General features: G+C 45.7%; 69 protein-coding genes (2 of these 69 only partly in view). 18 read left to right on the top strand and 51 right to left on the bottom strand.

The window, feature by feature from the left end; translation table 11 throughout:
- The 3 genes from BK120_RS08470 to lpdA form a co-directional block, all read right to left on the bottom strand.
- A protein-coding gene (locus tag BK120_RS08470; protein WP_076267031.1) for an alpha-ketoacid dehydrogenase subunit beta crosses the window boundary here: on the bottom strand, window positions 1–549 show its 5' portion. It extends 435 nt beyond the left edge of the window; the window shows 549 of its 984 coding nt (coding positions 1–549); it begins with the start codon at window positions 547–549; its stop codon lies off the left edge, out of view.
- The gene (locus BK120_RS08465; RefSeq protein ID WP_076267030.1) at window positions 549–1583 is read right to left on the bottom strand and encodes a thiamine pyrophosphate-dependent dehydrogenase E1 component subunit alpha; all 1035 of its coding nucleotides are present in this window, start codon (window positions 1581–1583) and stop codon (window positions 549–551) included. The genes BK120_RS08470 and BK120_RS08465 overlap by 1 nt, the downstream gene beginning before the upstream one ends.
- Before the next feature lie 96 nt (window positions 1584–1679).
- Window positions 1680–3107 (bottom strand): dihydrolipoyl dehydrogenase, encoded by a 1428-nt coding sequence (lpdA, locus tag BK120_RS08460; protein WP_076267029.1) that lies wholly within the window; start codon window positions 3105–3107, stop codon window positions 1680–1682.
- 216 nt (window positions 3108–3323) lie between these two features.
- On the opposite strand from lpdA, the gene BK120_RS08455 reads away from it, so the two are divergent.
- Complete coding sequence (locus tag BK120_RS08455; RefSeq protein WP_076267028.1) at window positions 3324–3617, top strand: DUF2627 domain-containing protein; 294 nt, start codon at window positions 3324–3326, stop codon at window positions 3615–3617.
- A gap of 91 nt (window positions 3618–3708) precedes the next feature.
- On the opposite strand, the gene coaD is transcribed toward BK120_RS08455, so the two are convergent.
- The gene (gene coaD / locus BK120_RS08450) at window positions 3709–4191 is read right to left on the bottom strand and encodes a pantetheine-phosphate adenylyltransferase (protein ID WP_076267027.1); all 483 of its coding nucleotides are present in this window, start codon (window positions 4189–4191) and stop codon (window positions 3709–3711) included.
- A gap of 136 nt (window positions 4192–4327) precedes the next feature.
- Here coaD and BK120_RS34835 point away from each other — a divergent pair, with 136 nt between their 5' ends.
- Together BK120_RS34835 and BK120_RS08445 are read left to right on the top strand one after the other, a co-directional pair.
- Window positions 4328–4495 carry a mechanosensitive ion channel protein MscL gene (locus BK120_RS34835; RefSeq protein ID WP_144376707.1) on the top strand — a complete coding sequence of 56 codons (168 nt, stop codon included), beginning with the start codon at window positions 4328–4330 and terminating at the stop codon, window positions 4493–4495.
- Window positions 4496–4783: 288 nt separating this feature from the next.
- Window positions 4784–6004 carry a GNAT family N-acetyltransferase gene (locus BK120_RS08445; RefSeq protein WP_076267026.1) on the top strand — a complete coding sequence of 407 codons (1221 nt, stop codon included), beginning with the start codon at window positions 4784–4786 and terminating at the stop codon, window positions 6002–6004.
- A 145-nt stretch (window positions 6005–6149) separates the two neighbouring features.
- On the opposite strand, the gene BK120_RS08440 is transcribed toward BK120_RS08445, so the two are convergent.
- The 3 genes from BK120_RS08440 to BK120_RS35195 all read right to left on the bottom strand — a co-directional run bounded on the left by BK120_RS08440 (window position 6150) and on the right by BK120_RS35195 (window position 8573).
- Entirely contained in the window at window positions 6150–6854 is a 705-nt protein-coding gene (locus tag BK120_RS08440) for a YHYH domain-containing protein (protein ID WP_076267025.1), read from the bottom strand.
- Window positions 6855–6925: 71 nt separating this feature from the next.
- The gene (locus tag BK120_RS08435; protein ID WP_076267024.1) at window positions 6926–7906 is read right to left on the bottom strand and encodes an NERD domain-containing protein; all 981 of its coding nucleotides are present in this window, start codon (window positions 7904–7906) and stop codon (window positions 6926–6928) included.
- A 511-nt stretch (window positions 7907–8417) separates the two neighbouring features.
- Window positions 8418–8573, bottom strand: a complete 156-nt coding sequence (locus BK120_RS35195; protein ID WP_179089764.1) for a hypothetical protein — start codon at window positions 8571–8573, stop codon at window positions 8418–8420.
- A 416-nt stretch (window positions 8574–8989) separates the two neighbouring features.
- Between BK120_RS35195 and BK120_RS08430 the strand changes: the two genes are divergently transcribed.
- The 3 genes from BK120_RS08430 (at window position 8990) to BK120_RS08420 (ending at window position 11853) form a co-directional block, all read left to right on the top strand.
- Window positions 8990–10021 (top strand): tyrosine-type recombinase/integrase, encoded by a 1032-nt coding sequence (locus tag BK120_RS08430; RefSeq protein WP_076267023.1) that lies wholly within the window; start codon window positions 8990–8992, stop codon window positions 10019–10021.
- A gap of 204 nt (window positions 10022–10225) precedes the next feature.
- The gene (locus tag BK120_RS08425) at window positions 10226–11047 is read left to right on the top strand and encodes a DUF4393 domain-containing protein (protein WP_076267022.1); all 822 of its coding nucleotides are present in this window, start codon (window positions 10226–10228) and stop codon (window positions 11045–11047) included.
- 119 nt (window positions 11048–11166) lie between these two features.
- The gene (locus BK120_RS08420) at window positions 11167–11853 is read left to right on the top strand and encodes a hypothetical protein (protein WP_076267021.1); all 687 of its coding nucleotides are present in this window, start codon (window positions 11167–11169) and stop codon (window positions 11851–11853) included.
- A 45-nt stretch (window positions 11854–11898) separates the two neighbouring features.
- Here the strand turns inward: BK120_RS08420 and BK120_RS35900 are convergent, their stop codons facing one another.
- The 31 genes from BK120_RS35900 to BK120_RS08265 form a co-directional block, all read right to left on the bottom strand.
- Window positions 11899–13308 carry an N-acetylmuramoyl-L-alanine amidase gene (locus tag BK120_RS35900; RefSeq protein WP_076267020.1) on the bottom strand — a complete coding sequence of 470 codons (1410 nt, stop codon included), beginning with the start codon at window positions 13306–13308 and terminating at the stop codon, window positions 11899–11901.
- Entirely contained in the window at window positions 13289–13528 is a 240-nt protein-coding gene (locus BK120_RS08410; protein WP_076267019.1) for a hypothetical protein, read from the bottom strand. The genes BK120_RS35900 and BK120_RS08410 overlap by 20 nt, the downstream gene beginning before the upstream one ends.
- Before the next feature lie 5 nt (window positions 13529–13533).
- On the bottom strand, window positions 13534–13761 hold the full coding sequence (locus tag BK120_RS08405; protein WP_076267018.1) for a BhlA/UviB family holin-like peptide: 228 nt from the start codon (window positions 13759–13761) through the stop codon (window positions 13534–13536).
- Window positions 13761–13943 (bottom strand): hypothetical protein, encoded by a 183-nt coding sequence (locus BK120_RS08400; RefSeq protein ID WP_076267017.1) that lies wholly within the window; start codon window positions 13941–13943, stop codon window positions 13761–13763. Before BK120_RS08400 ends, BK120_RS08405 begins: the two co-directional genes overlap by 1 nt.
- Window positions 13943–14275 (bottom strand): hypothetical protein, encoded by a 333-nt coding sequence (locus tag BK120_RS08395; RefSeq protein ID WP_076267016.1) that lies wholly within the window; start codon window positions 14273–14275, stop codon window positions 13943–13945. Before BK120_RS08395 ends, BK120_RS08400 begins: the two co-directional genes overlap by 1 nt.
- A gap of 11 nt (window positions 14276–14286) precedes the next feature.
- Window positions 14287–15111: a hypothetical protein gene (locus BK120_RS08390; protein ID WP_076267015.1), complete on the bottom strand. Its 825-nt coding sequence runs from the start codon at window positions 15109–15111 to the stop codon at window positions 14287–14289.
- A gap of 91 nt (window positions 15112–15202) precedes the next feature.
- On the bottom strand, window positions 15203–16966 hold the full coding sequence (locus BK120_RS08385) for an SGNH/GDSL hydrolase family protein (RefSeq protein WP_076267014.1): 1764 nt from the start codon (window positions 16964–16966) through the stop codon (window positions 15203–15205).
- Entirely contained in the window at window positions 16967–18001 is a 1035-nt protein-coding gene (locus BK120_RS35895; RefSeq protein ID WP_076267013.1) for a putative phage tail protein, read from the bottom strand.
- Window positions 18001–19053: a baseplate J/gp47 family protein gene (locus BK120_RS08375; RefSeq protein ID WP_076267012.1), complete on the bottom strand. Its 1053-nt coding sequence runs from the start codon at window positions 19051–19053 to the stop codon at window positions 18001–18003. The genes BK120_RS35895 and BK120_RS08375 overlap by 1 nt, the downstream gene beginning before the upstream one ends.
- A complete protein-coding gene (locus BK120_RS08370; protein ID WP_076267011.1) occupies window positions 19053–19457 on the bottom strand; it encodes a DUF2634 domain-containing protein in 405 nt (134 codons plus the stop codon). The genes BK120_RS08375 and BK120_RS08370 overlap by 1 nt, the downstream gene beginning before the upstream one ends.
- Complete coding sequence (locus BK120_RS08365) at window positions 19457–19804, bottom strand: DUF2577 family protein (RefSeq protein ID WP_076267010.1); 348 nt, start codon at window positions 19802–19804, stop codon at window positions 19457–19459. The genes BK120_RS08370 and BK120_RS08365 overlap by 1 nt, the downstream gene beginning before the upstream one ends.
- Window positions 19789–20838 (bottom strand): XkdQ/YqbQ family protein, encoded by a 1050-nt coding sequence (locus tag BK120_RS08360; RefSeq protein ID WP_076267009.1) that lies wholly within the window; start codon window positions 20836–20838, stop codon window positions 19789–19791. The genes BK120_RS08365 and BK120_RS08360 overlap by 16 nt, the downstream gene beginning before the upstream one ends.
- Window positions 20835–21500 (bottom strand): LysM peptidoglycan-binding domain-containing protein, encoded by a 666-nt coding sequence (locus tag BK120_RS08355; RefSeq protein WP_076267008.1) that lies wholly within the window; start codon window positions 21498–21500, stop codon window positions 20835–20837. The genes BK120_RS08360 and BK120_RS08355 overlap by 4 nt, the downstream gene beginning before the upstream one ends.
- The gene (locus BK120_RS08350; RefSeq protein ID WP_083681728.1) at window positions 21500–23311 is read right to left on the bottom strand and encodes a phage tail tape measure protein; all 1812 of its coding nucleotides are present in this window, start codon (window positions 23309–23311) and stop codon (window positions 21500–21502) included. The genes BK120_RS08355 and BK120_RS08350 overlap by 1 nt, the downstream gene beginning before the upstream one ends.
- 217 nt (window positions 23312–23528) lie before the next feature.
- Entirely contained in the window at window positions 23529–23912 is a 384-nt protein-coding gene (locus BK120_RS08345; RefSeq protein ID WP_076267006.1) for a phage tail assembly chaperone, read from the bottom strand.
- A gap of 101 nt (window positions 23913–24013) precedes the next feature.
- Window positions 24014–24454, bottom strand: coding sequence for a phage tail tube protein (locus BK120_RS08340; protein ID WP_076267005.1), 441 nt, complete (start codon window positions 24452–24454; stop codon window positions 24014–24016).
- Window positions 24455–24468: 14 nt separating this feature from the next.
- On the bottom strand, window positions 24469–25515 hold the full coding sequence (locus BK120_RS08335) for a phage tail sheath subtilisin-like domain-containing protein (protein ID WP_076267004.1): 1047 nt from the start codon (window positions 25513–25515) through the stop codon (window positions 24469–24471).
- A gap of 13 nt (window positions 25516–25528) precedes the next feature.
- Window positions 25529–25969 carry a hypothetical protein gene (locus BK120_RS08330; protein WP_076267003.1) on the bottom strand — a complete coding sequence of 147 codons (441 nt, stop codon included), beginning with the start codon at window positions 25967–25969 and terminating at the stop codon, window positions 25529–25531.
- Window positions 25959–26441 (bottom strand): hypothetical protein, encoded by a 483-nt coding sequence (locus BK120_RS08325; RefSeq protein ID WP_076267002.1) that lies wholly within the window; start codon window positions 26439–26441, stop codon window positions 25959–25961. Before BK120_RS08325 ends, BK120_RS08330 begins: the two co-directional genes overlap by 11 nt.
- Window positions 26441–26758: a hypothetical protein gene (locus tag BK120_RS08320; protein ID WP_076267001.1), complete on the bottom strand. Its 318-nt coding sequence runs from the start codon at window positions 26756–26758 to the stop codon at window positions 26441–26443. The genes BK120_RS08325 and BK120_RS08320 overlap by 1 nt, the downstream gene beginning before the upstream one ends.
- Complete coding sequence (locus tag BK120_RS08315; protein WP_076267000.1) at window positions 26758–27156, bottom strand: hypothetical protein; 399 nt, start codon at window positions 27154–27156, stop codon at window positions 26758–26760. The genes BK120_RS08320 and BK120_RS08315 overlap by 1 nt, the downstream gene beginning before the upstream one ends.
- 18 nt (window positions 27157–27174) lie before the next feature.
- Window positions 27175–27393 carry a hypothetical protein gene (locus BK120_RS08310; protein WP_076266999.1) on the bottom strand — a complete coding sequence of 73 codons (219 nt, stop codon included), beginning with the start codon at window positions 27391–27393 and terminating at the stop codon, window positions 27175–27177.
- A 65-nt stretch (window positions 27394–27458) separates the two neighbouring features.
- On the bottom strand, window positions 27459–28547 hold the full coding sequence (locus tag BK120_RS08305; protein ID WP_076266998.1) for an SU10 major capsid protein: 1089 nt from the start codon (window positions 28545–28547) through the stop codon (window positions 27459–27461).
- Window positions 28548–28614: 67 nt separating this feature from the next.
- Window positions 28615–29301: a phage scaffolding protein gene (locus BK120_RS08300; protein WP_076266997.1), complete on the bottom strand. Its 687-nt coding sequence runs from the start codon at window positions 29299–29301 to the stop codon at window positions 28615–28617.
- Between the two features lie 114 nt (window positions 29302–29415).
- On the bottom strand, window positions 29416–30495 hold the full coding sequence (locus BK120_RS08295; protein WP_076266996.1) for an acyltransferase family protein: 1080 nt from the start codon (window positions 30493–30495) through the stop codon (window positions 29416–29418).
- Window positions 30496–30620: 125 nt separating this feature from the next.
- Complete coding sequence (locus BK120_RS08290) at window positions 30621–30944, bottom strand: hypothetical protein (RefSeq protein ID WP_076266995.1); 324 nt, start codon at window positions 30942–30944, stop codon at window positions 30621–30623.
- Window positions 30945–32039 (bottom strand): hypothetical protein, encoded by a 1095-nt coding sequence (locus tag BK120_RS08285; protein WP_076266994.1) that lies wholly within the window; start codon window positions 32037–32039, stop codon window positions 30945–30947.
- A gap of 3 nt (window positions 32040–32042) precedes the next feature.
- The gene (locus tag BK120_RS08280; protein WP_076266993.1) at window positions 32043–32321 is read right to left on the bottom strand and encodes a hypothetical protein; all 279 of its coding nucleotides are present in this window, start codon (window positions 32319–32321) and stop codon (window positions 32043–32045) included.
- Between the two features lies 1 nt (window position 32322).
- Window positions 32323–32778 carry a hypothetical protein gene (locus tag BK120_RS08275; RefSeq protein ID WP_076266992.1) on the bottom strand — a complete coding sequence of 152 codons (456 nt, stop codon included), beginning with the start codon at window positions 32776–32778 and terminating at the stop codon, window positions 32323–32325.
- Between the two features lie 19 nt (window positions 32779–32797).
- The gene (locus tag BK120_RS08270) at window positions 32798–33604 is read right to left on the bottom strand and encodes a phage minor capsid protein (protein ID WP_076266991.1); all 807 of its coding nucleotides are present in this window, start codon (window positions 33602–33604) and stop codon (window positions 32798–32800) included.
- Window positions 33601–35166 (bottom strand): phage portal protein, encoded by a 1566-nt coding sequence (locus BK120_RS08265; RefSeq protein WP_076266990.1) that lies wholly within the window; start codon window positions 35164–35166, stop codon window positions 33601–33603. The genes BK120_RS08270 and BK120_RS08265 overlap by 4 nt, the downstream gene beginning before the upstream one ends.
- Window positions 35167–35247: 81 nt before the next feature.
- On the opposite strand from BK120_RS08265, the gene BK120_RS08260 reads away from it, so the two are divergent.
- Window positions 35248–35601: a hypothetical protein gene (locus BK120_RS08260; protein WP_076266989.1), complete on the top strand. Its 354-nt coding sequence runs from the start codon at window positions 35248–35250 to the stop codon at window positions 35599–35601.
- Here BK120_RS08260 and terL read toward each other — a convergent pair.
- Entirely contained in the window at window positions 35592–37247 is a 1656-nt protein-coding gene (gene terL, locus BK120_RS08255; RefSeq protein ID WP_372238964.1) for a phage terminase large subunit, read from the bottom strand. The two genes, BK120_RS08260 and terL, sit on opposite strands and share 10 nt — an antisense overlap.
- Before the next feature lie 190 nt (window positions 37248–37437).
- On the opposite strand from terL, the gene BK120_RS08250 reads away from it, so the two are divergent.
- Window positions 37438–37860 carry a hypothetical protein gene (locus BK120_RS08250; protein WP_076266987.1) on the top strand — a complete coding sequence of 141 codons (423 nt, stop codon included), beginning with the start codon at window positions 37438–37440 and terminating at the stop codon, window positions 37858–37860.
- Here the strand turns inward: BK120_RS08250 and BK120_RS08245 are convergent.
- From BK120_RS08245 to BK120_RS35185, 6 genes are all read right to left on the bottom strand, one after another.
- On the bottom strand, window positions 37857–38309 hold the full coding sequence (locus BK120_RS08245; protein ID WP_076266986.1) for a phBC6A51 family helix-turn-helix protein: 453 nt from the start codon (window positions 38307–38309) through the stop codon (window positions 37857–37859). The genes BK120_RS08250 and BK120_RS08245 overlap by 4 nt on opposite strands.
- A 1264-nt stretch (window positions 38310–39573) precedes the next feature.
- The gene (locus tag BK120_RS08240; RefSeq protein ID WP_076266985.1) at window positions 39574–40482 is read right to left on the bottom strand and encodes a hypothetical protein; all 909 of its coding nucleotides are present in this window, start codon (window positions 40480–40482) and stop codon (window positions 39574–39576) included.
- Window positions 40482–40856, bottom strand: coding sequence for a hypothetical protein (locus tag BK120_RS08235; protein ID WP_076266984.1), 375 nt, complete (start codon window positions 40854–40856; stop codon window positions 40482–40484). Before BK120_RS08235 ends, BK120_RS08240 begins: the two co-directional genes overlap by 1 nt.
- A gap of 416 nt (window positions 40857–41272) precedes the next feature.
- Window positions 41273–43825, bottom strand: coding sequence for an RNA dependent RNA polymerase (locus BK120_RS08225; protein WP_076266982.1), 2553 nt, complete (start codon window positions 43823–43825; stop codon window positions 41273–41275).
- Between the two features lie 66 nt (window positions 43826–43891).
- Window positions 43892–44734, bottom strand: coding sequence for a BRO family protein (locus tag BK120_RS08220; protein ID WP_076266981.1), 843 nt, complete (start codon window positions 44732–44734; stop codon window positions 43892–43894).
- A 59-nt stretch (window positions 44735–44793) separates the two neighbouring features.
- Window positions 44794–45723: a DnaJ domain-containing protein gene (locus BK120_RS35185; protein ID WP_076266980.1), complete on the bottom strand. Its 930-nt coding sequence runs from the start codon at window positions 45721–45723 to the stop codon at window positions 44794–44796.
- Window positions 45724–46308: 585 nt separating this feature from the next.
- Between BK120_RS35185 and BK120_RS08210 the strand changes: the two genes are divergently transcribed.
- Together BK120_RS08210 and BK120_RS08205 are read left to right on the top strand one after the other, a co-directional pair.
- The gene (locus tag BK120_RS08210; RefSeq protein ID WP_076266979.1) at window positions 46309–46506 is read left to right on the top strand and encodes a type II toxin-antitoxin system HicA family toxin; all 198 of its coding nucleotides are present in this window, start codon (window positions 46309–46311) and stop codon (window positions 46504–46506) included.
- A gap of 53 nt (window positions 46507–46559) precedes the next feature.
- Entirely contained in the window at window positions 46560–46970 is a 411-nt protein-coding gene (locus BK120_RS08205; RefSeq protein ID WP_076266978.1) for a type II toxin-antitoxin system HicB family antitoxin, read from the top strand.
- A gap of 940 nt (window positions 46971–47910) precedes the next feature.
- Here the strand turns inward: BK120_RS08205 and BK120_RS08195 are convergent.
- The 4 genes from BK120_RS08195 to BK120_RS08185 all read right to left on the bottom strand — a co-directional run bounded on the left by BK120_RS08195 (window position 47911) and on the right by BK120_RS08185 (window position 48880).
- Complete coding sequence (locus tag BK120_RS08195; RefSeq protein ID WP_076266976.1) at window positions 47911–48204, bottom strand: cupin domain-containing protein; 294 nt, start codon at window positions 48202–48204, stop codon at window positions 47911–47913.
- A 172-nt stretch (window positions 48205–48376) separates the two neighbouring features.
- Entirely contained in the window at window positions 48377–48517 is a 141-nt protein-coding gene (locus tag BK120_RS35180; RefSeq protein ID WP_179089763.1) for a hypothetical protein, read from the bottom strand.
- Window positions 48514–48651, bottom strand: a complete 138-nt coding sequence (locus BK120_RS35175) for a hypothetical protein (RefSeq protein ID WP_179089762.1) — start codon at window positions 48649–48651, stop codon at window positions 48514–48516. Before BK120_RS35175 ends, BK120_RS35180 begins: the two co-directional genes overlap by 4 nt.
- The gene (locus tag BK120_RS08185) at window positions 48623–48880 is read right to left on the bottom strand and encodes a hypothetical protein (protein ID WP_076266974.1); all 258 of its coding nucleotides are present in this window, start codon (window positions 48878–48880) and stop codon (window positions 48623–48625) included. The genes BK120_RS35175 and BK120_RS08185 overlap by 29 nt, the downstream gene beginning before the upstream one ends.
- 144 nt (window positions 48881–49024) lie before the next feature.
- Between BK120_RS08185 and BK120_RS08180 the strand changes: the two genes are divergently transcribed.
- The 8 genes from BK120_RS08180 (at window position 49025) to BK120_RS08140 (ending at window position 54087) form a co-directional block, all read left to right on the top strand.
- On the top strand, window positions 49025–49264 hold the full coding sequence (locus BK120_RS08180; RefSeq protein ID WP_256710825.1) for a helix-turn-helix domain-containing protein: 240 nt from the start codon (window positions 49025–49027) through the stop codon (window positions 49262–49264).
- Window positions 49265–49382: 118 nt separating this feature from the next.
- A complete protein-coding gene (locus BK120_RS08175; protein WP_144376706.1) occupies window positions 49383–49568 on the top strand; it encodes a hypothetical protein in 186 nt (61 codons plus the stop codon).
- 495 nt (window positions 49569–50063) lie between these two features.
- Window positions 50064–50996: an FtsK/SpoIIIE domain-containing protein gene (locus tag BK120_RS08170; RefSeq protein WP_179089761.1), complete on the top strand. Its 933-nt coding sequence runs from the start codon at window positions 50064–50066 to the stop codon at window positions 50994–50996.
- Window positions 50929–51540, top strand: coding sequence for a replication-relaxation family protein (locus BK120_RS08165; RefSeq protein ID WP_083681726.1), 612 nt, complete (start codon window positions 50929–50931; stop codon window positions 51538–51540). Before BK120_RS08170 ends, BK120_RS08165 begins: the two co-directional genes overlap by 68 nt.
- 413 nt (window positions 51541–51953) lie before the next feature.
- A complete protein-coding gene (locus tag BK120_RS08155) occupies window positions 51954–52151 on the top strand; it encodes a hypothetical protein (protein WP_076266969.1) in 198 nt (65 codons plus the stop codon).
- A gap of 16 nt (window positions 52152–52167) precedes the next feature.
- The gene (locus tag BK120_RS08150; protein ID WP_076266968.1) at window positions 52168–52557 is read left to right on the top strand and encodes a hypothetical protein; all 390 of its coding nucleotides are present in this window, start codon (window positions 52168–52170) and stop codon (window positions 52555–52557) included.
- A gap of 48 nt (window positions 52558–52605) precedes the next feature.
- Complete coding sequence (locus tag BK120_RS08145) at window positions 52606–52947, top strand: YolD-like family protein (protein ID WP_076266967.1); 342 nt, start codon at window positions 52606–52608, stop codon at window positions 52945–52947.
- Window positions 52948–53121: 174 nt separating this feature from the next.
- A complete protein-coding gene (locus BK120_RS08140; protein WP_076266966.1) occupies window positions 53122–54087 on the top strand; it encodes a tyrosine-type recombinase/integrase in 966 nt (321 codons plus the stop codon).
- A gap of 276 nt (window positions 54088–54363) precedes the next feature.
- On the opposite strand, the gene spo0A is transcribed toward BK120_RS08140, so the two are convergent.
- Entirely contained in the window at window positions 54364–55176 is an 813-nt protein-coding gene (gene spo0A, locus BK120_RS08135) for a sporulation transcription factor Spo0A (RefSeq protein WP_076266965.1), read from the bottom strand.
- Between the two features lie 297 nt (window positions 55177–55473).
- Window positions 55474–56041, bottom strand: partial view of a SpoIVB peptidase gene (gene spoIVB, locus BK120_RS08130; RefSeq protein WP_076266964.1) — the final stretch only. The gene runs 761 nt beyond the window's last position; 568 of the gene's 1329 nt are visible here — the last part of the coding sequence; its start codon lies beyond the right edge, outside the window; the stop codon is at window positions 55474–55476.

The raw sequence follows: 56041 nt of genomic DNA, 5'->3' as shown, positions 1-56041 counted from the left end.
TTCATCCATAATGAGCTTGTAGCATTTTTTATTCTCAAAAAATAATACAGGGTCCGGATCACGCACAGCTGCTTTTAGAAGCCCTTTCGCATCATAAGCACGGTATGGAGCAACAATTTTCAGACCAGGTGTACCGAAAAATACCGATTCCGTACATTGTGAATGGTACAGTCCTCCAAAAACACCGCCGCCAATAGGAGCGCGAATTACAAGCGGGCAAGTCCAATCATTGTTCGAGCGATAACGGATTTTGGCCGCTTCGCTAATAATTTGATTGGTAGCCGGAAACATAAAATCTGAATACTGCATTTCAGCAATAGGCTTCATGCCATACATTGCTGCGCCGATTGCAACACCTGCAATGGCTGATTCTGCAAGCGGAGTATCAAGAACACGATCCTCGCCAAATTGCTCCAACAATCCTTTGGTCGTTGTAAAGACGCCGCCTTTGAGACCAACATCCTCACCCAGAACGAAGACATCTTCGTCTCGTTCCATTTCTTCCTTCATCCCTTGGCGAATTGCATCAATATATTCAATAACTGCCATTATTCCGTACCTCCTTCATCAGCATCATCCGCATAAACGTGCAGCAATGTAGATTCCGGCGTCGGGAACGGCGCTTTATCGCCATATTCAGTAGCCTCGTCAAGCATCTTGCGAATTTTGGCTTGAAGCTCAGTTTCAAGCTCCTCCGACCAAATCTCGCAATCAATCAGATATTGCTTATATTTTGGGATGCCATCTTTCGCACGATTGGAATCAACTTCTTCCTTCGTACGATAAGCGAGATCGTTATCTGAAGTAGAGTGTGGTGAAATACGGTACATCATTGCTTCAATCAATGTTGGACCTTCGCCTGCAATTGCGCGCTCACGCGCCTCCTTCACAACACGGTACATCTCAAGCGCATCGTTACCGTCAACCTGATATCCAGGGAAGCCATAACCAAGTGCACGGTCGGCAACCGTACCTGCTAATTGCTTGTGAATAGGAACTGAGATTGCATATTGGTTATTTTCGCACATGAAAATAACAGGCAGCTTATGTACTCCAGCAAAGTTGCAGCCCTCATGGAAATCGCCTTGATTGCTCGAACCTTCACCAAATGTAACAAAGCTAACAAGAGGCTTGTTTTTCATTTTTGCCGCAAGCGCTATGCCTACTGCATGAGGAACCTGCGTTGTTACTGGACTTGAGCCCGTTACGATTCGCAGCTTCTTCGAGCCAAAGTGGCCAGGCATCTGGCGTCCGCCGCTATTCGGATCTTCCGCTTTGGCGAAAACCGACAGCAACAAATCACGCAGTGTCATACCAACAGAGAGCACGAAGCCATAGTCCCGATAATAAGGTAAAAAATAATCTGTTTCTCGATTAAGTGCATACGCCGCAGCAACCTGTGCTACCTCTTGTCCTACACCTGATACGTGAAAATTGATTTTCCCTGCACGCTGCAGCAGCAGCATACGCTCATCAAACTTGCGAGCAGTCACCATCGTTGCGTACATATCAATTGCTTGCTCATCGCTAAGCCCTAATTCCAAATGACGAACATTTTGCCCAGTAGAAGCAGATTGGGTCATAAGGTGTTCCTCCTTTTGCGCGCTATTATAACCTGGTACTAAGACTTGATCATATATATTATAACTCCAATTGAACCAAAAAGAAAACAGTCTTCATTAGAACGATATCGCTCTATCATCTACGGCGAGCATCGCTTCTCCCAGCGCCTCTGAAAGCGTCGGATGAGGATGGATCATTTGGCCAACTTCCCAAGGTGTTGCGTTCAGAATTCCAGCAAGTGCTGCTTCGGATATTAGATCCGTTGCATGAGCTCCAATCATATGAACACCAACAATATCGTTGGTCTTCCGATCAGCGATTACCTTAACGAATCCTTCTTTCTCTCCTAAAACAATAGCCTTGCCAATCGCTTGAAACGGAATTTTACCCGTCTTGATGTCATGCCCTTTCGCGCGTGCGCCATCCTCTGTCAAGCCGTAAGAAGCAATTTCCGGACGGGAATAGATGCACCTTGGTATCAAATGAGCCTCAATCGCTACGGGTTTCTCACCGCAAATATGCTCAGCAGCAATTAAGCCCTCATGCGCAGCAGCATGAGCGAGTTGAACACCGCCAATCACATCGCCAATGGCATAAATATGAGGTTCGCTCGTTTGACCGAACGCATTGACCTCGATCACACCGCCTGAAGTTCGAACATCGGTATTTTCAAGGCCCATGTTTTCCACATTCGCTTGGCGTCCTACGGATACCAATAGCTTTTCTGCAGTCAATATGACGTCACCGTCTTGCGTAGCTGCAACGATAGACACTTCACCGTTTTCGCCTTTGTATTGATCGGTCTGCAGTTGAACGCCAGTCAGCACACGTACACCGCGTCCACGCAGCACTCTTGTCAGCTCGGCTGAAACCTCTGTATCTTCACCAGGCAAAAGGCGGGAGCCCGCTTCTACCAAAATAACTTGAACGCCAAAATCATGCAAAAGCGAAGCCCATTCAACGCCGATTACCCCGCCGCCGACAATAATAACGGATTTAGGCAATTTGTCCATAATTAAAGCTTCATCACTGGTCATTATATATTCGCCGTCTGGTGTTAAACCAGGCAATGTACGAGGACGAGATCCTGTAGCAATAATAAGATTAGTGGATACAACTGATTCCATTTCCCCGTCCGGCAGCTCTACGGCTAATGAACCACTTTTTGGAGAGAAAATTGAAGGACCGATGACTCTGCCCTTGCCTTGAATAATTTGAATGCCATTCTTTTTCATAAGGCTTTGAAGTCCACGATAGAGCTGCTCTACGGTTTGATCCTTACGCTCTTGCACTTTGCCATAGTTGAGCGATATCGCCCCATCAGCTACTTGGATGCCAAATGAGCTTGCTTCAAGCAGCGTTGAGTATACCTCAGCGCTCCGGAGCAGCGATTTACTCGGAATACATCCTTTATGTAAGCACGTCCCGCCAAGCTTGTCCATTTCGATAATGGCAACCGATTTTCCTAGTTGTGCAGCACGAATGGCTGCTGTATAACCGCCAGGCCCGCCTCCGAGCACTGCTACATCTACCTGTATAGCCATAAAATCATTCCCTTCTAATAACCATAACTATATACTTTTTTTGCCTATTCATATAACTCTCAACGATGCCCATTCGCATTGTAACACGTCATCCATCCCTATTGTACCTGTTTTTAATGACGAAAACATCGTCGTTTTACGAAATAGACACTCTACACGTAAAAAGGTATGATAGAAGTAACTGTATATTTTGACCGATAAGGAGACACTGTATTTATGAAATTAGTTGCCGCTCGCTTTATTGCTATCCTCATGCTCGTTATTCCAGGCTTACTTGCTTGCTTCGGTTTTCTGAAAATGAAAGATTCGGTATTCGTGTATTTTTCTGAATTCGGAAATGAAACCATTACGCCAGATTTTGAATGGCTCAAATTTTTACTTGGATTTATCATGTTCGCTGCGGGCGCTGGTTTTATCGCGGGCTGGACTTTTTTTCGCGACCGCAAACGGAACTACGTTGCTACTAGGTTTAAGCAGAAACGTCCTCGCCCGCCAAAACCACAAAGCTAATTTTATACAACAATCATAATTAAAACCGCTCATGTTCGGATCGTTTTGATCCTAGCTTGGCGGTTTTTTTGTATGATGAATTTGTAAAAAACTAGGTATAATCAACGTAATCAAGCATTTGCGCATACGCTTTTGGAACCATATAAGAAGCTGCCAGTTCCGTCTTATCAGACATAAGAAACATTCTAACGAGTGAGCTGCTCGTTTGCATGTAATGCGTGTATGGAGATAAATAAATCGTATCCGCCAACGTAGTATTACGAATATATTGCTCAAGCTGCAGTTCATATTCTAAATCAGTTGCATTCCTAATTCCCCGTATGACCACGTTAATATCATGCTCATTGATATAGTCAGCCACAATGCCTTCATAAGGAATAATATGGATCTTATCATCCTTTGGCACAGATAAAGCGACAAGCTCCGTACGCTGCTCAATCGTAAAATGATGTTTTTTCGATCGATTATTGGCGACTATAATATGAACCTCACTAAATAATTGAAAGGCTCTCTCTATAACGGACACATGCCCAAGTGTAATCGGGTCGAAACTTCCAGCGTAGACGGCTCTCATCCTGTCACCTCTCCTTATATATTTTACATAGCGATGATGCTTTCCAAAAAAAATTACAATTGTCCGCATTTCAATTTATGATCTCATCATACAACAACACTATTATGAAATTAACCAAAAGAAATGAGGTGCAATCATGAAAATTGTATTCGATGTTACCGTAGATGGAAAAGTAAAAGAGACAATCCAGCCACAAACGCAGCGCCTAAAAGAAATTCATAGCTTTATAAAAGCAGAATCGCATGGTTTAATCAAGAAATATGGCAGCAACGTTTATTTAAACCGCAGAGTTGTTTACAACTGAGGCATCCTTGATGGCCTTTTTTTTTTGAAAAAACCCATTTTATCTTCAATTTTCAACTCCTCCAAGCCCGGTACCCACTTAACACACATCCATATCTGTTTTTGATTAATCAGATCAATTGTAGGACATCCTCAGCATATAGAAAACTTTTCACCATACGCCAATAAACATTTTGAATCAATGATATCGTATCCTATGCTGCATCCCTTCCGCTAGGGCTGATTTGTTTGCACTTCTAAGGGATGGTACACTACTTGGATATGTTTAAATAAATGGAGGTCATCACCTATGAGTCGACGGAAGCTACATGACAGACTCAAGTTAAAAAAAATCGAAACCCAGCATGGCGAGCAGTTCAACAATTTATTGCGCTATGTTTTTCAAGTCACTAATCGAGATTTACAAACCTTTGGCTGGGAAAACAGAGAGATCGCAAAGGCCAAACTTCCCGTCCTTCAGTATGCCGATGTTCAAGGATGGTTTGATGGCGATAAACTTATATCTCAGCTTGCTGTATATCCCTTTCAGGTCAACATCTATGGACATATTTATGAAATGGGTGGATTAACAGGAGTTGGTACATATCCCGAATATGCCAATTTGGGCTTGATGAATAAACTCATGCTGCTTGCCTTAAGCAAAATGCGTGAGCGTAAGCAATCGATCTCTTACTTATATCCCTACTCCATCCCTTACTACAGGCGTAAAGGCTGGGAGATCATTTCCGATAAAATTTCTTTTGAGGTTCCGGATACTCAGCTGCCTAAGCTAAAAAACGTGCCTGGTCATGTAGAGCGTGTAACCATTGAACATCCGGACATCAAAACAATATATGAGCAATTTGCCCGCTTGCACCATGGTGCAATGCTGCGAAACGAGCTCGCTTGGGAAGAGTACTTGCGCTGGGATTTAGATGATATGACCGTAGCGATCTATTACGACAATAACGACTCACCTATGGGGTATTTGCTGTATTGGATTGCCGAAGAGATCTTTCACATGAAAGAAATGATCTATATTAACGAAGAGGCACGCACTGGATTATGGAACTTTGTCAGTGCCCATTTCTCAATGATTACGCTTGTAAAAGGGGATATCTATCAGGATGAGCCTCTTGCATTCATATTGGACGACGGGGATATTAAAGAAACCATTGCTCCTTATTACATGGCACGAATTGTAGATATCGTATTGTTCATCGAGCAGTATCCATTTGAAAAGCAGGAAAAGGAAAGCCGACTCGTTATCAATCTCCATGATCCTATGCTTGAATGGAATCAAGGAACCTTCACCCTAACGGTAGACACAAACGGAAAAGGTCATATGACTCATGGCGGCATCGCACCTTCGGTAGTTATCGACATTCCCGCTTTAACGACGATGTTAATGGGTTACAAACGACCAACCTATCTTGCACGTATTGGCCGTATGCAGGCTGATGACGCGTCCATTCGAAAACTGGAACAACTGATTAATCAGGAGCGTCCGTATTTCTCTGATTATTTCTGATTAAGTGAATTTCGTTTTGTTCCCCCAAATATTGCAACTGAATTAATCAAAAAAACCACTGATCAAAAGATCAGTGGTTTTTTATTGCTATGATTCTTTCTAAAAACTTATATGATATTTCTTCTTAGCCAGCATATTTAAATGATTAATAAGATAAATATATTTTCGAATTCTCAATTGAATTAATTTTACCATCTATCAACGCCATTGCAGAACGTAATGGAATGTAATAATAGCCTTCAGCTTTAATAGCTTTTACACCAGTATATTTATCATTTAATAAAATCTTTTTGTCATCTGTCGATATTTTAATTATTATCTTATCTTTCTTTAAAATTACATTTCCTACTTTATCTAGCTCAATACTAAAGTTAAAAGAATTCGAAAAATCCCTAACAGAGATGTAACTTGAATTTTTGACGCTAATTAGTTGGCTATTAAGATTCATATATTGGTTGTTAACATATAAATTTAAATCTAGATAAGTGAATACTTCGCCATCAATTGTATAGCGGTTACAATCCCAGTTACGTTCGTAATAATTATAATATGTATCAGTTGATTTATAAGTATCTTTTAGCTTTATACAATGTGGAGCTGGAGGATATTCATTACTTATAACTTTCACCTTAGTAATTTTGGTAGAAGTGCTGGAAACGTTTGTACTTTTATTGCTTGATCCACCATTATGATAATGATAACCAGAGCATAAACCTTTGGACTTAGATTTTGCTGAACAATTATGTCCTCCATTACTATCCGTACGACCTGAGTGAGCTGAAGTAAGTGTAGGCATTACTACTAATAAAAAAAGAATGAATGATAATATAATTCCTAAGCTTTTTTTCATGAAATTTCCTCAATCCTCCCAGAATAATAAATCCTTCTTTTCAATTTCCATTTCAAAGATTTTAATCTTAGCTATTGTTTAAAAAAACTTAAAATAGCACCTCCATACTTTTCAACCTTAACCTTCCCAAATCCCTTTACCTCCAATAGTTCCTCTTCTGATCTTGGATATTTGGAAATAATATCTTCCAATTCATTGTTATTAAAAATATAATACGCTTTCACATTTTCTTCTCTAGATGTTTTCAATCTGTATGCCATCAATTCTTCTCTTAAAATCTGATCATTTTTTCTTGCATAGGTATCATCTGAAATTTGGTATTTTGTAATTAAATCCATTTCAATTGGAGAATTTACTTTGATAAGCAGATTCGCAATATCGAGCATTTCCTTCTCGCCCAAATCGTACTGGTTCGATTTATCATTTTGATACTTTTCTAAAGTGGTTTTAATCTGATCGTACTTTATAAGAGTTTTCTCTACTTCTGCTGGACATTTATATTTCTTTATTATTGTTTTTGGGTTTGCCATAACAACTAGTGATAAGATAGGCATATTATTGATTTTTAGCTCTTTTGAAAGTAGATGTTTAAGTATATCAACATGTCTTTTATTTTGAGTTACCGGGCTATAGATTCCTTCTTTATATTCCTTCCCATACCGATTCTTAATCGTTCTAATAAAATTTCCATCCTGATCTATGTTTATATTTCCACTCAACTTTTTTGTTTCTAAAATACATGTAAATTTATTTGATATGACTACAAAATCAAGCTGTGCAACATAATCTTCATAAACAACTCTTACATCATGCAAGCAAATGATGGGGAGGAACGAATGCTTCAGTTCGAAATATACATTGTTCTCACCATCTAGCCCATATTTTAGTAGCTTAATGTCTTTCTCAATGTTATCTTTTTTATCTCCATCTGAAACCTTATTTAGCAGATCATTAAGATTTGCAAGTTGCAAACTATCTTTTGAAAAATCCTTAATGAATGTTGGATTTTGAATTGTTCTTTTTTGACCAAATAATATGTTTAATATAGACATACGCAGTTCTCCTTGATTATCAGTTTTTATAGATCGTTAGTAGGAATAGACTCTTTAAACATAGTTATATTATACCATATTTTATCCATAAATGAGTTTTATTGAATAAATTACTTTTAAACATGAAATAGGCTAAGAATTTAATTATTCAAGCACTATTCTTGCCTTACACTCTATGGAGAGAATTTAACAGTGAGGAGACGATTAATAGAAAGAGTTAATTTTTCAACAAAAATAACACTACTATAAAGTCAAATAGGACAGATAACGCGTTCTTACGTTAGACTGTCCTTAAAAATCTTCAATTTGTTCAAGGTAATTGAATGGCTTTCTTACATCTTCCGCATCCTAAATAATGTTTTTTTTCTTCACACAATCCAAAACATTATAGATCACTTTCAACTACTTCTAAAAGAACGACACACGTGCTGCGATGTTCACTCATCTTTAACGCATTCGAAATAAGTCAATTTAAAAGAATCTTATAGATGAAATCATGGACATTTTTATCTTACTCATCTTCACTACCAACTTCCTTTGTTCCTCCACCGAAGTTCCAGCCTTTTGCCTCTATAAACTGAATGAAAGCATTTAAAAATTCATCATGATTAATGTCTTTTTCATCATTCGAGAAGACAACTCCATTAATCTCAATTCCTTTGTACATAGTTACCACCTCACCATTCAGAAATTATTATTAATCCTACGATCCTATTAGTTTCCTCAAAAAAATCCACTCCTCTTTTGGGGTTTAAAGCCCAACAAAGCAGTGGATTCAAATCATATCGATTTAAGATGACCTAGTTGAAAGGTATGAAATCACACAATAACTAGATTACGGATAGTTATGAACTACGAGTTTTCCTTTAACGATTCTCCCTTCTACGTTCAGCTAACTTTATGCTCAATCCTCAGCTTATCAGCCACCATTGCGATAAACTCGCTATTAGCTCGGAGGGTACGGAGCCTAATCCGTTATGTGGCGCACATTCAGACGTTCAGCTACTCGCCATTGCAATAAATTTTCGCGTATGTTTATCGGAATGGTTAGCGAAAATTCAACGCTATGGAGGCGTCCGATAAATGATCCGTAATAACCCGAAGTATACGTTTGCCTCAAAACGAGGTCGCAACGTTAAATTTGATTTTAAAACACAGATTGAACGTTATCTCCAAGTCAAACGAGTAGAGAAGCGCTCGCCGAAAACGATCGCCACATATGCGCAATCACTTAAGCAATTTCGCGAATGGTTTGAATCACGGAACGACTCCGAATTAAACTCGGATACCATGCGCGAATTTATTCATTATCTTACGTACGAGAAGGTTAGCTGGGACGATCATCCTACGAGTCCTAACGGTAAGGTAGGACTGTCTCCTCGATCCGTAAATAATACTATCCGAAACATTAAAGTATTCTTCAACTATTTAATGAAGGAACGCGTTTTAACACACTCTCCTTTAGACGCGATTAACTACCAAAAAGAAGAAAAAGAGACGTTCGAATTGTTTACGGATGAGGATGTATTAAAGCTATTATCAGCGCCCAATAAACGCGTCTATACTGGTCATCGCGACTATTGCATGATGCTTATACTTATTGACGGCGGTTTACGTGTAAAAGAGTTAACAAGTTTAAAAATATCGGATATCGATTTTAAGCTGCGCCAAGTTACGGTTCGAGCCGAAGTATCAAAAACGAAGACAACGCGCGTTATTCCATTATCTCAACGTACGGTTAAAGAAATCGAAAAACTCATCGAATATATGAACGTTGAGGAAAACGATTATTTATGGCTTACTCAGTTTGGCGAACGTTATTTCGGCGATACATTTGCGAAAATGCTGAAGCTCTACGCTAAGAGAGTCGGAGTTACTGGCGCGCGTGTTTCGCCTCATACTTTCCGCCATTATATGGCCGTAAAATTCCTACGCGGTGGCGGCGATCCGATCGCATTGGCTCGCATACTCGGCCACACTTCGTTAAATATGACGCAAGTATACGTCCGCTATACCGGAACAGACTTACGCGAGCAACACGATAAGGCATCACCGGTTACGAGCTTACTCGATCAAGGTAACGAAAAGAAACGCGGCAGATTACGGTTTAATTAACGCTATCGGCGCCATATCTAACACGGGTATGGCGCTTTTCACTTTTTTGATTTTCACTAACCTATGTTACTGGCTTAACGCAGGAAACTTTTACTTAATGTCGAATAACATTTCGATAGATCTTATACAAAAATATTAAAATTACAGAATATATGTGGATAGTGATTCTACGCTCGACGGTGAAATTTCAAGGGGGAATTAGTTATGTTAAATATTGATATCTCAAAATTTGCGGATAAACTTCCGGATATTAATGTCCTTTATGAGGATATAGCCCAACCATCCGCTAGAAAAATCGGTTTAGCTTTGGAAACACTAACTGAATTTGGGTATTCATTGACTTTGCCAATTAAACTTAGAAGCGAGAAAGCAAGACTTAATTTTGAAAAATCAATAAAATTAATGGCAGAAGAACTCTCAACAACAAGCGAAAATGATATCATACCTTCTCCTTCTGAAATATCCGTACCGATTATGGAGCAATTGCCTTACACAAACAACGATGAATTACGTAGTTTATTTGTTAGGCTTCTAGTTAAATCCGCAACTTTACGAACAGTACATATGGCACACCCTAGCTTCATAAATGTAATAAAAAATCTCTCAGAAGACGAAGCAAAAATCTTAGATAATTTATCCTGCTATAAGAATGGAACATTATTTCCTTTAATTCAGTATAAATATATAAACACCGACAGCTATAAAATTGCATATCGGCACGTAGCAGCTATCGATGCTTTTTGTTTGAATTTCCCTAAAAATTTTCCATTGTATTTTGACAACCTATCTAGTCTTGGTATTATTCAAGGAGGCTATGATAAGATAATAACAGACTTGGACAGGTATGTTAAAATAGACGAAGCACATGGACCTAGATACACTTTCACACCGGACGAAGGTTGGGAGGTATCTTATGATAAAGGTTTCTATCAAATTACAGATTACGGTACACAGTTTATAAGCGCTTGTGTTATAGATTTGCCACGTACTATCGAAGGACGAATATTGGCTTCGTCGAGTTTATAACGTAAGGAGGGCGGCTGAATTGACCGCCCTTTTCGTGATTACTCCGTTATAATAATTTTTGTTCAATTATTGAAATAATAATAGTACTATATATTTATACCAAAATTAGGGGGTTTTATATGTACAGCGAAGAAGAGAAAGCAAAAATGATCGCGAATAGAATGCAAAATATTAATGATGGACGCGAACGTTGGTCAAGTATCATTAGTTCAATATTTTCTGGCGTGCCTGTTAGTAAAAAAACATGGAATAACAGCAATGATATTGTTGAAACTTTAAACATCCTCGCCAAAGTAAAAAACACTAACCATGTGTTTTGCCCTCGTGGTGGCGGTTTTGATCTCACCGGATCGAGGTTGTCGGTTGAAGCAAATTGTATCGAACTTTTAAGTGATGGGTCCACTACTATAGTAAAACCAGAGAGCCTTACTTTCTATCCATTTGGTTCCGACTCGCAATTCTACTATTTTAGATTGGAGACGAGGGAACTTGATCCTTCAGGAGTATACGATCACATATCTGGCGGCTATGAGGAAGTATGCGAGTTGAGCCCTGGAGAATATGTAGATAGGTCGATATGGGATTATGGATATTATGGTAGCGACGAAGATGGCAATGAACAACCTTTAGATGAAAGCGCCCGTCCTGTAATTCGAGAGTTTAATGGTTCATTCGTAATTTTCGGAAAATACTCCGACTATAATCTCGACTCTGGAACTTATGACGGAAGACATAACAAAAAAACAGCAATTGAGTTTGCAAATTATATTCGTAATCATACCGACCATGACGCACTTCAGCCATAAAAACATAATAAAACGAACCCCGCTGTAATTAGCGGGGTTTTGTATTTATTTCAATATAGTTACCGTCTTACTCGCGCCATCCCACGCAACACTTGCGCCGAATGCTTCCGTGACCGCACGTACTGGAACGTATGTGACGCCGGCTTCGATTTTACCATCCGCGATCTTTTTACCGTTGACGATTACGGTTACTTTATCCGTACTCACTGGCGCCACCTCCGCTTTCTTTTTCAACGCAAACACTTCCGCAATTCCGCTCACGATAGCCGCTGCGACTTTCTTACGGTAAGCGTCCGTTTTGAGTAGCGCCGCCTCTTCCGCGTTCGACATGAATCCGCATTCCGCTAGTATCGCGGGCATTTTCGTCTTCGCGACTACGTAGAAGTCTTCCGCCTTAACTCCGCGATCCTTCCGACCCGTAGCGCTGATCAACGCTTTCTGAACGGCTGCCGCCAATTTACCAGATGTCGCGGAAGCTACCTTCGACGTAAACGTTTCGATACCAGCCGCGGTACTCCACGTATCGCCGGCCGCATTGGCGTGAATAGATACGAAGACGTCCGCGCCCCAATCGTTCGCAACCTTAACGCGTTCTTCCAGCGGTACGTCGCGACTTCCGGTATCATCATGCGTAAACTTCGTAACTACGTTTTCATACGCAGCCAGACCGTCGCGAACATATCGCGCCACTACGCTGTTAAACGCAAATTCACGCATCGAATCGTCGGGACACCGTTTGCCTGCCGTATTCGGACCGTGGCCTGCGTCGATTACGATTTTCTTCGTCACGTTACTTACCACTTTCTTCTTCGCAATTAGTGCGCATCCCGTAGCGCGTTCGTCTACGTTATTGACTATCGCACCGTTCGCGTACAGCATCGAACTGCCGCCACCATCTCCGTTGATTGCATCTACACACGCTAGTTTATCGCGCATAACCGTCGCTAATTCGGTCAGCGTTAACCCGTCGTTATTAAGTTCGCGGCCGTCCGCAACAACGAATACGACGTCGCCATTTGCGCGGATGCCGACCGCAGTCCGTTGTGCACGCCCATTAACGATGTCGGCGCCCGTTTGATCGTTGGCGACCGATTCCGCTATTACGATCGCTTTGTTGCGGAGAAGCACCGGCGACCCTTGAACCGCGAAGTCTACCGCGCGACCTTCCGCGTCACCGATCGTATACTTGCCGCCGACTCCGTAAAACTCCGTGCGCTTCTCCGTCTTCGGGATTTCCGTATTTGATACGCTACCTTTTACGATGTTATAGCCGTAGAGCGCTGAACCACCGAAATAGGGAAAGTTAATTGCGACATCGGCGTTAGCTTCGCGCGCTAATACGGAAGGCTTTGCGCCGCCACGCCCAACTGCGCTTATAGCGTACTCAGCCGCGGGCAAAATGAAGTAACGAATATCCGTATTGTAGGCGCGTAGTTTATTTACCGGAAGTGTCATCGTCAACACTCCGTTTCTTCGTATAGTGATACGCGCCGCTTGCCGTTAAACCTACGACCGAAATCGTAGTAACCGCGTCCTGCATGTTCTGCGGAATAAGCACGAAAACAGCCGCGACTATCAACGCAGCTATATGCGTCCACTTATCACCAAGTCCGAAGCCGCGCGCTACACCTACGTAAGCTGCGACTAATGCCGCGAGTTGTAATACGTCTTCCATATCGTTCACTCCTTAATGCGTGATTTAATATCGCGAATCTCCGTAATGATTAAGTCGTATTTATCACTAAATTTATCGAGTATATCGTGCAGTTTACTTTCGCGTTCGCGGCTTTCGTTCATTAACGATTGCTCACGGTCACGTGAATCCTTGCGCGATGAAAATAGTAGCCAAACAAAAAGGACCGCGAACGGCCCTTGCGTAAGAAAGTATTTGATGATGTCCGATTCCATTACGCCCCCACCTCCGCCAAGTCCGGCCGCTTTGCGTAAACTTCCGCAAGTATTAACGCCGAATCCTCCGCGCTCAATCCGTACGACGCGACGATTTCGACTACCGTGCCTTCACCGTAACTATGCTTCGTAATTGTACCGTTAGCGTAAATTCGCGCTTTGTATGCGGGAAAATTACTCATTACGCAACACCTCCGAATATTTCGATTAGCGCGAGTTCTACGTCAGCTAGGCGTGATTGAAGGGCGGTATTTTCGGCTTCTAACGTTTCGATGCTGATTTGTTCCGGCGACTTCGGTGCTGGTGCGCTCTCGGCCGCCTCTTCCTCCGGAGTCTTATCGCGCGGTGTAACGTCAATGAGGGCGCCGTCAACGATGTCGAGCGTATAGTACGGATAGCGCGCGAGTATCTTCGCTGCTAAATCCGTTTCATCTTCGATAAAATACGAATCCGGATACGTATCGGCCGTTAACCACGAGCCAATTTCGTATCCTCCGTCTGCATGTACGATCATTCTATCCCTCCTCATTTGTACGCGATATAGCGATATACTGAACCTGAACAATTGAATTGTTTAATTTGATAGTCAGCCGCGGAGTTAGAAACGTTAAACCCATTGGAGACAATCGAAAGGGTCGTGGATGAATCAATAATATTCGCATATATCCCATTCCACGCAACAATTCCTGCTCCACCGTTAACTGTTTCTGCTCTGCCTATTGTCGCTGCCGGGGTGGTGCCTCCGACTGTGGTCGTAATATTTTCTAACAGTATTATTAAATACTTTGGAGTGAACCCTAAAGCAATAGACCGTACACCAACGCCGTTACCCGTATACGTGCCTATTACGCAATCGAGCCCGTCGAGCCTCGCTTTATCTGCCGCGCTCATGAGTCCGTTAGCGCCCGTAGTCGCCACGGCCGTTGATGCCTTCGCGTTCCACGTTGACTTTTCCGTATCAGTTACGAAGCGATTACTCGCATCTTGCGTAATGATCGACGGCGGATGGTTCGCAGGATGAACGTAGTTATTCGCGCCAGCCGCAATTCCGTCCAGCTTCGATTTGTCAGCCGCAGAATGAAGACCGGCTACCGAAGTAGTAGCGACTGCCGTACTCGCTTTAGCGTTCCATGTCGCCTTCTCGGCATCCGTCACAAAACGGTTACTAGCGTCCTGCGCGATAATAGACGGCGGGTGATTCGCCGGGTGCGTATAGTTATTGGCGCCCGTTGCGATTCCGTCAAGCTTCGTTATTTTCGCGTCTAGTAAATCCGCGTTAACGTTAAAATTGTCGACCGTTGCGTTATCGGTCGCTTCGTATTTTTTGATGCCGCTGGGTAACGTTACCATTGTGTAAGCTCCTTTACGTTAAAATGCGAAAAAAGCCAACGGAGAGAGTCCGAAGGCTTAGTGTTTTGCTACGTAGTATGACCATAGTGTACTAATCTAGTTGTGTCGCTACTACTTTCGAAGCATATCCAGCAGTTGATAATTTGTAATTTTTCCCTTGAATCGTAATCTTCACGCTTTTATATGACGAAATATCTTTATGCGCTAACATCTGAACAACCGCTTGACGAGCAAATGCATCACTTGTTGGATATACCACATTAAACCTTGCTGCATCTAATGTTTCTTGTACTGCTGTACCTGTTTGGTTTTCTCCAGTGTAATAATTTGCAATCATTAAAAATCGAGTATCCGTCATATTAGTAGGGTTATCAAGAGTCAATTTCGCGGTAACAACAAGGTTTGATTTTAAGACATTGAAATTAAGTGTTAATAAATTTATATCAACATTTGTAAAATCGCCTTCTCCACCAGCAGCAGAAATCGAAGCAACCGTTCCTGTTGATTGTGCCGAAATGTTAATAAGAAAGTTGGAATTTTCTTTTGCATCCACTTCAGAGCTAGCTGATATGCCAAATAGGTAAGACATTCCTTCGCCAGTCACTTTATATCCGTACTCATTTGGATGAACGTAGTCATTAATAACCTCTGCAACAGCAAATTTCTTTAAAATGTTTGAATTATCAAAGAAAGAACATTTCTTCTCTAACGCTACCTTTTTAGCTTCAATAAAATGCTCAACATTGGTATAAGTGCCTTGGGTGCCGGGGTATGCTGAATCCAAAATGATAATAGCACCCGGAGAAGCTTGCCTTATTTCATCAATTCTTGTTCTCAAATCTACCCCAAATTCTGCAGCAGATGTTCCAGCCAAATTAGCATCATTTGTTCCCCAACCTATATAAAAAACATTCGCACCAAAGGCATAAGATTTTTGTAGGCGCTCTGATGTTGTTACTCCTTTAGATTGGTTTTGAGTGGTGTTATTTTTTAAAGTAGTAGCTCGGATGGATAAATTTTTAAATTGCGGAGGTTCTCCGTAGAAAAATCCAACAATATTAATGGTCCCTTGCGATCCAGCCGTAGGACTACCACCTGCCCTTACATTATTGACAATTAAGTCAAATGTGTCTGAGTCGGATGGGATTGTAACCTCTGCCACAAACAAAGTAAATCCTTGCTGCGATATCCCTGTGACTGCACCAAAGTTTTGAGGTGCTTTATAGCTATCTATTGATGTAGTCACTCCATTACAAATTATATCCACCTTTGCTGCACCGTCCGACGTTCGTGCTAAATAATAAACACCTATTTTAGTTCGTTTGATCGGAGCATGTTTGAATTTTAAAGGTATACTAGTCGGTTGACCATCTACCCCATACGTCAATACGTATCTGTCCCAATTTATTGAAGTTGCGGTTGAACTAACATATGTTGTTACAGAACCTTTTTTACTTAATACACCAGTCCCGCCTAATGCTGCAGACGGTTTAATAAAATATCTACTACCTCTAAGTAAATTGAGAAAAAATATTTCAGGAGCAGTTGGTCGGTCGATATCCCCACATTCTCCGTATCCAGAATCAACAGACCCGAACCGCCAACCAACACCTGCTTTAGTGGAATCTCCAAGAATAGCGAATTTAAAGGACTTGTTATTTTCAATCAATGCCTTTGCTTTCGATACGTCATCCTCTTGAATAAAACTTCCGTACGTAGTATCCGCCAACTGCGTAGTATGTCCGCCCACCACTTCATCAATCTTACGGAAGTTAACGTTCATTTCCTCGCGTATAACACGGTCGGGGCCCGCCCAGTCGTTAAGTAGTAAATTCGGTGTTTTATTCGTCGACAATTACGTAACCTCCCACGTTTCTAGTTCGTCAAATCTCAATGCCGCTGTTTCTATTCCGCCAAACGTAGCGCCCGTTAATCCGCCGAGCTGCGTATATACAAACGTATAATCAATCGCAATGTGTGCTGGAATTATTTCGCGTATAGCCGTTTGGACATCGCTAATGTTCGCAGGTACGCCGCGTGAACTCACGAAGAGAATGCCGACCCAATTCGGCTTATACGGTTCAAATTTACGCGGTAGTGCCGTTGCTGTGCCGCGCATTAACATCGCGTTCTTAAACGTGTATACACCGGTCGTAGCGTTATCCAGGCTTACGAAGGATACTCGCACACGAACGCTATCTGACGGAACAACGAACGTTTTGACGCCGCCAACTCCGCTCAAACTTCCGGACAACTCGTTAAACGTTAGCGGTTCAACTTCGTTCCATGTATACGTCTCTACGGAATCCCACGTTAAGCCGTCTAGTGACGTTTTAGCTCCGCCGCTATTATACGAATCAATCCAAACGGTGCCCTCGTTGCGTTCGATAAAAAACGTATATTGCTCGCCTGGAATAAGCGCTCTGTCGAACGTACTCGCTTGGTTCGCAGCCGTCGCGGTCAGACGCAATTCGTAGTCGCCGATTATAGCTGCGTTCGCATGCTTCGTCCACGCCTCGAAATTTCGGCGGAAGTAGTTACGGTTATACTCCGTTACTTCGACTTCACCGTTTTGGAACGATTCCGCGACTTCTTTTATCAGCGCCTTCGTGACCGTACCTGCTCCGCGCGCTCTCGATTTAATAACGGACCGCCGCTGATCGATCGGCTTTGAAACGTCCGTAGCGAGATTAAATATACGCTCCCAACGCGCCAATCCCCACGTTGCTGTGTCGACATACATCTGCGCAAGCACATCGTACATAGCTGCGTTTAGCTGCGCAGTCTCCGACGCCCCGCGGTCGACTACGTTAGATGCTACCGGAATATCCCCGTAATAGCGCGGCAAGTAATCGTGCATATCGCGCTGAATCGTTACCGCGTCTCTCATTACGTAGCCACCACCGTTCCGAGTACCGCTACGCTTCCGTCCGCGATTACGACGTTAGTGCTACCTCCGTTAACGGTTAGCGCCGTATAATCGAGTACACCTTCAGCGTTTAATATTACGCCGGCAATTTGTGTATAGCGGACCGTCGCGTCCGTAAAAGCGAGCGTCTTCAAATACGCGCGCATACCGTTCTCGATATCCGCTTTAACTGCCGGCAATGTCGTACTCGCGCTGATTGTAACGTCTACGCTGACGTTGATCGCGACTTCAGTTGCGCCGACGACTGTAACCGTTGCGCCGATCGGACGAACACTTTCTATATACGTTGTGGTCGCCGTTACAATTGGCGCGTCGGGTGCCGTTTTATCTTCGTCGAGTAATACGACTTTAACCGTGCCTGCTCCGTCCCATATCGGATACACTTTCGCATCAGATACGCCAGCCACTTCGAGCGCCCATTGACGGTATTGTGCCGCGTTGCCTGACGTTGCTGGCCGTTGTGCGCGTTCCAAAATCCGCGCTCTTAACGCGTCATCCGATTCGGCATCCGTTCCGCCGACGAAGTTAAACGCGTTATTAACCGTTACGACTCCGACAAGGTTTCCGATTACCGTATTAACTGCGCCTATCCCTACGTTACCTATCGCGCCAGCATCGCTCGCTTCGGACGCCACCGTAACAGAGCCCGCGCTAATCGTGCCCACCGTAGTCGTAACGAAATAGACTGGTTCGCTGCCACTAGTTACCGCGCGTGTTCCGGTTGGGATAACCGTTCCGTTAGCGCCGCTGAACGTTAGAGCTCCGATTGATTTCGTAGCGGCTTTCCGTGTGACACCGTACTCTGACGCGGCCAAATCGAGGTAAGCACCGTAAGTCGTATCGACAAATCCGAAGTTGAGTACGTTATCTAATTCGATATATAATAGCGCCGCTTCAATCGCAGCCGGCGATAATAGATCGTGCGTAGGCGCCCCTTGCCGCTTATCAATGTCCGCAGGAGAAGCGTCGAGCATCCGCTGCAGGATCGCCGCTTTCGTCTGTGCTTCGTACATTAAATCGTCACCTCCTCCGTAATAATTCCGCCGCCGATCGACGCCACATCGAACGAAACAAAACAAGCGTCAGCGCTCCGTGTGATACGGAAATTGCTGACGCTTGCAATGCGATCATCATATATAAGTGCTTCAGTAATCATACGTACGATCTCCGCATCAAATAGCGCGTTGTTTACGTTCTGTCCGATTAGCGTATCGATTTCGTTTCCGTATTGATTATCGTAAATAAGATACGTTGTTCGCGCGGTCAGTAGCGCTTTACGAATGTACTGGCGGAGTGCTTCGTCGCCGTCGACCGTTGACCGCATGCCGGTCGTAAATAAATCGTATGTGCGACTCGGCTCCGTAATTGACTCTGATATATCAACGCGCGGCACTTGCGACGTTGGACTTAACGCCATTAATACGCCTCCTTTGCGCCGATCCGATCAAGTATGACGTAGGTTTGGCCGTCGTTAATCTGCGCAACAATAACGCGGGCTCCTACGGTTAACACGGAGTTGACGTCCATTATGGACGCGGCTCCTCCGTTAATCGAGACGGTACGAATATGCTTCGTTAAGTGTTCGGCGACTACGCAATCGTCCGCGTCGAGTTCGATTTTCATGCCGTCGACTAATACGCTGAAGGACGGGAAGGCGGACGTTATGGTTCCGAACTCGATACGCGTATCCGTGTTAGCGCCGACTCGTTTAATGAGACTGCGGAGTTTTGATCCCGCGCCGCCTTCGTCTAATAGTTCAGCCAATACTTCCAATCCTCCCCTGCTGCTTTCTTCTTTTTCTTCTCCGTTTCAATTGGCGGTGTATATTCTAACGTAGGTAAATCGTCCGTCGCGCTCAACGTTAATAACATCGTGTGTATCCCGTTCGAATACGTATGCGAATCGTTGCTGACGTAATAGTTGCCGATAATATCCGTCATAGCATCGTAAACGTAAACAGAGACGCCGGCGTACGTGTCGTCATAGCCTAGCGCAGAAATCGTAGCCTCATCGTCGATGACGTTTAACTCTTTTAAAAGCTGATCCGCGAGCTGCCGTATCTCCGACTGTGTTGCATCACTATCCGCGTTTTCTAAATGCTGCATTATTCCGAAGCGTGCCGCCGAAGCACTATCGGATGCGACCGCCGTAATAGGTGCGGTTTCCTTGCCGCCAATGACGCGTACTTGGTTACGTAAGTCTTCGATTGATTGCGTATAAGAAGCCGTCAGTAAATTCGATGTGCTTTCGATAAAGTACGTTGCTTTACGGTCTTTGCGCTCCGCCAAGTTTAAGCGCCCATTTTCCGCATATACAAAATAACGCCGTCCCGTCTGCTTTCGCGTAACAGTTAGCGCCGTCGTAATCATGTTCCATAACGTCATGTCGCGTAGAATGAGCTTAGGGATAACGTATTTTGTATCGGTAATATTGCCGAAGTCTACGCCAAACTCCGTGCAAAGCTGACGCACAATTTGCGACGCTGTCAAACTTACGAATTTACGCGTATCCATATTCTTCGTTAGATACACGTTCTCATCGTACGCAATTAAACGCATAACACCGGACTGATCGATGTCGCGACGGAAAATGATTCCGCGAAACAACTCGGCACCTTCGGAGTAGAAGCGTAGTTCGCGTCCGATTTCGAAGTTTGCAATACGTGTGCTTCCGTCTAGTGTACTTAATAGCGAAACGGTCAACGTACGATACGCTTGTTGAACGTCACCCGACCATTCTACGTCTTGTACGATCTCTTCGATATATAATTCGTTATTGTAGAGAACACGTATATTCATCGTGGTATCACCAACCGTTGACCCGCGCGTATAAGATTCGGATTAGCGCCGATTACCGTTTTATTCGCGTTGTAAATCGTACGCCACTTATCGCCGTCCGTGTACATTACGTGCGCAATCTTAAACAACGAATCGCCCGATTTAACTACGTAGTTTGACGGTTTGGCTTCCGTACTAGGGCGCGAGGTTGTCATAGATGCGATCATCGTTTTATTCGCGTCATAAGTTAACGTTCTTGGACTAACGAATACATACTCTTTCAGCGTAATATCGAAGTAAATATCGCCAGGGCTTCCGCCGCGCTCCGGTTCATACTCGAATGACCGTATCGTTACCGCGTAGTTAATCGGCGTTCCCGTCACCGTAAGGCGAATCGGTGAACCACTACGCATCCAGCGTTCAACCATCTTGACGCAGTCCCACGGCGCGAGCAGCGGAGTGTACGCGCAGTATGACGAATTGTAATCGCGCGGAAAGAACGAAGAGAACGTAAACTCCGAAGATTTACGTTTACCTATAACGGTATACTCGCCAAGTTGCGCCGCTTCAACGTCTTGATAACCGTGCGTGTCCGAGATCTTAATCGACGGCGGATTAACGGGGAGCCATAGGCGTTCGCGTCCGTTATCGAAACTGAGATGAAACTGTATACGACTCGCCATTACGCGCCTCCCATCGCTTGATCCGCGCCATTAATCATGCGGTATATTTCGAGTGCGACCTCGTTGATATCGGAATCCTTACGGACGATGAATGTATTGCCGGTTACACTGACGCCACCATTCGAACCGCCGTCGCGGTAATTACGAGCCTCGCCGCGTGCGAGCACGGTTTCATTGCGGTGTAAAATGGCAGGCATCGTTTTTGGTACGCGTGAAATACCGCCGGAATACTTGTCCAAATTGAGTGGATTAGCAGCTGTGTTCCAAGCCATGTCCTTTGTTGATTGTTCAAGCGGTTGCGGCGCTCTGCCGGGCAGTGAATCACTCTTTCCAACGTCTATACCAGCTTTTTTCCACAACCATTTAATAGGCTCGGGGGTAACCGCATCCTGCACATTAAAAGCCCAACTGAATGTTTTTGACTGCCTCATTCCATCAAAGACGCCAGTCATTAACGAACTTCCTAGCTTTAGCCCAATCTCGGTAATCTTGCCAGTCGAGTTTTCCAACGAACCGAGCAGCGTTTTCGTAATGTTTTCCGATATCGCAGTAAATTGGGTTTGGCCCGATGAGTTCCACCAAGAATCAAATACTTCCTTAATGTCAGACGTTACCACATCTACTTTATCCGCGAAGTTTAGCGCCATGAACTCGTCATTCTGCAGATAGTTCGTATTAATAAACGCGCGTAGCTTCTCCATCGCGCTCGACATGGCAGCGGTAATCTGCGGTGTATACTTTTCGACCGCATCAGCCGCCATTGTCGCGAAGTCTTTAATAATCGGCATCGTCGGAAGTAGCGCCGCAATCTGCAACGTTTCGATAGCGCCTTTAAACTGTTCGACCGCACCGGCTGCGTTATCCATTTTCTTCTTCGCAACGTCGAGCGCGGTTACTTGCGACATTTCCTTGCGGAATTTCTTAACGCCATCAGCGCCTTCGTTGTAAAGGATATTACCGGCCCGCACCGCATCCGATCCGAAGATCATTTCCAACGTTAGCGACCGTTGCTGATTCGTAAGCTTCTTCAACGACTTCTGCAGCGTTCCGGATATGTCGTCGAGCGATTTAATATTGCCGTCCGCATCGTAAAACGCGTTAGCGCCCTTTGCCGTCATGAGTCCGAGTTTCTTAAATAGCGCGATTTGATCCTTTGTCGTCGGCTGCAAATTCGATAGCATCGTTTTCAGCGACGTACCAGCATCGGAGCCCTTGATTCCGTTGTTCGCAAATAAGCCGAGCGCCACGTTCGTATCTTCAAACGTAAATCCCACGCCTGCTGCAACCGCTGATACTGCCGCCAATGAGTACCGTAACTCGTCGACGCCCGTAGCGGATGCGTTCGCTGTACCCGCGAGTATGTCCGCAGCCTTAGCGGCGCTTAGTCCGTCTTTCTTATACGAGTTAAGCGCGGTCGACATGATTTCGGCAGCATCCGCTAATCCGAGTCCGCCAGCCGTCGCCAAGTTGAGCGCCGCTTCTAGTCCGCCTGCTTGTACGGTTGCTGGTAATAAGCCCGCCTTTAACAACTCTTCGATACCTTGCGCAGCTTCTAACGCGTTATATTTCGTAGCCGCGCCCATCTTTAGCGCAAGCGCCTGCATCTTCGCCATCTCTTCGTTACTTGCGCCGGTCAGCGCTTGGATTGACGATATTTGAGCTTCGAAGTCCATCGCCTTTTTAACGGAGCTTGCCGCAACAGCTACCGCAGATACGCCGGCCGTTAAGCCCGCAAGCGCTGCGCCAACTCCGGTAACTCTCGCGCCGAAACCGATCATACTCGAAGTCGCACTCCGCAATGGCCGCGACATGTTATCGATCAACCGTAGCTTCGCTATTAAATCGAATGCTATTTCGTCCGCCTCCTTTCCGCTGCTTTACGTTCCTTTTCTTCCTGCGCGAGTTGATGCGCCATAGATTCGTAAGCAAAGCGTTTATGCTTCGTTTCCCACGCGTAGACGACGTGCGGCGGTATATGATGACGCTGGAAAATAACGTGGAGCAGATACGCCTCTTCGTCCGTTTTTATTAGTTTGGGAAGTCGATCTCGTCATCGCCGAAGCCACTAACGTCCATGATTCCGACAATTAGCTTCGCAATCTCGCCCGCCAATAGCGCCTTCCGAACGCAATCAGCCGCATCTTCAGCGTTGTAATGGTCGATTAGCGAACGGTCGCCGAAGTTCGGCTCTACGCACGCTTTAGCGATCATGGCCGCGTTGAATAGCGAATCATCGAGACGCTTACCGCCTTTGCCATCGCCGTAAGTACATTCCGTTTTGACGCGTTCGATTTCCGCTTCTGACATCGCCTTTAGCGTAAAGTCAACGCCTAGCCTGCGGATTGGAACGTTCTTCTTAATGTCCGTGCTTGCGCCTAATAGCGCTTGCAATGCGTTTGGTTTCGTAGTCATATTGTTATCGCCCCTAATCGGTGCGGTATAATTGCGCCGCCTCCGGATTTGTTTTCGTAATTAAAAACGGAGACATCCCGTAGGAGCCTCCGTTATTTCGTTTAGCTATTTCGTAATGGCGTCATGATTTGAAAGCCGGTAAAAGTAAACGGGAATTCGTTCTCTACCATCGCGCCCACGTCCGACGTGATAAGCGGAATGCTATCGAATGTTACGCCTTTGAGACGTACGCGGTATGTACCGCCGTTGTCCGGATCGGTTACGGAATAAATAAGCTCCGTTACCAGTGCGGATTTTGTGTCGTCCGTTCCTTGCGCGATTTTCTCGATAAGTTCGGACGTTACGAGATAGCCGCTAAAGTCGCCGCTGCCGCTGACGCCGGTCACTTTCTTACCGATCCAGCGCGTGCCGGAAATCTTGATGTCTTCTTTTTCGAAGTCAGCCGTCGCATTAACGGTTGTAACGTTAGTCAGCCAATTACCGTCGGCATCGAATAGCTTACCGAATCGACCGCTAATAACTTTCGTCGGGTCCATCGTCATTTAATTGCGCCTCCTTATACGTTGATAGTGAAGAAAATGCGTTCCATGCTGTCGATCTCGACGTACGAAATCGCGAGGAACACTTTATCGCCAACTGGCGGATTATTCGGATCGAGCGTTACGATCGGCGCTTCCAGTACGCCATTGTCCGCGAGCGTTTCGAGATACTTCGTTACCGACGCGATAAGAGCTGCGCGACCGTCCGCGTTATTCTGCAGGCGGCCGATAAATGATTCGTCAGCCGTCGTTGAAATGTCGTCAATGACCGCCTGTCTTGCGCGAGTGGCGCGTATTTTCTTACCGGATGTGACTACGCCTTGCTCGATTTTCACGCGCTTACCGTCGTTGGTGAGAACGAGCGAGCCCGCCGTTAGCGCCGCATTTGTCTGCGCGTTAGAGAGGCGCTTCGTTACGTCGGATGCCGTTGTTGGCGCGTACGTAATCGATTCGTTGATATTCGAGCCTGCGATAAGGCCGGCAACAAACGGTGCATATGCGCTGGACGTATAGCTCACACCGTCAACAATCGCGCCGTTAATGACGTTAACAATCGCGCTATCAGCGTTTAGTGTTGAGCGCGTATTGCCCACCGTCGGATCAGCGTCCGTAGTCGCATCGCCTCCGATAACGAGCATGAATTGCTTGCCGTCGGTGCGATTCGTAGTTAGCCACGTTTTCAGCGCTGCTTGTTCGGTCACGTTATACACCTGCGCGACGAATACGTTGAAGAATTGCGTATCAAAGCCGGCACGCATGGCGGTGTAATCCGCTGTTACTGGCGACGTTGGTAGCGTATAAACGATAACGCGTGATGCTCCGCCTTGGAACGCGAGCTTGATTGGCATTGTGTTCGCGCTACCGAATAATGCGTCCGCTGCAGCTAACGTGTTCACTTCGTAATATTTGCCGACCGTCGCTGTACCGCCTGTGTACGTACTAAGCCCGAGCGCAACTACGCCACGTTCACCGCCCGTAATAGCAGCTGCGGCCGCCTCTACGAAATTGATATAAACGCCTGGCCGTATTGGCAAGGTCGTTGGATTCCAGGTTCCGCCTGACATCGATTGGCCTCCTTTAAATTTCCGTTATTATCGTGCTGACCTCGCCAATTAAAGGCGCAGCCACCTGCGTCCGTTCCTCGCGAACTTGCGTCTCCATCACGCCAATACACGCGTAGAGATCACCGTCCGTTTGAAATGGCGCGGAAAAAGAAAACGCCCCAACACGGATGAACCGTGAAGAGGCGTTAATTGGTATTCGTTCGGTTTGGTATATCGCGCGACTAAGCGTATCCATTTTCGTCAGTACGTCAGCCGGCGTTGCTCCGTAATAGACGATTTGATACGTTCGATCAACGCGGATAGAAGTGTGCGTTTCATTTGCGCGCCCATCCGTAAGCAGCCGTATAACGAACGTATCAGCAACGGGATTTTTCGGCACCGTTTGCTTGTACGTTGTTGACGGAAAGAGTCCGCGGACGAACGCTTCAACCGATTGTAGCTCGTTAACGACCACGGAATCCCCTCCGTCTCAGCGTACTTTGAATCTCGCGCTCAATGTCGTCCGCCCATTTTTCCGCGTTATCTTCGAGCGGCTTGTCTATGAATCGCGGTATAGTGCCGGACGTTGTCGGATTAGCAAATGACTCACCGTGTTGCTTCGGATAATCATCGTGAAGATAAGCCGCATAGTCGAAGCGTCGACCGTTACGCGTTTCGATGACACTAGCGGAAATATTTCCGTCGATCGTTTTGCTGCGGTCAGTTATTTCCGTTTTAATGTTGCGCCGAAGCGTACCGTATTCCATCGGTGCTAAGTCTGTAGCCTCACGTTTCCATTCGTCCAATACGTCGCCGGTTCCGATACGCGAGCCCTCGTCGATCGCGTCCTCTAGGCGCCGCTGATAGCCGCGGAAGAACGTCCCGATTAGGCGCTGGCCTACCGATGTGCGTCCGCCGAGATCGACCGTTATTCTGTTTGACGCCATTACACGAACACCTCCGTTACGATAGCGCGGCCATTTAACATCCGTTTTGGTACGATACTTAGCGGCTTTTTCGTGACTGTCACGTCTAATTCGTTCGTATACGTTATTACGTCGTCATACGATATGTCCGCTAATTTATCGAGCGTAATCCGGAGTTTGGCAACCGCTTCTTCGCCGAGTTTGTTCGTTACGACGTTCGTTTCTTCCGTGACGCGCGCCTTATACGTAATCTCTTCACCTGGCGTTGGCGCTGCCCAGCCGTCAAGTTTGCCGGCCTTCGTAACCGTAATCGTCTGCTTCATCGGAATGATCGGCATTATAACACCGTCCATTTCGCGGCGCGTTTCGATAGTTTGACGCCGTTTTCCGCGCCTATAAGATCGAGCGCAGCTTGCGGAATGAATTGCGCCGGATCAACGTCGGGACCCGAAACTACTCCGTCCTTGAATCCGAATGAAGCCGTACCGGTCAGCGCGAATTGGTTAACGCCTTGGCGCGCCAGTTTATTCGTATCGTTAAATGCCGTTGCCAGCACGTTTGCAAACTCGTATACCGCTGCGTCTGGTATCGTATACTTCGGATATTTACGGGACAGCGTCCGTCCTGCGACGTTTAGCAAGCGCATTTTATTCGCGTCGTCAGCGTCCGTCCAATCTTCAATCACGATACAGTACTGCGCGATATACGCCTCTGCGTCTCCCATATTAACCGCCATGTTCCGTGCCTCCTCCGATTATTTTGCGGAGGAATTAGCGGCAGCTTTACGGGCAACTGGCGCTTTCGGTGCGGGCTTTTCCTCCGGCGTGTCTATTCGTACAGCGTCGGTTATTACGTCCAGGACCGCGATTTCAGCCGCGTCATCCGTAGAGTAGAAACCGCCGCTAAATTTGCGATAATTTCCGTCAACGTAAAATCCGAGCTCTTTATAGCGCGGTGCTTCGTAAGTAGTCATCGTAATACCTCCGTAAGATTAGACGCGCAGTTTTTACGCTGCGCGCCCGTTAATTTGCGTTAATATTACGATAGACCTTTTAGGCGACCGTGTGCTTTTTCTTGTTCGAATTGCAGCGTGTACTCACCGACAATCATACCGGTAGTGTAATCGCCTTTTACGCCGAGGTACGTATGACCGAATTCGCGAGTATTCAACGGTTTGATTGCCATACGGTTAGCGTCCGCGAGAATTAGCTCGTCCGTTGCAAGGTTCGGGCTTAGCACGATTTCAAACTCTCCGAAATCAGTAACGATTTTGTCGACGACTTGACCGCGCTTATTCTCTCCGCGTGTAAGCGTGATTTTATTCGCGTCAGTAGCAGACAAAGCCATTTTTTGCTTCGCAGCAACGAGAATTTTGTAATCCCCGCCCGTTGCAAAACCTCCTGCGTTATAAATGTTTTGCGCAAGTGTGTTGATAGGAGCAACTGTAAGTGCAGCACCTACGGTCGTCACGTTAGTCGTAATGAATTGGCGGATGCCTTTCATTTGGCGGATTTGACCAGACTCATACATTACTCCATTGATTAACGCTTTTTCGAGTTGCAGCGCGAGCTCTAGTTGTTTCTTTTGCTTCTCATACTCGTATAGATTGTCAACTCCGTATTGTGCAATAGCCTGTGCTGTACCGGAAATCTCAATCGAGTCATCGAAGATTTGCGTTAGGTTTGATTTTCGTACGCGCGCTTTGTAACGAGCAGAACGAGCGTCAGCACCCTCTGCGCCTTCAACGAATAAGAACTCGACTTTAGCACCGGAAGCAACGGCTGCAGCGGTAGTAGAAGCGTATCCGCGTGTAACTGTCAGCGTTTTAGTTCCCGTATTAATCGCCGAAACGTAAAGCAACTCGTCGACGATTTTAATCACGCTGCCTACGCGGAAAGGCGTTACGTCAGCAACTACGATATCAGTCGCGCCAATAAGTGCGGATGCTGTAGTTACCGTTTCCTGAGCGAACATTTCATCCTCGTACCAAATATGCTCGACCGAATTAACAGGATCACTGAATCCTAGTGCGTTAAGAAGCGGTGTTTGGTATGGATTGAGTAGCAAAATTTCATCGACAACGGATTCACGTTTTCCGACAATTGAAGCATTATAAACTTTTGGCATTGTGAAATATCCCCTTTATAATTGGTTTTTGGGCAAAACAAAAAGGCCCAACTGCTCGGCCTCTGGATTATTTATTCAGTTCTTCCTTTAGCGACGCGTAAGCCATGCGGTCTTCGATGCGCCCTGTTTTGCGCGCCTTCTCCGCTGCCTCCGCGATAAGCTGTTCCTTCGTCTTATCCGCTTTTTGCTCGTTACCACCGCTCGGACCGCCAACTTGACGCGGTTCCTTTTTCGCTGCTTCCGCTAAATACGGTTTCGCCACCACTAGCGCTTTGACAACGTCATCGACGCCGGTAACGTTGCCTTCTTCGTCAACAACTACGCCCGCTAAATCCGCTAGTTTATACGCGTCATCTAACGCATCTGCACGTATGCCGGATTCTTTCGCAAGCAAACGAAACTCCGTCCGGATAATACGTTGATTCGCCGCGGTAGTAGCTTTCGTTGCAGTCTCGGTAGCTTCCGTCGCTATACGTGTTGCTTCGTCGCGTTCCGCTTGTAGACGTTCTTGTTCCGTCATTGCTGCCGCTTTTCGCGCGTCCTCTTCCGACTTCAAACGGTCGCGTTCCGTTTTGAGTTCGTCATAGTCCGCGTACTTTTTACGCTCGCGTGCTAAGCGCTCTTCGATCTTCGCGTCAAATTCGTCCTGCGTGAGTTCGAGTTTCTTCGGCGGCTCCGGCGTCGGGTCCGGATCGCCATCCGCGAACATCTGAAGATTGAGCGTATGTTTATACGTGCGTTTAATTGCGTTCATATTGCGTACCTCCACCGTTTAAAGGCCGTCGCCTATCGTTTGGTGCGACCGTAGCAGTTTAACGTCGTGTACGTTCGGACAACAAAAAAGACACCCGCGAAGGTGTCTTAGATGCTAAGCTGGGGTTTTCATTAATATTCCCTTATCTTGTTTCTTCTTCGCTCCATAGCGCAGTATCTTGCGCATTGGTTCCTCGTAATATTTAAACATCGCGGCACTTAATAGTAATGATAAAACCAAGCAAATCAAAAACTTATATGTTGTTTCTAAGTTGAAGTATTCATAATATCGAATGACCAATTGATGTATCATGTAAAATGAAAAACTAATCTCGCCCAAATAGACCAATAATCTATTAGACAATGCCTTTGATAAAAGACCGCCATTATGTGCAAATGTGTAAATCAATAGACACCATATTGGTACGAAGTATACTCCTCGAACAATCCCTACATCCAGCCCTATAGAAAACAATAAAGCAGCAATGAATAACACCACACTAAGTATTTCTAAGAATGAAAGTAACTTTTTGTTAGAAACTTCTCTTTTAGGATTTGCTGCGAAAATAATTCCCATAATCACTCCCGTTGAGAACTCAAACATTCTAGCAACCGGAAATATGTGCAATACCCACTTTTGGAAATCGCTACTTTCATTCAAATTTACATTAAGGATAAACAATACAACCCACACGACTACGATTGCCACAACTGCAATGATTACATTCTTCACAACCTTGAGCTTTGTAAAAGTCCATATCAGAAATGGGAACGTTAGATAAAAGAGTGCTTCTACTGATAATGTCCATGATACACCGTTGAAATTAAAATAAGTTCCCTCGTTTGGGATGAAACTTTGGACCAATAACAAATTAATTGCTGACATGAAAGCAAACTTAATGAAATACAAACCATCTGGTTTGAAATATAAAATCACTAATGGTGCAGCGATAATAAAAGTTAACAGATGAACTGGATATACTTTAGCAAACCTAGCCCTATAGAAATTTTTAAGGTTCTTTCTGCTAACCTCAGAAAACTTTGAATGGTAATTGTAAGCTAAAATAAACCCAGATAGTACAAAAAAGAATTGAACGCCTGCTGATCCCAATTGGAATTGACTAAAAACCTCCAAATGAAATACAAAAACCATTAATGCAGCGATAAATCTAAATGACGTTAAAGAGTTTAACAAACTACTTCCTCCCTCAAATAGTTCTTTAAAAAGAACATAGAATAATTTTATAATGAACGACATTATTCTTCAAGTTCTTTTTAATTATAATTATCAGGAAGACTAGCTTGTTCTTATAAAAACGATTAAACTCCGCTGCGATTTACCGTAATTGTTCCGGACAGCAGCGTTGATACATTGCCGGATGCGTCCGTTACTTCTGCTTCGTGATAAAAACCTCCGGAGAGTGCCGCCGTATCTGCAGGCTTAAACGCGATTACGAATTTATCCGGTGCGGTAATCGTGACGCCGGTTAACGTATCTTTATAAACGTCTGGTTCCGCGTTGTATATCGACTTCTTCATCGCCCATTTAACGGATGCTCCTGTTAAGTCAACGCCAGTCACCGTAACCGTGACGTTCTTCGTATCACCCGCGAACATTTCGAAGTTTTGATTCTTCATCGCCATCTATAACTCACCTCGCAGTGTCACGTCCATGACGCGTGATCCGAGTAGGTATACGTTTAAATCACGGCTACCTTTGAGCGCGATTGTACCGATAATCGTAGGCGCATTCGGAAGCTGCTTCGAAAATGTCTCATTCGTTACGATTACATCATAAATTCGTGCACTTACGTTGCGGCGGGTGCTGTCCGCGATTCCTAACGATTCGGCTACGTGCTTACTCAGCGTTTTCTTTACCGTGTCGGACATCGTAAAGCTGTCCGCGAGTAATACGCCTTTGCCGCCCGTAAGAATAATAGCGTCGCTTGGCGTAAGGATATCAGTAAGCTTACGCGTTGTTGACTCCCGCTCGGTTTCGGCGGTATTAATCGCATCTGTTTTAACAACCGTCAGCGCCTTACGGATTGTGTCCGTAATAGCTATCGAATCATTAACGCTAATTGCCTTACCGCGTGTAGATGCGAATGAGTCCGAGGTAGTTAGAATGTCCGTTAATATTTTCGTTGTACGTTCTGATTCCGTTTCTGACGTATTAACAACGTCGATAATCGCGACTGATAGGCGTTTGCTTAGCGAGTCGGACGTTGCGATTGCATCTGATAATGACGCTTTGTACGCGGTACCTGTCGGTATTCCGTCGTCAACCCACGTCCCACCCGTTAGCGTCAAATGGCGACTATTGCCCGATTGATCCTGTACATTGCCTAGCGTCATGTCGTAATGGGCTTGCGTTACTCCGGCTAATAAAAACCTGACGCTATAGAGCTTGCCGCGCATATAACCGCCTGCGCCTGTCTGTTTAAATATCTGCGCGGAGTGGTTCGAAGCTGTGCGTAATCCTCGCATCATTATACGGACGTCATTCGGTACAAAATCGGTACTATTCGTCACTAAAGCGCCGTTCACGTATACGGAATTGAATCCCGCATAACTATCGATTACGCCGGAATTAAACTGAATATAGTTGAAGTTTACGGACAAGTACTTCGAAAAGTTCGCAATAGGCGATGCAGAAAAATCCATAACTACTTCGTCCCAATTAAATACCGGCGTTAATCCGTCGTCATCTACGCCATCCATTTGTAAGTAGTACGCCATATGCTACTCACCCCGATATTCTTCGGCGATGATACACGGTGCTGACGTTATTTCATCGTGACTGCATACGTGCCAATCGATAACGCCGCCGTGAGTATCAACATACGGTTTCAACTCGTTAAACAATGTCGCTTTATCCGTTTCCGCGTTAACCCACGCTTCAAATACAAACTCGGTCGCGCTATGTTCCGTAACCAACCGCCACAGCACGTATTTGTTAATCGCAGCAACGATCGGCGTTCCGTCCGCTGTGTTTAGCGTACCTCGCACGCTATACTTCACGTTAGCTCACCGTTACTTGCCACGTAATTTGCAACGAGTCCGAAGACGTCAATAATGTGACCGCGCCCGTTAATTGATGCGCGAATAACGTGCCTGCAGTAGCAGCGTTAAATAGCCCCGCCTCTTGCACCGTAACGCCGGTCAAGCCCGTTAGTGTCGCAACGTATTGAATAACGTTACCACTCGGATTAGACCGCGCTACGGAAACGCGCGCATAGCCGCCGCCTGACAACTCCGTTCCGAGCGCGGTATCGCCTGCCGCTACTACCGTCGTAGATGAGCCGAACCCAATATGCGTAACAAGCGTTGTTCCTGCGCTGGCTGAGTTTAATAACGAAGCTAAAGCGTTCTTACCAACCGTCGTAATGACGTTATCGCGTTCGCCTTGCTCGACGACTACACCATCGCGTACGAGTTCCCACGAAATATGTCCGGTCACTTTTAACCCTTCGTTCATTCTGCGTCACTCCTTCGTTTTATTTCGGATTACGATTAGGTGAAATCGTATGGCGGCAATTAGGGTGGAATATCTCGCGTCGCGGCAAATCGCCAATAAATGGGTAATCGCCCGGCGCGTCACGCGTAAGCTTCACCGTTCGCCCTTCCCACTTCGCGCAAGCATCCGTTGCTCCGTGTCGCGATATCACTCCGTACATAACGCCGCGATCGAGCGCTTCGTTTATCGTCGCGTCATTCGTTGCCTGCATGAGTTTCGTCCGCGTTACCATATCGACGTACGTTTCAACTTTCCAGCGCCGTCCTGCCGAGTCAATAATCGCGTTATCTACCGCGTCGCCGAGATCCTTCCGTATTTGTGCCGCTGTGTCCGCGTTAATTGTGCGCCGACCGTTTACGCCAGCCGCCATGTTAGCGCGCATCGCTTCCGCAACGGCTTTACGTATAGCGGCTTTCGTGCGGCGGTCGATGTTCTGCGTTACCGCGAGTAAATCTCCGTATACATCTTGCGTCGCTGCCGTCAGCATCTCGCGATTAGCACGATTAATCGGCGGCTCCTCATCGCGTTTACGTCCGATACCGAGGACGTTCATCGCTCTCGTAACGCCATCGCGCGCAGCTTTCGGAAACACGCGCTCGACCCATCCGGACGCTTTCTCGCGTAAGTCACCGAAGATGCTGCCGATCTTTTTTATTGTTGATTTAGCGCCGGCATTCGTAAGCTCCATGCGTTCTACTTCGCGTTTGATGTCGTCGATAGCGCCGCCAAATGACCGCGTAATGTCCGTTATATCGCCTTCGTAATCCGGTCGCTTGTCGTCCGTCATACGCTTAGCACCGAGCTATCTACCGTGCCGTTAACGCGCGTTGTATCGTCTTCCATTCGCGTTATGATTTCGTCAGCTTGCGTATCGTCGAGTCCGTCCAGACGTTTAATCGCGGACTTAACGTCGATTGTAGCGAGGCCGCCTGTACGGATGTTATAAACTTCGGCTTCCGCTTTGTCATCGCGCGGTACTCCGTCATGCCACGTAATCTTCGGATAAACAGCGTTATATGGCTTAAAGCCCTCTACGTCTTCATTCGCAACGTTTTCGAGTTGCATCGCTGTCCACAACGCGTCTCTAACTGCGCGGTCAACGTGGTTGCGAATACGTGTTACCTTCGTCAAAATCGGCATGAAACGTGCCTTAATAGCGCCGCCGTCCGTATGTGACGTGCCGCTGCCGCCTTTGTCCGCTGATAGCGTTGTGCCGAATAACCACTGCGGCGTTTCGCTCATTTGGTAGAGGATACCGAGTAAAACGTCGAGCTCCTTAAATGCGGCTTCTAACTGGCCTTCCCACGTCATGTAGCCTGGCGCTACGTCATCCTTTGTGACCGGTATATAATTGCCGCCCCAACGTACGCCGCCGTTATCTTCCGCATCAATGTCGGGCCCGTAGGCAATCGGGTCCGCGTGCTTCCACAGAATATAATCGATCTGTACGAGGCGGTCGTTTATCGCGGCCAGTACGGATTCGACTTTCTCAACTCCGCTGATTCCGCGCCAATCATCGTCCGTCGTTTTGTACGGTATGTGATGTATGAGTAGCTGCGGTAAGCCCGTCGATTCAATGTCGGATTCGCGGCCGGTTGATACGCGGTCACCGATAAGAAACGTCATCACCGGATATCCAAAATCGTTAACAACGCCGTGTTCCGTCGCTGCATAACGTTCGTATACGATGTAGCCAGGTACGTGACGCTCAACGTTCAGGTACGGTACTTCACGCGTTTTGCTCCGTGTTATCGCCGATTCAACGAGTCCCGTCCGCTCCTCAACCCATTCGATCCACGCGATATTAACCGCGCTGAACTTTTTACGTGAACCTCGCGATAACTCCGGAAACACAATCGCGGCGTCAACCGCTTCGATAATCGGTTCGGGTAACGTAGGCGGCAGCGTGATTCCGTCATAATCAGCGGAAAGAGCTTCCGTTTCGCTAACGTCAGCGCGCGGAGCATAGTACGTCTTCAAGAACGAGTCACCGCGGTAGCCTGCGCCAATAACCGCTTCGTGTATCGTCTGCGTGAGGTCGTTTTCTTCGACAATTGCGTTTAAGCGCGCTTGTTCGTCGCTATCGCCGGCGCTTCCGCTTTCAAACGTAGGCGGCTCCGATACCATAAGATCGGCCGGCTTCGTTAAAAGTACGTCGATTAAGTTAACCGCGATAAATAGCGTTTTAAGCTGCGGTTCGTGTGGCGTTCCTTTGAGTAGATCCGCGGCGCGATCGTATATCTCCGCTTGTCTTCCGTTAAAAATCGTCTTACCGCGATAATACTTTGCGATACGTTCGATGTCTGCGACCGGTGGATACTGCGCACCTTTGTAAAATTTGCGTGTCATACGTTAATGCTCACCTCTTTTCGAAATAAGGTTCTATATAGTAAAATAAAATAATCAAAATGCAGTAAGGAGGAATTTGTAATGTTATACGATGATTTTCGCGAGAAATTAATAGACACTTTGCATAAAAAAAGACTAAAAGACAGAAAAGAAAGACGAGAAACTCAGGATATAGAAGAAATTTACAAAACGATTAAATTAGAACTAATTTTACATATCAAAAATCTTAAGAAAGATTTCGAAATCGGTAATATTATCACAAATTCAAGCGAGGTTCTGTTTAAATTAGAGGAATTTACACTAATTATTAGATTTGAGGATGTTTTAAAGCACCATACCAAGGTGTCTCCTTCTAACAAAGATTATTACGCGGATTCTATTCAAGAGTTAATCGTTTTAAATTTACAAAAAAAGTGCAGCGATGCTCAAAGGTAGAATATCGCTGGCTTGTTTCGTACGGCTTTCTTAGCCCTCGCTACGTTTTCAACTGCGAGTTGTAAGGCGTCCGCCGAGTCGATGTAATCGCCATGCGGATATTGTGCCAGCTGATCGTGAAGCATCGTGTGAGAACGGTTGAAAATTAGCGTCTTGTTATGACAAAGAGGCTCTAACGATTCAATACGCTCCTCCTTACCGGATTTGTGCGATTTGATATCGTTGAGCCTCGTTCTTGTAACGCCCGCTTTGCGCAATGCTTCTTGTAATTGGCGGTAAAATTCGTGCTGCGCGTTAATTGTCTCGACGCTGAATACGTTATGCCGCCATTCCTTTATGCGGCTTACGATGAGATCAATATAAACGTGCGGCTGTTCTTTCGACGCGTATTCATCAAGTACGAAGATATGACCGGTCTTTTCGTAACGGCCGACCGTTAATACCGCGTTGTAACAAGACCTCGCGTTCTTGCCTTGTGCGATATCCCACGCACCACTAATTGTAAGCTCCTCGACCGGAATACGTAAATCTTCATAACAGATGAATCTGCGTCCACCCACGTATTCAAAGCGATAATAACCGTACTGCTCCGGAAAGAAGAACTGTTCGTCTTCGCTGAACGCTAAGTTACGGAACTCCGAATTATATGCGCGCGTTCCCATGTTGAATTTTTCGTGCATGAGTAACCGGTATGACCACCGCCAAGGCCACGCAAGTTTAACTCCGGACTCTAACGCTTCCTTATTCGCTTCATAGAACGCGTCGACTTCCGCCATGTCATCGGTGCGTCCGTAGATTTCGAGGTATTCGTCCCACAATTTCGGATTGTCAGGCTCACTTATCAACGCGCCATGAAACGATGATTTAAAATCCTTACGTTTCAGTACGTGATTCAAAAGGCCGGTCGCACTAACCATCGTACCAACAAGAATAATTGCGGTCGATTTCGTTCCGATCGGCACAACAACGGAGTTAAACCAGTGAACGAGCTTTTCACGCGCTTCCTTTGTTCCTTCGTTGTTCGTTGAAGACGGATCATCGACGATAACTAAGTCCGGTCGGTACGAACCGTGTCGCTTACCCCGCAATTGCTTACCGGACGACGACGCTTCGACTAACGCGCCAGAAAGCGTAATGAACGCCTCTTCGTTATCGCGTTCGTTCTGCGTATTACGTTCGTGAAGCAGTGGTCCGAAGTCTTCGCGTAGTTTAGCGTTAAATTTCAGCTGTTTATTTACCCATCCGATGAGCTTCTTAGCGAGCCCATCCGTTTCAGAGATAACGAGCACGTATTTCCGCTTGCGAAACGCGATTTGATGCAGCGGAAAGGCGTTCGAGAACATACCGGACTTACTATGACCCCGTGCAGCTGCGATCGCCAAACGCGCGTTACGCTCCGTGTGGTCTACGTAATCACATAAGTCGAAGAACTCACGGTGAATCGGCGCAATATCTTCGAATGCGTCATGTTGCGTTCCGTCTTCACCGTGTCGGACAACGTTATCCTCGTTCGTTGGATTACCGCCGTCTGACGTATATTCATACGTGAAGTATGCGACGTCTACTTCTGCGCGATGGATGCGAATCAAGCGTTTTAACTCCGTGGTATCCTCACGTAGTGTATCGAGTTGATAGTCGTTAATCATACCGTCCTCATAAAACGACCTAAGTCTCTGTGCGCGTTTGGAGATTAACGAAATGCGCTCAGCGCGTTCGTCACGACTGAGCCATTGATTGTTTACGAATGCCAGGCGCTCTCACCTCTTTTTGCTTGTCTAATAAATGTAAATGTTGTAACATTGTGTTGTTAAATATTGTATTTGGGGAGATGCTATCATGAAATATAATGAATGGTTTCAATGGATTGAAAGATTCCCACTCGGAAAGCAAATACTATCGAATATTACGTCTATTATCCCTGAGGGTAGTGAAAAAGCCGTACTAATCAATGTTGTGGATCAAGCCGATAACCTTACTGGAAGAATACTTATATCCGATGATGCGAACATAATATCTCTTGAATACATCTTAAAGTCTACAGAGAAAGAGCAAGGCTGTAGCGTAGATTACCGTAGAAAAGGTGACATTGTTAAAAAGACCATCGAACTGAGTGATGTGAAGCCGACTTGGGTAGGCGATCATCTGTATTCATCGTTGATTTGTACTTTGCACTTTGCTAATGGCGAAAAAATGAAATTAAACAACGCAGATTTTAGTACTAACTTTAAGGAATTCCACGATACAGTTATAAAAATTTAACCCCTGATGAAGGGGTTTTCTTTTTCTGTAAGCAACTCGTCCAACTCAGCGAGTTCCTTTGCAATATCTTCGTTGTCACGTCCGCCACCGACATCTTTCGTTTCGATAACCGCGTGCGCTGTAATTAAGCCCTCGCGCCTCATAAATAAGTCAATCGCCTTTACTGAAGGTTGCGAACCGTCGATAAGCTGTAGCAATCGTTTATATACAATAGGCCTTTTAGACGCTAGGAAATCGTCCGCGATTACGTTAACGAATTCAATAAATGCTTTATTTTGCGTTCGCCACTCGTAAAGTGTGTTACGAGTTACACCAGCTTCTTGTGCGATTACTTCGAACGACTTGCGCTCGGTTTCTGGTGCAAATTCACGCTCGACACACGCTAACGCCGCGATACGCTGGCGACCGTCTAAGCGTGATTCAAGTTGCTTCCGTTTCTGTGCGCTCATATTAGCGCCTCCTTTACGTTGATTTTATGACAAATAAGCGCCTAACGCGTAAAAGGTACGAAACTACCTCCGAACGCATAGAACGCCTTAAACGTAGGTAAAACACGGGAAGAACCGTATACCGCTACCTCCCGAGTTCAAAATTTTATGCGCTAATTCCGTACGGCAACTGTAGAGGTATCGCGTACCCCGCCTGGGGGTCACGCACTTCACCGCGCTAAAGTATCACGCATCCAGAACGCTTTATTACGTTAAAGCATCGCAGATAGTTACGCGAAATTCGAAATAGTTTCTTTATCGCGCTAAAGCGGTGAAATCCGGTATATTTATGCATACTCGGCGCTAAATCACGGGAAATAATCGATTATCAATCCGTTGAGAATGGCGTAACCACGCGGCTTTTCGGCGCTGCATAAAACGTGCATAAATTCGCGTGTTTTATTTCCGATACCCTACCGTAAAAAGCCCGTAACCACGCGGTATTTCGGCGGTGTAAAGGCGTATTACTTTACGTCAAAATACGGCATTTGTGAACATGTCTGGCGCGTTCCGTGCATAAATATTCACGCATGAATATCGCATAAAACGCTTGACAACATATCTATCGTATGATTCGCGGGTTTATTGAAATAACGCTTGACAACCGCAGCCGCACGATTATTTGACCCCGTGAGTTTTCGCATGCTCTCCGGTCAGAGGCGTCGTGCAACCGTACCAGACGCTCTATACGCCTCATCTACGTATCCTAGCGTAAGCCCCACCGTGATGTCTCGCTTCATTATATAGCGCCTAAAACGCGTATTAATACGTAGGTTACATTACCCGCGGTTGCGGACCGAAAAGTACGTTAACAATGCGGTACCTTACGATCGCTTTTATTCGTCAATCTCCGTTTGTATATACGTTTGCTCACGAACAGTTTAAAATCTGAACGCGAGCCTAAGTGCCTGCCGCGGCCATAAACCGGCCTTGCCCTGACCGCGTCAAGTTCTTACGCGTCCAGTATTATTTGTGCATGAGGACTTGGTCGCGGTATTTGACCAATCCGAAATGCTATCTCTTATGTTCGCGCCGGATTTACAAATGCAACGGGAACAATACGTTATAACGTTAAGCGGTATTTAAACCGCGCTATCTCTAAGAATAAGAGGACGTAAAGCGCAAAAATGTCCATATCCCACGTGGCTCTAAGCGCGAAGGCACTTAGCAACTATGCAGTATATGGGACGAAATTGCCCTTTGCTATGCAGTATATGGGATGGTTTTAGTACGGATATTCTCCGTAGCTAACCTCGACCGCGCCGCTATCCCCGTGCTCCTCTGCGCTCAATGCCTGTGCAAACTCTCCGCGTACAAATTCCGTATACTCATCGTGCTCATCGCTTGGCCTCTTGCGGAACATAACGTCAGGGTTCATACGTATGATCCTCGCGCCGAAAGCCTCCGATCGCATAACGAATCCGGCCGTAACCAACTCGCGCATACAACGACTGGCCGTTTCATCGTCGACTCCGACTTCATGCGCGAAACGGTTCTGCGATAAGTGCCGGATATCCTCGCTATATCTTACGTTCGAGTTGCAGCATAAGTATAAATATTCGTAGTGGATGTACGGAATCATTTTGTATAAAAAGCCCGCAGCTTGTATCGATACCTTCGCGATATCTGTTCGCGTTTTAGTCTGGTATATCCGCGTAAATGCTGTTCCTTTAATCGCTTGCCCTATCGTATGATGTTCGGCAGACACGTTGTAGACGTTTCGTTTGCCGTCTTTCTCCGTTACCAATACGCCGGCACTAACTAAGCCACCGACTATTGTAACGGTCCAGCGGCGCGCCTTTCCGATGGCACGCGCTATCTCATCGATGCCCATCCGTTTAGCCGCGTATCTGAGCTCGCCATTACGGTCAAATCGCATATACGGGATCAACTTCATAATTGCGCCTATTTCGTTAAGGCTCAGTATATCGTTAAGCTTACGTACGGGTCCGTGATACGCGACAACGTAATTACGCCCATCTCCGGCCGCTTCGATAGCCGCCTTGCGACGGTAACTCTCTCGAATTGCGTCACGCTGTTCGTAACTTCTAACCTCGTACTCCGCTTCATCAACGACCGTTAATACGCGCCCATCGTCGTCTTGATACGTTTGCTTACCGAAGGTTTGTGGCATTAATACACCCCATTTGCGTAAAACAAACGACCCTTTTTAGCTCGGATAGCATCTAGTACATGATGCAGCGCAAAGTAATAGTTAATTTTCCGCTCTCTCGCGTTGCTCGTCTGCATGAATTGATACGCTATTTTACGCGACAGACCTACTACCTTATCGGATTTAATCCGCTTAAGAGCTACCGAGTCTACTGCAGCGTCAACGTAGCTTTCAATTAACGGGAATACGTCTTCGTCACCCCAAAGTGAGGTGAACGCGGTAATTAACTCCTTACGGCGATCACAAAATAACCCTACCGCGATGCCATTCGGGTCCTTTGTCTCGCTAACTGTGTGCGTCTCGCTACAAAAACGGCAAAATGAACGTTTTGTCATCGTATAGCCTCCGTTTAATTTAAGTTTTAATAAAGTGTTATCTAAGCCGTCTTTGTATGCAAAGGGCTCTTATCGTTAATCTCCGAGTATGTCCGTTCTATTACTACTAACGTTTCGTCGAGAAAGGTTACAATTCCGTGTTTGTCTACTGTATATTTCACGCAGAAATTCCTCCCCGCAGAAAATGCCACTTGACAAAGCATTTTCAAAGTGATATTTTTATTATGGATACATATGACCATCCAACAAAAAAATAGGAGAGCTACCTCTACAAAGTGGTTCATTAGGCCAATTCTCTCCCTTTATCACCATTAATGCAAAGAGCCGAAAACCCTTACCACATATGGATTCCTCGGTTTATTTGTCGTGAAATTTTTACGTCTATCTCTGAAAAGCCCCGTCCTATGCGGTTTCCTCTACGAACTCACGGCGACATCGAACTTCCTTTCTCGCTGCTTTTGAAGCCTCTTACGCTCTCTCGTCCGCGTTTCACTACAACTGCTACACCGGATTTGCCGTTGCTTGACCAACTCCGTACGCACTCCGCAGTCAGCGCACAGAATAAAGCCATCTTCGAGTTTATTGTCGATATTGCTCCGTAGATTTCTTACGATTACGTCGCCAAAACTGGACCATAATGTCGTTTTGTAACTACTTGACCGCTCGACGTATAAATACTTAATTAGCACGTCTACTACGTAGTCTAAATGCCCGTTGATCGCGAGTAACTGGTTCCGAATATTGACATACATGAATGAGCTGTCTTTACCGTCAATCGTCACGTGCGACATCGAGTGCTTACGCGTATCCAGCTCTTTGTATTTTGTAATAATCGCTTGTGCACTTTCCGATTTGAGTGTCACCCGCTTATTCCGCATTAATCGTTGATAATTGAAATGACCGAGATTCGCCGCGCTGAAATTTATCCGTCGATTTGGTATTAGCGTATGCAATCGATTAACCACCGAGCGGTTAACAGGCGCAACCTTTTCACGCTCCTTTCCTTTCGCATATCTGAAGAAATACGGTACTTTTGTACGTGTGTAATCCTGGATAATAGACTTAATTCCGACCGGTATATCTGGTTTATATAGCGTTTTAGCGTAATCGATTACGAAGTTATTAATACAGCATAAAATCTTAACCGCGTCTAAATTGAAAGCGTGGCTGTTCCAAACCTTCGAAATATTATTGCTGACTTCTCCGATGTTTCCGCCAGTATAAGCCGCGTGAAGACCTTTAAACATGTTCTCACCGTTAATAAGTTCGGTAGTGGCCGTTTTCATTTCGTAATGTAGTGGTACGATGTCGCTCATATGGCGCTCGGCTACTGACACTAGCGTTTGATCTCGTATTACAAGGCCCTTGTCGCCGTCGCAGTCGAACATAAGCAGCTTACTTATGGAATCGTGGCAGCTCGTATATATCCCGCGAGACTTGAACCATAGCTTCGTCTCGTCACTTACCGTATTCGTCCGTATCGCATGTTCTCGGTATAGATGAGGGCTTCGGAGGCAGTCTAATTTGATGCCGTCCTCGTAGATACTGCATGATACTTGTCCGTTCGCTATTAGGCCTTTTGGATGCTCGTCTCCTAAAAATAGCCATTCGCAGAAAGCGTAAAGATCGGGGATGATGTACGTAAATACCCCGTCCACTTTAAATTTTCCTGCGCGCGCCTTCGTGACTACACTTTTTTTAACGGCTTTGAGCTGCTGGCGGCTATACTCGTCAGACAGTAATTCTGGATACAGTTCGAGCGCCTGTTGATAATATCCCTTCCACTTATTGGCTGACGTGACTCCCATCAGTTCTAACATCGTCTCTCGGTCATTACCGATATTGATAATATCTCTTGCTGTCCGCGAAGTTAATTGCCTTAACTCAGTGTCAGTCATGTCCGTAAGAGTCTGCAGCATCTGATAATTAGATTTCGCTTGCGCAAATTCTTCGGGTTCCTCCGCACATTTAGCTGCTTGACAGCCGTAAGTTTTGAAGTTATCTGCGTATTCCTGCCAACTCGTATAAAACTTCCACATCTTGAATTGACTCTTTGTGAAGATAACTTCGATTTCGTCCTTAATAATATCCCACTCTTTACCGTAGATGTCTCTTACGATGCGCGTTCCGTTCTCTTGGGCGAATTTGTCGAATGGAAATGGCACAAGAAGCCCCTTAACCCACGGCATTCTGACCATGAAGCTTTTTCTGCTTTTACGCGGTAGAATCATGCCGCAACCGTCCGTGTGATTAATTTTAACCGGCATTACTTGTCGCGTAATCTCAAACGATTCGCAATCGATATAGTCAACGAGGCTCTTAACCGGAAACTCCATATCGTTGACTACGATCGCTCGATCGATCCGAAAATTCCGCCATACTTCGGTCGCAGAATTGGATAACGCTAGGTAAGCGAGGTATTTATTCGTATTCGTACCGCCCTTTGCGTTAATCATTTCGACGCTAAGTCCCGCAGTCAACGCGCCTTCGTGCTTTATCCAAGCACTTTCACGAATGAATACAGTCTTATGCTCTCGAATTTGTCCAGCGCTGGCGGTTAGACAAACGTACTTGTCGTTATGGAATATAAAACCGTTCAATATCAGAGAACGGAGGATACTTTGATAATACGTCTCTACTACTATCAGATCTTTTGTGACTTTGCCGGGTTCAATACCTAATGTGCGTGTCAGCGCCGATTCAAACAGCGAGATAACGGCCTTATCCGTCATTCTTTCCTCGCGCAACCGTCTAACGTTACCGTATGTGTCGAATTGCGTGCGCAATAACTCTTCTGACTCACGTAGACTCGCGCGGATGGTGCGAACCTGTTCCTTATCGGCGGCGCCTTCCTTCGCTCGTTTCAGCGCGTTTATCTCTGTTTGTAAGCTAATTTCCTCCTCAGTGTAGAAAGCCGATGTATCTACGTTATACACGTAAACCTGCTTCGAAAGATATCGTTGCTTCATCAGTTATATTCCCGCCTTTCTTCAGAGTATGTTGTTAGCAAACAGGTTCCAAGCTGGAGACTATTACTACTTAAGTGATAACGTTAATGTTAGTACCGGCGCCTGTAGTAGTTTATTTGTCTGACGCTTACGTCTGCGATTTCGCTTCGGCTTTCCTCCCGGTTCGATACCCTTATCCGTAAGTAATTCGTGGATGAACAAACGCCCTTTCTGCGTCCATTTCGTATATACACGCGAACCACCGCTTTCATTGACAAACGTTTCTGACTTTGAATAACCGTTTCCTACGTACGCGGATTTTAGCACCCACTGGGTACCCGATTTGTATTGGACACCGGCTTCTTTTAGCATTTGATTGAGCTCTGCAGCCCCTAGCCCGTAGTCCTTTGCGATTTGCGTAACAGAGAGCGCGTCATTCGACCTTAAGATCGAGTCGTAATATGATATTTTTGGAGCCTGCTCGATTAATAACGTAGCTTGCCTCTGTGTTTCGAGTTCTAGCGCCTGTCGCGCCTCTTCCTCTTCGATCCAACGCTTAGCACGCGCAACTCGGTCGTCGATTGCGTAAGAAGGAACGGCGAGAACATTGTATCCGCCAGTTTTACGAATTGACGGAATGACTTCGGAAGTGACCCATTTGCGGAACGCCTTCGCTTCGGGTTTGCGCGATGACATGATTACCGTGTATAGTCCGGATTCATTAACTGCCGCTGCTTGTTGCTTTCCGCCAAGGGTGTCGGTTAAAACTACACCCTTCTCATCGTCATCTAAGCGCGCCACGACTTCTCGGCTATTTTTGATTTCTAAAATATCGCAAACATCCTTCGCGACAAACCACGGCTCTCCCCCGACCAATACCGTCCTTACTTCGTTGCTCTCGTAACTAAACACTTGTTGTATCTGACCCATTCGTAATCCCTCCACGATTTGTATTTTAATTTATATTAAGCGGCTATTGACCGCGTATTTTAATAGTCGGTTTGGTACGTTTCCCACGCTGCGTTAACGATTTTGAATAACAACTCCGAGCCGCCTTTATCCGGATGCACCTTTTGTACCAACGCACGATACTTCCGTTTGACATCCGCATCACTATCGCCGTCCCATACGCCGAGTATTTCGTACGGATCGATCGCCAGCCCGCTAAGCGGTTGCCTGTTCGATGGTTTCTTATATGCGCGTACGATTTCTGACGCCTTCTTTCCACCTATCACACCCGTTAGAACGGAACTATAGTTCTCCGTGAACGCACGGTTTGATAGCATAGATGCTACATTTAGAACCGATTTCATAAGGTCAGGCTCGAGCGCGGCGACTTTGAGCGCAACATCTACCGGTAATCCATACAAAACGTCACGTTTGTCCTGGTCGATCGCAAGCGTCTCGAACGGATTTTTTAATACTTGCGGCTCTGTACTCGCGCTTACTTTCGGTTGTTTCGGTTTTACGAGGCCGGCGCGTTCCCGTTCAAGTCGTACAACTTCCCGCAGCTCCTCCTTCGTCATCAGGTTTACGTATTTCTTCAATCCGGATGAAGGAACGGCGTACTCACACGCGAGGAATTCGGGCATATTTATTTCGGGTGGCAGCGAAGCTAACTCGAACATTTTTGACGCGTTCAAAAGCGCAGCCAGCGGCACATTTCCGAATTGTTCAAAAGCCTTTGCGTAGCTCTGAGCCGTTCTTTTCGCAATCCCCACGCGTTTAAGCCACGGTATCCACTCGCCGTGTTTCGTGTGGTTCTCCTTCACGAAAATTAGCCGCCTACCTATCTCCAATACCGCGCTGCCTGTTGCTTTATCCGCCGCATCGATGGCGCCGAGAAATCCGGCTAATTCCGCTTCTATTTCTGGTAGGCTAGCTGAAAATACATGCGAGGTGCGTTTCTGAGTTTTCACAACGGTTCCTCCTTTACGTGCATATCTAGCCAGTCGTCGATGAATCCGCAGCCTGTACGTTTTTAATGCTGGTCGACCGCGTTCTGCACATTCACCATATACATTTATAGTCGCTTTCCGAATCGCTCCCGCACAACTTTGTATAGACTTTTTTTGCTGACACGGTATTATTCGGACACACTTTTGCTCTCGCACATTTTTCCGCTGTTACTTTATTGACGACGGCCGATTCCGTTTCGCATATACCGCACTCAATATAGTAAGTACTCGTTATCGCGAAATTGGGACATCGCGTCTACTCTATATACACGCTCACTTTTCGAATATTGGGACAACGCTCTTTACGTTATAGATACCCGCTGACAATTAGAAAATTGGGACAATCACTTCATATACCCCCCATATTCGGAGAAATTGGGACAAAGCTGCTTATACTATTTATAACTACTGAAAATCCGGAAATTGGGACAACTAAAGTTCGTACTTTTTGCGAAAGCCATTCTGAATAAGTACGTACATTAATACGTGTTATTCCTTGACACGTGTTAGAATACGTGTTATAATTGTTTTAGAAGGGAGGACGCGATGGACTTACGCGGAAGATCATCCAGGGAGATGGTAAAAATGGTTGAGAACGACGGCTGGTATCATGTACATACAACGGGTGACCACAAGCAGTATAAACACCCAACAAAAAAGGGAAGAGTAACTATCCCACATCCAAAGAAAGACTTACCTATCAAAACTGTTGATAGCATCCTAAAGCAAGCGGGGCTTAAATAGCCCCTTCTTGTAAGGATTACATAGAATCCAATTTTAAGGAGGAGTAACTATAAATGAATGACCGGTACGTATTTCCCGCGATATTCGATTACGCAGATGATGGTATCTCCGTAGAATTTCCGGATCTACCCGGCGCGCTAACCTGCGGTGACACTGATGAAGAGGCCTTACGCATGGCACGCGAGTGCATGGCGTTGCATTTGTACGGAATGGAAACAGATAATGAGATTATCCCGCAGCCTACACGCTCCCTCAACGTTAAACTTGACGTGAATCAAATCGTTGTGCTCATCGATGTATGGATGCCTATATTCCGTGATAAAGTGGCGGAACAAGCCGTAAAGAAAACGTTAACGATACCAAAATGGCTCGATGATCTCGCGACGGATCAAAAAGTGAATTTTTCACGTGTACTACAGGACGGATTAAAAGCGCATCTCGGCGTAACTGAGCGTAAAAAGTAACGAATATACTGCAGGCCCGTCATTTGGCGGGCTTTTTCGTTTTATGACGGCGCGAGCTTCCGCGGCCTGTACAAATCGAAACCGGCAGCTCCTGCGGTGGCGTACGTTGGGATAACGGCGTCTGGCGAGAGCTTGCGAATGTTAACGTTCATGCTTCGTCCTCCTCTTCGTTTTGCGCTTCATTCGCGCTTATATCTAATTATCTGCGGTCATTGACTCAATCCGCACACTTTAAACGAAAAAAAATCCGCAGTCCCTATCGTAGCGGATGCGGACTTTTGAATACGACCTAAAAATTCACCGTTTACCGCCTCTACTCCTGACCTGACGCACTGATTCGGTGTGTTAACTTACCGTCATTTCAAATGACGGTATTTCGTACAGACGATACGCAGAATGTGCGTATCCTTCTCGTCATCATTTAATATGACGCCTATCCGTTCTTACTTTGGGGTCAAATACGACATCAATGTCGTTTTCAACGCAGTGTGGTTTCAAACCTCGTCGTCATTTGAAAAATAATACGAAAACTTTTTACGAAAAATGAAACGTATGTTCGCATATGTCGTATTACCCATTATAAAGGGAAGACGCCCGACCAACGGTTAGCCGCCGTGATCGAGCGCCAGGTAGTGCCGGTGAATACGCGTGCCATACGGTGTAGCCGCACCGAAGCGTTCAAAACGCCACGCAGTCACCTTCGTTATATTGAACCGAGTCAGTACGTTTGCCGCCGCAATAACCCGAGGACAAGCGATCGGCCGCCGAATAGTTGGCGCTAAACGGCGACAGTAAAGCGTCCGCATAGCGGCCTGGAAGCGTTGCAGCGCGACCAGCACGGACAGAAAAGAACGGAATAACGCAATGTTGGCGCAAAGGTTATCCGTGACGATGGAAGCATAGCGCGCTCCCTTCGTTTCGACCGGTAACCAGCCGGTGCTCATTCAGACGGAATATTAAAAGCATCGAACTCTTCATCGTAATAACGCGTAAGTAGCGTATAAGCAGAAACCTCCGTTAACCGACGGTACAGGTCCGCAATAAACTCAGCGTCCTCTTCGGCCTCAATCGAGACGACGAACGCTTCTCGTAATTGTGTGTACTGATTATTCGCTGATGTTACTGCGATAAGAAAGGCAAATTCTTCCGAAACGTACAAGGCGTGCGCGGAATCCGGCAGAAGGAATCCGTCATAAACCGAAGCATTAATGCGAATCTTAATCGGAGTCAACATACACCGGCCTCCGATCGGATACGCTTGTACAACGCAATTTTATACAGTAACAAACGTGACGGTCGCGTTGCTGGCGGCTTCCTAGCGGGACGGCCGCGGAGTATATCGAAGCGCGCTCCATTGTAATCGCTGACTTTACAAAGATAAAACGCCATACGGTGGACGGTCGTTTTCATAAAGGGAACACCTCCAAGTAAATGCGTTTGCGTTCAATCTTAACGTACTCGCCATAAACGTTCCTGTGACGCGTCCGGCCGTTTATCCATGACTGAGGACCATTATAAACCGGAAGAATCTTAAAGCGACGTTTCATCGTGACATCAATCCTCCTACGAATCCGGATAAAAGCTCGGCACACAATGCGCCAATGACACGTGCAATTAGACGGCCTTTAACAGAACGACGACGGATTTGCGGATTAGGCGCTGATTGTAATGCGAGTATCATTTACGGGAACCTCCTTCGTATTTCTTGCGGGAATCATACCGAGTGTAAGCAGCTGTGCGTCGTTAACAGTGACTGTGCCGATTGTCTTACGCGGTGAGATACCGACGACCTTATGAAAGAAAACCGGTTGAGTTACGAAGCTGATAGGCGTGGAACGATCGAGAATGGATACGAATATAAGTCCGTCTGTACGAAGTGCGAAACGTAAACGGTGCGGTTGTTTTAACATATAGGTGGAACCTCCTTGTTATTTAGCATGTCCAATTGAACGTTAAACGATCACTTACGGGTAAAATATACCATTTGAACGTTAAACGGTCAATAGATTAATAGAAAATATTTTCGTATACTAATTATGGGAGGTGACTCGCGAGTGGATTGGGAACAAAATCCGGTTAATCTATGTTGTAATTTAGGGGAAATACTTAAGCAAAAAGGCATATCCGCTCTACAGTTGTCGAAAGACCTTAACCATAGGCGTTCCACAATAAATGATCTGATTAACAATAAAGACATAAGCACAAAGCGTATTCCTGCGCAGCTTATAGCCAGAATATGCTCTTACCTTGATATAACACCTAACGATCTATTTACGATCATTCATACGGAATAAGCCTCGTTCATCGGAACGGGGTTTTTATTTTGTGCATATTGAACGTTTAACGTTCATAACCTATATCACTACCGCAGGAACGTAGCTGCGGAATATTCGCATAGGGAGCGTGTTCACCTTGATGACGTATGTAACTATCGGTGCAATCGTAATCACCACGACGCTATTAGAGAAGCGCAGCCGTGACGCAGGTAATACGGATGGAGCCTTGACCGCGCGTAGGTTCGGCCGCTACTTCCTGCTCGGTTCCGGCGCCATGATCGCGTATGAGTGGGTTAGCGGGATGCTGGCGTTAATGCTGTAACTGGCCGCGTCTATTCCGTTCACCCTTCCTCCGTTAACCGCCCGCCCTTGTCCGTTATCCTTCCGTTATACATTCCGAATACTGTACGCACGCCGAATAAATGAACGGAATTGACCGATCCGCGCCGCGCCTAGCTTCGGGCTTGTCCGCCACCCTTCCGTTTCCGCGAAAGAACTATAGGTTTGAAAGGAGGCCATCATGATATTTGAGATTGGATTTGGGTTATTGTGTGGATCATTATTAACTTCTCTTCACTCCCTCCCTTTCTCTCGGTCTTTTAAACGTAGCAGGCAGTTCGTAGCCGCCTGCAAGACGCTGGGCCTCTCGGTAACGTATGGCGCCGACGTAGCGCTCCCCACCGTCAACGCGGAGTATAAGCAACCGTGGGGCGAACGCTATCTCGTTAATCTACCGGCCGGCTTAAGCTCCGCGAAAGTTATCGATCAGCAGCGCGCAATTGCTGAAGCACTCCGCGTCAATGCCGATGATATGGAAATGCGATATGACAACGGTCTCGTCGTAGATATCATTACCGCGAAGATGCCGACGAAGGTTGCGTATGTGACGGTTAGTGCAGACCTGCACCAAGCGTCGTACCGCGTATTCATCGGCGTTAACCGGCGCGGCGAACAACGCTATTACGATTTCGACGGACCATACCCGCATTTACTTATTGGTGGAATCAGTGGCGGCGGTAAGTCCGTCCTATTGCGCGCTATCTTGGCGCAGCTCGCAACCGGTCCAGCTCCGGATATGTATCTATGCGATTTAAAAGGCGGCGTCGAGCTCGGCATATTTCGCGACTTGGAGTGCGTGGTCGGCTTCGCTATTACGTTACCGGACGTACGGAACGCGGCAGCAGCGGTCGAATCCGAAATGATCCGCAGATACGAGGTTATGGCGGCCAATGGTTCGCAGCAATGGTCGGGTAAGAAAACGATATTTGTCGTAGATGAGCTCGCGGACTTTAAAACGCGGGCAGGCGATCCAGAAGCGAAGCTGAAAAACGAGATTAAATCGATCATAACGCGCTTATCCGCTAAAGGCCGCGCCGCAGGCGTATTACTTGTGCTGGCTACGCAACGCCCGTCAGCGGACATCGTGGACGGTCTGATTAAAACGAACATCGCGTCCAGTATATGCTTCCGTACTCGTGACGGCACGCAAAGCCGCATCGTACTCGACCATGACGGAGCTGCCGCGTTACCGGACGTACCAGGGCGCCTCATCTATCAGACCGCGCATGATGAGACGCTGCAGGCTCCGTATTTGACGGCAGAAGACGCGAAGAAATTGATCGCAGAGTTACCGCGTAAATGTTTCGACGTCGGAACGTTTGAAAACGAGGAGGAATCGCGCCATGTCGTTGACGATAAACCGTACGCAAGCGAAACTAGCCCGCTGGATAGCGATATTACATTCTTGTGACCGCTTCGGCTACCTTACAACGTCGCAGATACAACGACTCCATGACCTCGGAGGCAGCCGGAATACTACGCGCATCCTTAACGATATGAGCGAGTTTCTATCGTCCTTTCGCGAAGGCGAGACGGTATGGTATTTAAACGCACGCGGCCGCAAGGAAATCGGCAGCCAAACGCAGCGTAGACGCACTCTTCACGTTAACCATGCGATTATACGAAACGAAGTGTACGTCGCATTGAGACCGGAACAATGGCGCGAAGAACATACGGTAAAATGGGATGATAAGACGTTGATTGCGGACGCTCTATTTCGAGTGAAGGCTGGTGGACCCTATGCGTTCCTCGAAGTAGATAACACGCAGGCAATGGCGCAGAATGAACGTAAGATCGGATTATACCGCGAGCTCTGCGCTACGGGACGCTGGCAGGCGAAGAACGGACCGTTCCCGCAGCTTATATATGTAACCGTGAGCGAGTACCGGCAGAAGCGGTTGACGGCGTTAATGGACGGGATGGATGCGAAGGTGCTTACAATTGCGGATTTATGACGATGATGCCCGCTGATTACGGCGGGTTTTTCTTCCCAATATGTGGATAAGGGATTATAATATTATGTAGTTCAAATAGACCAAAACTATATACGGAGGTCAAATATGAAAGCAGTAAAAAATTTATTGTGGACTACAGGAGTTTGCGAAGGACTTCTCGGAGTACCAGTACTCGGTGGCTTTATAATTTTCGCGACATCATGGTCTCTGTTACCGTTAATGCTAGTCATACATATCATTACATTGATTGCTTGCAAGCGCATTAACCGCCCCATTTACCCAAGTGTACTCGGAGTAGCTGCGTCTGCTCTCGGGTGGATTCCGTTTCTCGGTATGACGTTGCACATCCTTGCTGCCGTATTCTTAATACGTAGCGCAGTAATTGAAACTAAGCGAATTCGAGAGGTGAGATAGTGAAGTATAAAGGATTCCGTCAACTAACTGCGCCGCTACACTTCTATACGGCCGCGCTCGATGAATCTGTTGTGCTCGCGTTTCAAAATAACGAGCTCATCGGTACTGGCCTTATAGACGAAATTACGAATGAGACAGTGAAAATACGCGATGAGCAGTTTATGCGCGCTAATTGTACGTTCGTTTACGCTAAATAAGGAGGACTAAGTCAGAATGCGTAAAAGAAGAGTTAGACGAGCTGGTACACTTTTCCGGCCTAAAGGTATAAGGCCTAAAATAAGTGCTGGTAAGATGTTTTGGGAATTTCATTTAACTGACGTCGATCCGTGGCCTTCGATTCCTCACGGGCATAGTCTTGATCCCAAAGGGTTTAAGTTAGACGTAGACACCGGAGATATTTATTTAATAAAAACTAGACAAAGGGTTGGTAAAGCGAAGGAAAAGGATATGATCGAATTACTTACTGACGTTAAGTTTGCTGCCTTTCTTAAAAGAGCAAGAGAGGTGTACACTGGCAGTAGCACTCAAAAATATCTAGCCACATATCGAAGAAGAAGACTCAGTTCAGTATTTTTAGTAACTCTAGAATATGATATCAACTAATTGACTAACGAACAAACGTTCGCATATAATAGCGTTGAGGTGATCGCTATGACAACGCAACGTAAAAAATTGACCGGTAATGGTATGTGGGAAAGCAGCCGCATGATGTTACCAGAGCATATCGTACGTATAAACGAATTTAGTCGCGAGTTAAAGGCGAAAGAAAAGCCGATACTCTACGGTGATGAGCTCGAAGCCCTCTACGGTAAAATATCGGAATCATTCGCGAACAAAACGGAGATTACGCTTGTCCTATTCGATAAGTTCGAAGATAGCCGCGCTACAGGCGTAATCGACCGTATTGATACGATTGGTAGTCGCGTACGAATGGAAGTAAACGATGGCGCTTCGGAATGGTTCCGCGTCGAGGATGTAATTAGCGCCACATAATAACGAATATATTACGTCCACTGGCTCAATCTGTGGGCGTTTTTAATTTGCATTGATGTTCGTTGAATCTTCGTTTGATGTGCGCCAAGAATTCGTTTAACGCGCTAAAGCACTAAAGTTTTTTGTTATTCTGCCGATATAGTTAACGAAACATACACCAAGGAGGCAGATACAATGTCAAATTATACTTTAGCTGACGCGTTCACTTTGTTTTATAACGCAAAGAAAGCGGAAGGCGTTCGCGCTAGAACAGCGCAGGTCTATATTATCAACTGGGGTTATTTTACGGATTGGATCGCAGAAGATTGCTTAATAAATTCTATTACGGCTGCTAAGATCCGAGAGTATGTAACTTTTATGTTCGATAAAACTAAATTTAGTAATGCAACGGACGGAAGAAAGAGCTCCGACACTCTGGCTGCACAAACTATAATTACCCGTTTGATGACAATTAAAACAATATTTAATTTTCTAGCGGGTGAAAACTATATCCCTAAGAATCCAGTTACAAAAATCAAATTACCGCGCTATGACCGTAAGGAAAAAATTACGTTTACTGATGACGACGTACGTAAGTTAATTGGATCGCCTAACACTGACACGCCTACGGGTCTTCGTGACCGCGCCTTAATGATACTTTTAGCTGACGGCGGTTTTCGCATACAAGAAGCGTTAAGATTAACTACGGAGCTACTTGATGTAAAAGCGCGTTGTATCCACTTACCTGCATGGATGAATAAGAACCGTAAGCCGCGAGTCGTGCCGTTATCACAAGGGACTGTGAGCGAGTTATTAGCGCTTATCAATAGAAATAAAACTTATTTTGAAACGGAATATATTTTCTTATCGAAAAAAGGTGATCCGTTAAAGGCGGACCGATTTCGCAAATCTTTAAATGAGTATGCGATTAAAGTTGGCGTTAACCCAAAACTTGCTTATCCACATCAATTCCGCAGCTATTTTTGTACAACGTATTTACTGAATGGTGGAGATTTATTTACGTTACAGCGCATAGTATCTCACGCCGACATTGAGACTACACGTAGCTATGTACGAGTTAACGACGAGCATGTCAGAGATCAACATACGCAATTTTCTCCTTTAGTGCGATTAGATCTAGTTCCGCCTACACGCTCGTAAGTAGAACAGAAAAACGCCCGATAACGAAGTTCTAACGTAATAAATCGTTAGAACTTCGTAAACGGGCGTACGAACAAGCGTTTGAACTTGCGCATTAAATCGTGTATGATAGCGTTGTCTAATTATCCGATAAACACGCGCTGATTGCGAGGTGTAAACGAAGGAGTTTAACGCAATGGTTACGTAAATATTCATCGGAACGGTGACGCTACCTGGTACGTAAATTCACCGCCTCAGCTATCGAATATTGACCGAGAAGCCACGTGCTGTCTACGTTCAGCTAACTTTATGCTCAATCCTCAGCTTATCAGCCACCATTGCGATAAACTCGCTATTAGTAGGCTTTGATTTGCTGATGTTGATCGTGTAGCCAAACAAGTGAGAGATGCTGTCGATGTTGCCCCGTGTCCAAGCCACTTCAATGGCGTGGCGGATAGCGCGTTCAACGCGAGATGGCGTTGTTTTGAATTTTTCAGCAATCGCAGGATAAAGAGTTTTTGTGATCGCACCAAGAATTTCGATATTGTTATAAACCATCGTAATCGCTTCACGCAAGTACTGGTAACCTTTAATATGAGCAGGTACTCCGATTTCATGAATGATGCTCGTAATGTTGGCATCGAGGTTTTTCCCTTTAGGGATAGGAACGACGTTGGATTTCATTGAAGAGGAGCTAGTTGTGAAGCTGCCCGTTGAAGAGTAAGTTGGGTTCCCAACAAGCTGACGAATACGATTAGCTAAAATATCCATGTCAAACGGCTTCAAAATATAATAGGAAGCACCAAGCTGTACCGCTTTTTGAGTAATGTTCTCTTGGCCGAAAGCAGTCAGCATAATGATCTTGGGCATAGGAGATAGGTTAATTTCTTTCAACCGTTCAAGTACACCTAGTCCATCCAAATGAGGCATAATAATATCAAGGATAAGTACATCAGGAACTTTTCTTGCTTCCTCCAGATGTCTTAAAACCTCTTCTCCATTATACGCGACTCCACTCACACTCATATCACTTTGTTCGGATATGTATTCCGATAACAAGTTAGTAAATTCCCGGTTGTCATCTGCTAATAATACTTCGATCTTATGCAAGTTGTGGTCCTCCCTTAAATGATATTCATGATTTCGCTCACTAGTTGTCTAATCTAAAGTTTTCGACATGTGGAGTTCAATTCCTTCTGTCGAAAATTATTTTTCTTTATTTTTTTACGGGGATTCGATATAATAAAAAATTTATTACATGTACCGATGATGTTCGTTCTTCTTCGACAAATTTCATTGCTCATTTACGTATTGACGCGGTTTTTAGATAAAAGGATTTAATTAAAAATAACGCCCGCCTAAGCTGCTGTTCAGCTCAAGTGGGCGTTATTTTCTAATAGCAAGCCATTATGCAGCTTCGCCGATATGTCCATTTGCCGACTTCAGCAGCACTCCTGCATCCTGCAGCATCCATTCGATAAAGCAACCATATCCTGAAGAGGGATCATTAACGAATACATGAGTGACAGCTCCAACTAATTTGCCATCTTGAATGATCGGACTACCTGACATCCCTTGAACGATACCCCCGGTTTTGCTTAACAATCTTTTGTCCGTTATCTTAATAACCAAACCTTTTGTTGCTGGACCAGATTGCTTTGATACATGCACAATTTCAATATCAAAGCGCTCAACCTTCTGTCCATTCACAACAGTCAAAATTTGCGCTGGCCCTTCCTTAACATCTTCAGCAAATGCGACAGGAACAGATTTATCACTGTAACTGTGAGTAGGAACTTCATTCATTTTGCCGAAAATGCCAAACGGAGTGTTTCGCTCAACATTGCCTAATATTTTGCTTTCTTTCACAAAATGCGCTCTTTTTTCTCCCGGCTCGCCATTTTGGCTTTTGTTAATGGACGTAACGCTGGACTGTAAAATCTGGCCTTCGCCAACATCAATAGGAGTTTGTGTG

Source organism: Paenibacillus sp. FSL A5-0031, assembly GCF_001956295.1.
In the GTDB taxonomy this organism is placed as follows: Bacteria; Bacillota; Bacilli; order Paenibacillales; family Paenibacillaceae; genus Pristimantibacillus.
The sequence above is the reverse complement of the archived record's forward strand: the minus strand, read 5'-3'. Positions and strand labels throughout refer to the sequence as shown.

What these genes read in the sequence shown, in the direction of transcription:
- BK120_RS08320 (WP_076267001.1), bottom strand. Translation starts at nt 26,758, where the DNA reads ATGCCGATCATTCCGATGAAGCAGACGATTACGGTTACGAAGGCCGGC.
- BK120_RS08445 (WP_076267026.1), top strand. Translation starts at nt 4,784, where the DNA reads ATGAGTCGACGGAAGCTACATGACAGACTCAAGTTAAAAAAAATCGAA.
- BK120_RS35195 (WP_179089764.1), bottom strand. Translation starts at nt 8,573, where the DNA reads ATGTACAAAGGAATTGAGATTAATGGAGTTGTCTTCTCGAATGATGAA.
- BK120_RS08370 (WP_076267011.1), bottom strand. Translation starts at nt 19,457, where the DNA reads ATGGCGTTAAGTCCAACGTCGCAAGTGCCGCGCGTTGATATATCAGAG.
- BK120_RS35180 (WP_179089763.1), bottom strand. Translation starts at nt 48,517, where the DNA reads ATGAAACGTCGCTTTAAGATTCTTCCGGTTTATAATGGTCCTCAGTCA.
- BK120_RS08150 (WP_076266968.1), top strand. Translation starts at nt 52,168, where the DNA reads ATGCGTAAAAGAAGAGTTAGACGAGCTGGTACACTTTTCCGGCCTAAA.
- BK120_RS08145 (WP_076266967.1), top strand. Translation starts at nt 52,606, where the DNA reads ATGACAACGCAACGTAAAAAATTGACCGGTAATGGTATGTGGGAAAGC.
- BK120_RS08410 (WP_076267019.1), bottom strand. Translation starts at nt 13,528, where the DNA reads ATGGAAGACGTATTACAACTCGCGGCATTAGTCGCAGCTTACGTAGGT.
- BK120_RS08185 (WP_076266974.1), bottom strand. Translation starts at nt 48,880, where the DNA reads ATGTTAAAACAACCGCACCGTTTACGTTTCGCACTTCGTACAGACGGA.
- BK120_RS08210 (WP_076266979.1), top strand. Translation starts at nt 46,309, where the DNA reads ATGGACTTACGCGGAAGATCATCCAGGGAGATGGTAAAAATGGTTGAG.
- BK120_RS08375 (WP_076267012.1), bottom strand. Translation starts at nt 19,053, where the DNA reads ATGTACGAAGCACAGACGAAAGCGGCGATCCTGCAGCGGATGCTCGAC.
- BK120_RS08435 (WP_076267024.1), bottom strand. Translation starts at nt 7,906, where the DNA reads ATGTCTATATTAAACATATTATTTGGTCAAAAAAGAACAATTCAAAAT.
- BK120_RS08310 (WP_076266999.1), bottom strand. Translation starts at nt 27,393, where the DNA reads ATGACTACTTACGAAGCACCGCGCTATAAAGAGCTCGGATTTTACGTT.
- BK120_RS08265 (WP_076266990.1), bottom strand. Translation starts at nt 35,166, where the DNA reads ATGACACGCAAATTTTACAAAGGTGCGCAGTATCCACCGGTCGCAGAC.
- BK120_RS08240 (WP_076266985.1), bottom strand. Translation starts at nt 40,482, where the DNA reads ATGCCACAAACCTTCGGTAAGCAAACGTATCAAGACGACGATGGGCGC.
- BK120_RS08225 (WP_076266982.1), bottom strand. Translation starts at nt 43,825, where the DNA reads ATGAAGCAACGATATCTTTCGAAGCAGGTTTACGTGTATAACGTAGAT.
- BK120_RS08235 (WP_076266984.1), bottom strand. Translation starts at nt 40,856, where the DNA reads ATGACAAAACGTTCATTTTGCCGTTTTTGTAGCGAGACGCACACAGTT.
- BK120_RS08285 (WP_076266994.1), bottom strand. Translation starts at nt 32,039, where the DNA reads ATGGCGTACTACTTACAAATGGATGGCGTAGATGACGACGGATTAACG.
- BK120_RS08425 (WP_076267022.1), top strand. Translation starts at nt 10,226, where the DNA reads ATGTTAAATATTGATATCTCAAAATTTGCGGATAAACTTCCGGATATT.
- BK120_RS08395 (WP_076267016.1), bottom strand. Translation starts at nt 14,275, where the DNA reads ATGATCGTACATGCAGACGGAGGATACGAAATTGGCTCGTGGTTAACG.
- BK120_RS08430 (WP_076267023.1), top strand. Translation starts at nt 8,990, where the DNA reads ATGATCCGTAATAACCCGAAGTATACGTTTGCCTCAAAACGAGGTCGC.
- lpdA (WP_076267029.1), bottom strand. Translation starts at nt 3,107, where the DNA reads ATGGCTATACAGGTAGATGTAGCAGTGCTCGGAGGCGGGCCTGGCGGT.
- BK120_RS08140 (WP_076266966.1), top strand. Translation starts at nt 53,122, where the DNA reads ATGTCAAATTATACTTTAGCTGACGCGTTCACTTTGTTTTATAACGCA.
- BK120_RS08220 (WP_076266981.1), bottom strand. Translation starts at nt 44,734, where the DNA reads ATGGGTCAGATACAACAAGTGTTTAGTTACGAGAGCAACGAAGTAAGG.
- BK120_RS08355 (WP_076267008.1), bottom strand. Translation starts at nt 21,500, where the DNA reads ATGGCGAGTCGTATACAGTTTCATCTCAGTTTCGATAACGGACGCGAA.
- BK120_RS35900 (WP_076267020.1), bottom strand. Translation starts at nt 13,308, where the DNA reads ATGACACTTCCGGTAAATAAACTACGCGCCTACAATACGGATATTCGT.
- BK120_RS35175 (WP_179089762.1), bottom strand. Translation starts at nt 48,651, where the DNA reads ATGATACTCGCATTACAATCAGCGCCTAATCCGCAAATCCGTCGTCGT.
- BK120_RS08335 (WP_076267004.1), bottom strand. Translation starts at nt 25,515, where the DNA reads ATGTCAGGCGGAACCTGGAATCCAACGACCTTGCCAATACGGCCAGGC.
- BK120_RS08340 (WP_076267005.1), bottom strand. Translation starts at nt 24,454, where the DNA reads ATGACGATGGACCCGACGAAAGTTATTAGCGGTCGATTCGGTAAGCTA.
- BK120_RS08270 (WP_076266991.1), bottom strand. Translation starts at nt 33,604, where the DNA reads ATGACGGACGACAAGCGACCGGATTACGAAGGCGATATAACGGACATT.
- BK120_RS08290 (WP_076266995.1), bottom strand. Translation starts at nt 30,944, where the DNA reads ATGGCGATGAAGAATCAAAACTTCGAAATGTTCGCGGGTGATACGAAG.
- BK120_RS08205 (WP_076266978.1), top strand. Translation starts at nt 46,560, where the DNA reads ATGAATGACCGGTACGTATTTCCCGCGATATTCGATTACGCAGATGAT.
- BK120_RS08455 (WP_076267028.1), top strand. Translation starts at nt 3,324, where the DNA reads ATGAAATTAGTTGCCGCTCGCTTTATTGCTATCCTCATGCTCGTTATT.
- BK120_RS08260 (WP_076266989.1), top strand. Translation starts at nt 35,248, where the DNA reads ATGTTATACGATGATTTTCGCGAGAAATTAATAGACACTTTGCATAAA.
- BK120_RS08465 (WP_076267030.1), bottom strand. Translation starts at nt 1,583, where the DNA reads ATGACCCAATCTGCTTCTACTGGGCAAAATGTTCGTCATTTGGAATTA.
- BK120_RS35895 (WP_076267013.1), bottom strand. Translation starts at nt 18,001, where the DNA reads ATGAGAGACGCGGTAACGATTCAGCGCGATATGCACGATTACTTGCCG.
- BK120_RS08305 (WP_076266998.1), bottom strand. Translation starts at nt 28,547, where the DNA reads ATGCCAAAAGTTTATAATGCTTCAATTGTCGGAAAACGTGAATCCGTT.
- BK120_RS08345 (WP_076267006.1), bottom strand. Translation starts at nt 23,912, where the DNA reads ATGACTACGAAACCAAACGCATTGCAAGCGCTATTAGGCGCAAGCACG.
- BK120_RS34835 (WP_144376707.1), top strand. Translation starts at nt 4,328, where the DNA reads ATGAAAATTGTATTCGATGTTACCGTAGATGGAAAAGTAAAAGAGACA.
- BK120_RS08300 (WP_076266997.1), bottom strand. Translation starts at nt 29,301, where the DNA reads ATGAACGCAATTAAACGCACGTATAAACATACGCTCAATCTTCAGATG.
- BK120_RS08400 (WP_076267017.1), bottom strand. Translation starts at nt 13,943, where the DNA reads ATGAGTAATTTTCCCGCATACAAAGCGCGAATTTACGCTAACGGTACA.
- BK120_RS08350 (WP_083681728.1), bottom strand. Translation starts at nt 23,311, where the DNA reads ATGTCGCGGCCATTGCGGAGTGCGACTTCGAGTATGATCGGTTTCGGC.
- BK120_RS08360 (WP_076267009.1), bottom strand. Translation starts at nt 20,838, where the DNA reads ATGAATATACGTGTTCTCTACAATAACGAATTATATATCGAAGAGATC.
- BK120_RS08245 (WP_076266986.1), bottom strand. Translation starts at nt 38,309, where the DNA reads ATGAGCGCACAGAAACGGAAGCAACTTGAATCACGCTTAGACGGTCGC.
- BK120_RS08420 (WP_076267021.1), top strand. Translation starts at nt 11,167, where the DNA reads ATGTACAGCGAAGAAGAGAAAGCAAAAATGATCGCGAATAGAATGCAA.
- BK120_RS08195 (WP_076266976.1), bottom strand. Translation starts at nt 48,204, where the DNA reads ATGTTGACTCCGATTAAGATTCGCATTAATGCTTCGGTTTATGACGGA.
- BK120_RS08165 (WP_083681726.1), top strand. Translation starts at nt 50,929, where the DNA reads ATGTCGTTGACGATAAACCGTACGCAAGCGAAACTAGCCCGCTGGATA.
- BK120_RS08440 (WP_076267025.1), bottom strand. Translation starts at nt 6,854, where the DNA reads ATGAAAAAAAGCTTAGGAATTATATTATCATTCATTCTTTTTTTATTA.
- coaD (WP_076267027.1), bottom strand. Translation starts at nt 4,191, where the DNA reads ATGAGAGCCGTCTACGCTGGAAGTTTCGACCCGATTACACTTGGGCAT.
- BK120_RS08325 (WP_076267002.1), bottom strand. Translation starts at nt 26,441, where the DNA reads ATGGCGTCAAACAGAATAACGGTCGATCTCGGCGGACGCACATCGGTA.
- BK120_RS08390 (WP_076267015.1), bottom strand. Translation starts at nt 15,111, where the DNA reads ATGGTAACGTTACCCAGCGGCATCAAAAAATACGAAGCGACCGATAAC.
- BK120_RS08275 (WP_076266992.1), bottom strand. Translation starts at nt 32,778, where the DNA reads ATGAACGAAGGGTTAAAAGTGACCGGACATATTTCGTGGGAACTCGTA.
- BK120_RS08170 (WP_179089761.1), top strand. Translation starts at nt 50,064, where the DNA reads ATGCGATATGACAACGGTCTCGTCGTAGATATCATTACCGCGAAGATG.
- BK120_RS08405 (WP_076267018.1), bottom strand. Translation starts at nt 13,761, where the DNA reads ATGGAATCGGACATCATCAAATACTTTCTTACGCAAGGGCCGTTCGCG.
- BK120_RS08315 (WP_076267000.1), bottom strand. Translation starts at nt 27,156, where the DNA reads ATGGCGGTTAATATGGGAGACGCAGAGGCGTATATCGCGCAGTACTGT.
- BK120_RS08250 (WP_076266987.1), top strand. Translation starts at nt 37,438, where the DNA reads ATGAAATATAATGAATGGTTTCAATGGATTGAAAGATTCCCACTCGGA.
- terL (WP_372238964.1), bottom strand. Translation starts at nt 37,247, where the DNA reads ATGATTAACGACTATCAACTCGATACACTACGTGAGGATACCACGGAG.